A 57,671-nucleotide genomic window follows, 5' to 3' on the forward strand; every position below is an offset into this window, starting at 1 on the left:
ATCGACCTGTTCCGGCTGCCGGTCGGCGAGTGGATCGGCCTGGCCGTGGAGACCTCGATCGGACCCGACGGGGTCGGCCTGTGCTCGACCGTCCTGCACGACCAGCGGGGCCCGATCGGACGCTGCCTGCAGATCCTCGAGGTGCGCGCCCGGGCCTGACCACCCGGCGATAAGGAAACCTATATCGTCGACGGGATGGACCCGCTGCGTCAGCTGCGCTACTTCATCGCCGTCGCCGAGGAGTTGCACTTCGGCCGCGCGGCCGAGCGGCTGCGGATCGCCCAGCCCGCGCTGAGCCAGCGCATCCGCAAGCTGGAGAGCGAGCTCGGCGCGCGGCTGCTCGACCGCGACAGCCGCCGCGTGGAACTCACCGAGGCCGGACAGATCCTGCTGGTCGAGGCCCGCGACCTGATCGCCCGCTGGGAACGCGCGAAATCGCTGGTCGACAAGGCCCACCGCGGCGAGGTCGACGCGCTGCGGGTGGGCGTGCCGCCCGAACTGGCCGGCCGGGTGCTGGCCGCCATGCTGACCGCGTTCGAGAACCGCCAGGTGCGGGTGGACCTACAGGAGCTGACCACCGCCGAACAGGTCCGCCTGCTCGGCGAACGGGAACTGGACGCGGGCCTGCTGCAATATCCCGCCGAGACGCCCGGCCTCGAATCCGGTCCGGCCGTGGAGACCCCGCTCGGCGTGGTGCTGCCCCGGGATTCCCCACTGGCCCAGCGGACTTCCCTCACCCTGGCCGACCTGAGCGGGCACGGCCTGGTGATCTTCCCGCGCGCCGCCGCCCCCGGCCTCTACGACGCCACCCTGCGCACCTGCTGGGAGCACGGCTTCCACCCCGCCTCGGTGCAGCACGCGGTCAATCCGGAGTTCGTGCTCGGCATGGTGCTGTCGGGTCGCGGCGTCGCCTTCGACACCGGCCTGGTGGCGCAGAAGGAGCCGCGGGTGGTGTGGCGGCCGCTGCCGGAGGGCACACTGAGCTGGCGACTCGCCTTGACCTGGCCCGCCGCCGCCCCGCATCCGCTGGTGCGGGAATTCGCCGAGCTCATCGTGTCGGTGGTGCAGGGCGACGGCGTCGCGCCCCCGGCCCCGCTTCAGGACGCGCCGCAGCGCCGCCCGTGGGATGTGGTCGCGGGCAGGCAGTGATCGATGCGCTCGATGGCCGTCAGCGCGGCCGTCCCGATCGCCCGGTCCACCACCGGCTGCCGACCGGCCAGATTGTGTGACACCGTGAAAACCGCTACGGCGTAACGACTTCCGTCCGGATACTCGACGACGCCGATCTCGTTGCGGATGCCCGGCAGCGTCCCGGTCTTGGACCAGATGTCGGTCCCGGGCGGGAACGCCGACGGCAGCCGATGCCCGTACACCTGCTGGCGCATGAGATCTCGCACGAACCGGCACGCCTCGGGCGGGCCCGCCAGGTCGCGGCCGATGAGCGTCAGCAGGCGCGTCATGTCGCGGGCGGTCCCGGCGGTGGTGCGCAGCGGATCCACCGCCCGGCTGCCGAACACCTCCTCCGGACTGGATTCGGGGTAGCGCCGAGCGAATTCGAGCAGGTCACGCGCACCGATGTCCTCGGCCATCAGGTACAGGATGTCGCGAATCGACCCCATCACCCGGGTGTCGGCGAGCCCGAGCTCGCGGACCAGGGAGCGGACATTGTCGACGCCGACGCGGTCGAACAGCAGGTCCGCGGCGGTGTTGTCGCTGACCGTGAGCGCGAAGTAGGCGGCGTCGCGCAGGCTGTACTCGACATCGTCATGGCAGCCCGCCGACCCCACCCCGCCCAGCCGGTCCGCGGCCGTGGCGCGCACCCGGTCGGCGGGATCGAGCTGCCCGGCCGCGACCTGCCGCGCGAACTCCAGCACCAGCGGCACCTTCACCACCGAGGACAGCACCACCGGTTCGTCGGCGGCCCAGCCGAATTCGCCGTCACAGTTCAGACAGCGGGCGTGCACGCGGCCTTCGACACCGGCCGTCCCGAAGATCGCTTCCACTCCCCCAGCATTCCCGGCGCCCGGATCGGGCCGTCAACCGCCCGATACTTCGCGAGCCTGTGGGCCTTGCGCTGCGACGATAACGAAACGCTTATCGGTTCTCATCCGTGTTGGTCTTGGACACCGGGTGGTGATCCGTGTTGGGGTGGCTGTCATGGCAGCTTTCAGCAGGAGGGCAAGCACCGGTATCTGTGTCGCGGCCGTACTGGTGGCGGCGACCGCGTGCTCGGGCTCGGATCCCACGTCCGGATTGTCCAAGACCGTCGACGCCTTCGCCGACGCGCTGACCCGCGACGACGTCCCGGCCGCCGCGACCGCGACCAGCGATCCGGCCACCGCCTCGACCACGCTGGGAACGCTGTACGACAACCTCGGCAAACAGGTGCGTTTCGCGGCGAGCAAGGTCGAGAAGACCGACGACGGCGGCACCTTCACCCTCTCCGCCACCTGGAAGCTGGACAAGGACGGCAAGAACGAGTGGACCTACACCACCGCGGGCCGCGCCGAACGCTCCGGGAGTGACTGGAAGATCCGCTGGGACCCGGCCACCATCGCGCCCGGCCTGAACATCGGCCCGCTGTCCTACGCCGTCGCCTACCCCGACCCGGCCAAGGTCCTGGACAGCACCGGTGGCCCGCTGCTCACCCAGCAGGTGGTGACCCTGGTGAATGTCGCGCCCGGCGCGGACCCCGCGGCCGTCGCGGCGGCACTGCAACCGGTCGCGCCCGACATCACCGCCGCGAGCCTGCAAGCGGATCTGGCCGCGGCGCAGGGGAAGCCGGTCACCGCGGTCACCCTCCGCGAATCCGATTACGCCACCGTTCAATCCGCGCTCACCACGCTGGCGAACGTGACGACCGCGCAGCAGACGCGACTGCTGGCCGTCGACAAGGCACTCGCCTCGCCGACCTTCTCGGGCCTGTCGGAGCTGTGGCAGCAGCGGGCCGACGCCGCCGCCGGATGGGCGGTCCGCGCCCAGGGCAGCGACGGCACCCAGCGGGTCGGCGGCCCGGATCCCCAGCCGGTCACCGATATTCGCACCACCCTCGACGTCGGCCTGCAACGCGCGGCCGAGGCGGCGCTGGCCCCGATCACCACCCCGGCGGCTATCGTGGCGCTGCGGCCCTCCACCGGTGAAGTGCTGGCCATGGCGCAGAACGCGCCCGCCGACGCGCAGGGTCCGATCGGATTGACCGGGCTGTATCCGCCGGGCTCCACCTTCAAGACCGTGACCGTGTCGGCCGCCCTCCAGGCCGGTCAGGTCACCCCGGACACCACCGTCGCCTGCCCCGGCAAGGAGAACATCGAGGGCCGGGAGATCCCCAACGACAACAACTTCGACCTCGGCCAGGTGCCGCTGCACACCGCCTTCGCGCGGTCCTGCAACACCACCATGGGACGGCTGGCCGTGCAGCTGCCGCCGGACGGGCTGACCAATGCCGCCGCCCAGCTCGGACTCGGCATCGACTACGTGACACCGGGATTGACCACCGTCACCGGCAAGGTGCCCACCGCCGACACACCCGCCCTGCGGGTGGAGGAGGGCATCGGGCAGGGCAAGGTGACCGCGTCGCCGTTCGGCATGGCGCTGCTGGCGGCGTCCCTCGCCCACGGGTCGGTCATGCCGCCGGCGATCGTGCAGGGTCAACCCGGCAAGCCCGACCGGCAGCCACCGGCCCTGCCGCCCGGCATCGCCGATCAGGTGAAATCCATGATGCGCGAGACCATCACCGGCGGCACCGCCACCGCCCTGCGCGATATCCCCGGCCTGCTCGGCAAGACCGGCACCGCCGAATACATCGACGACAAGCACGCGCACGGCTGGTTCGTCGGCATCGACGGCGATCTCGCCTTCGCCGTCTTCATCAGCGACGCGGGCAGTTCCGACCCGGCCGTGCAGGCCGCGGGCCGCATGCTGCGCGCACCGCGCTGACCAGCCGCAACACTCCACACCGCTCGAAACCGATTGAAAGGCTTGTTTTGCCGACCCTGAAATACCGCGCCCTGGCATCGCTACTCGTGCTCACGCCGCTGTTCGCGGCCTGCGGCACCGACTCGAAAAGCGAGGCCACCCACAACGAGCCGTCGACCACGTCCGCGCCGAACGACGCCGCCCTGCGGGCGCTCGAGGAGCAGCACGGCGCTCGGGCGGGCGTCTTCGTGATCGACACCGGCACCGGCAAGACCGTCGGCTACCGGCAGGACGAGCGCTTCACCTTCAACTCCACGTTCAAGGGCCTGGCCTGCGGCGCGCTCCTGAAGATGCATCCCCTCGCCAGCGGATTCTTCGACCAGGTCATCCATTTCGGCGCGGACAAGGTGGTGGCGGGCTCGCCGGTCACCAGCACCCGGGTGGACACGGGGATGTCGGTGAGCGAACTCTGTGACGCCGCCATCACCCGCAGCGACAACACCGCGGGCAATCAGCTGCTCGAATTGCTCGGCGGCCCACAGGGATTGACCCAGTTCCTGCGGTTGCTCGGCGACGACAAGACGCGCAGCGACCGCTGGGAGCCGGAGCTCAACACCGATATCCCCGGCGACGAGCGCGACACCACGACCCCGGCCGCCCTGGCCGGCGACTATCGAAAACTGGTCGTCGGCAATACCCTCGCCGATCCGGAACGCAAGCAGCTGACCGCATGGCTGCTCGCCAATACCACCGGCGACGCCCGCATCCGCGCCGGACTGCCCGCGGACTGGAAGACCGGCGACAAGACCGGTTCCGGCGACTACGGCACCGCCAACGACGCCGCCGTCACCTGGCCCGCCGACGGGTCCGCGCCGCTGGTGATCGTGGTACTCACCGCCAAGCCGGACAAGGACGCGGCCTACGACAATCCGCTGGTGGCCGCGCTCACCAAGGAAGCCGTGCACGCCGTGCGCTGAAATGACCTGTCACGCAGTCATTTCGGTCCGCTCATCGCCTCGGTGACGTCGATCTCGCCCGCCATCACGCCCAGCAGGATGCGCCGGAAGCTCGGGCATTCGGCGTGACTCGGGGCGGGACAGGCGGCGGCATGCCGGAGGCCGTCCCGGACCGCGGTCATCTGCGTGATGGTGCGGTCCAATTCGTCGGCCTTGCCGGTGAGCAGGGCCCGATCCACCCGGAGTTCGCCCTGCGGGCCGAAGACCAGCACGATGTCGTCGAGGGAGAATCCGGCGGTGCGGCCCAGCGAGATGAGGGCCAGCTGTTCGAGCACGGAACTGTCGAACTGGCGGCGCAGGCCGCGCCGGCCGGTGGACGCGATCAGGCCGCGTTCCTCGTAGTAGCGCAGGGTCGAGGCGGGGACGCCGGTGCGGCGGACCACCTCGGCGATGTCCAGGCTGGTCATCGGGGTTACCTCGTACTTGACCTCGAGTCGGCTTGAATTGAGACAGTGTAGTTCTCCGTCCGTTCCCCGATGAAGGACAGCGATCATGACGACACCGCTCGACAAGGATCAATCCGACCGCTGGGCCACCTCCGGCACCGCCTGGGTCGACTTCCAGGACCTGATCGGCCGGGTGCTGCGGCCGCTCGAGGACCTGCTGGTCGAGACCGCACGCACCGACGGCGCCCGGCGGGTGCTGGATGTCGGCTGCGGCACCGGCGGCACCACCCTGGCCGTGGCCCGCGCGACGGGCGCACGCTGCACCGGCGTCGATATCGCCGAGCCGATGCTCGAGGCGGCCCGCGCCAATGCCGAACGGGCGGGCCTCCCGGTGGATTTCGTGTGCGCCGACGCCCAGACCCACACCTTCGACCCGGTCCACGACCTCGTCATGTCCCGTTTCGGGGTGATGTTCTTCGCCGACCCGGTGGCCGCGTTCACCAATCTGCGCCACGCCACCCGATCCGGCGGACGGCTGGCCGGTGTCGTGTGGCGGGCCGCCGCCGACAACCCGTTCTTCACCACCGCGGAAGACGCGGCCGCCCCGCTGCTCCCCGATCTCGGGCCCCGAATCCCGGACGCCCCGGGGCAATTCGGGTTCGCCGACCGCGACCGGGTGGCCGGGATCCTGGCCGACGCCGGCTGGACCGATATCGACATCACCCCGGTCGACGCCGACTGCGCGCTGCCCGAATCCGAACTCACCGGCTACGTCTCCCGATTGGGACCGGTCGGCCTGGCGCTGCTCGAGGCCGACGAGGCGACCCGCGCGAAGGTCGTCGAGGTCGTCCGCGCCGCCTTCGAACCCTTCGTCCGCGACGGCGCGGCCCGCTTCACCGCCGCCTGCTGGCTGCTGCGCGCCACCGCCCCGGAGCACGGCTGACATGCCCATTCTCGATCTCTCCGTGCCGATCCGATCCGGCATGCCCGTCTACCCGGGCGATCCCGAGGTGACCGTGCGACCCGCGCTGACCGTGGCCGCCGACGGCGTCAATGTGCTGCACCTGGACATGGGTTCGCAGACGGGCACGCACGTGGACGCGCCCCGGCACATCGACGACGCCCTGCCCGCCCTCGACGAGCTGCCCCTGGAGCGGTTCACCGGACCGGCCGTCGTGGTGGACGCGCGAGCCGCGGGCGGCGGTGGGCCGATCGGGCGCGAGTACTTCGAGGGGCGGGTGGCTGCGGGCGTGATCGTGCTGGTGGCGACCGGATGGTCGGAGCACTGGGGCACGCACGAGTACCTGAACCATCCGCATCTGACCGTGGCGGCCGCGGAGTATCTGGTCGCGTCGGGGGTGCGGACGGTCGGCATCGACGCGCTCAGCGTGGACCCGACCCCGGCCGAGGAGATTCCGGTGCATCGGATCCTGTGCGGGGCGCACGCCGTGATCGCCGAGAATCTGACCGGTCTGGCGGCGGTGCTGGCGGCGCAGGAGGCCGGTCAGCGGGTGGAAGTGTCGCTGTTCCCGCTGCGGCTGCCCGGGGCGGACGGGGCTCCGGTGCGGGCGGTGGCGCGCGTCGGAATGTGAGAGAAACGTCAGTGTGTCGCATTTTGCGGCGCAGGTCACGCGATGTCCCTAGACTGCTCAGGACCATCTGGGGAGTCGGGGCCCCGACCACGCTCGATCCGAAGGATTTTCGCACGTGAACCGTTACGCCGTAACCACTTTGCTAGCCGTTGCGGCACTGCTGCCCGCCGCGCCCGCCGCCATGGCGGAGATCGCCCTCATCGACACCACCACGACGACTCCGTCGACCACGTCGCCGACCACGACGACGCCGACCACGACGCCGGGCACCACCACTCCGGGCACCACGCCGGGCTGCACCGTCACCGCGGGCCCCGCCACGGCCACGACCACCACCCCCTGCCCCACCAATACCGACCCGGCGCCGAAGAGCCCGATCGAGGCCTTGGTCACCGGTTCCTCCGGCTTCAAGCTGGGCGGGGCGCTCGGTTCGTCGAACACCAACTCCGCCGAACCCGGCACCTGCACCGTCTTGGGCACCGCCTCCGCGCTGTCCGGCATGGCGGCCCTGGGCTGCGGCCCCAACGGTCCGGGCCAGATCGGCTGAGTCCGACCCCCCACCGGTCGAGCATGGTCGAAGGGGCATCAGCGCACTGCTGATGCCCCTTCTGCCGTGTCCGTGATGCCCGCGGTCAGCCGCGGTCGGTGTTGCCCGCCTTCCACTGGTCCCACGGAATGTTCCAGTCGCCCAGCCCGTCCACACCGGACAGCGTGCCGCCGACGGTGTTCTTCACGATGGTGATGTCACCGCGTTTCACGTTGTCGTAGACCCATTTGGCGTCGGCCGGGCTGAGGTTGAGGCAGCCGTGGCTGGTGTTCGAATAGCCCTGCGCGCCCACCGACCACGGGGCCGAGTGGAAGAAGATGCCCGAGTACGAGATTCGGGTCGCCCAGTCCACGGGCGTCTTGTAGCCGTTGGGCGAGTTCACCGCGACTCCGTAGGTGGAGGAATCCATGATGATGCGGTCGAACTTGTCGCCCACGATGTAGACGCCGTTGTCGGTGGGGGTGGAGTCCTTGCCCATGGAGGTGGGCATGGTCTTGATCACCTCGCCGTTGCGTTCCACGGTGACGATCTTGGTGTTGTCGTCGGAGGTGAAGACGGTGGCGTCGCCGATGGTGAAGCTGGAGTGGAGGTCGCTGTCGCCGACCAGGCCGCCGCCCAGGTCGTGGCCGTAGGCGTTGACCGCGATGTCGACCTTGGTGCCCGGGGTCCAGAAGTTCTGTGGCCGCCAGCGCACCTCGCGATTGTTGACCCAGTAGAACGCGCCCTCGACCGCCGGCGTCGTGGTGATCTTGATCGCGTTCTGGGCGGCCTTGCGGTCCGGAATGTTCTCGTCGAACTGCACGGCCACCGGCTGACCGATGCCGACCACGTCGTTCTCGGCGGGCAGCAGATACGGGTGGGTGCGGTTGTTCGGGGAGATCGTGGTGAAACTCATCACCGAGGTGGTCGCCCCGCCCAGGCCGATGGCCTCGACCGCCAGCTTGTAGGTGCGCCCGAATCCCAGCTGCTCGGCCAACTTCCACGAGCGGCCGTCGGCGGCGAGCTCACCCGGCACCGGCTTGCCGTCCGGATTACTCAGCACGACAGCGGTGAACTTGCCGTCCTCCACCTTCAGGTTCAGCTCGCCGGGCGCCACGCCCTTGTCGCCGTCCTTCACCGGGGAAAGCAGCTTCGGCTTCATCAGTTCGCTGATCGGGTTGGAATCGATTGCCACCGAGGACTTCTGGCCGCTACCACCGGAGGAACATCCGACCAGTGCCAGCGCCACCACGGACAGCACCACCCCGGCCCCCCATAGCTTCCCGGTCCGCCGTCCGCCGTGCCTCTCACCCATCGAATCCCCACTTCACGTCTCGGCGCGCGGCCGGCCACCCACCAAAGGCTTCCCCCACAACATCCGAGATCGCCCCCGCCGTGTTAACAACCCTCAACAACTCGAAAGACCACCAGCTCAGAGGGGCGATTTCACTTTCCGCGACCATCCCTGTTAATGTTCTATCCGCACCGCAGAGAGCCCGGAGCGCAAGACCGAGGCCCCCGGCGGAGTAACACGCGCCATTAGCTCAATTGGCAGAGCAGCTGACTCTTAATCAGCGGGTTCGGGGTTCGAGTCCCTGATGGCGCACAATACGAAGCCCCTGACCAGGCAATCCGGTCAGGGGCTTCGTTCGTTCTCGGCTACTTCCCGTGCTCGGCAACGGCTTTGACGATGTCCTCCGGGGTGGGGAAACCCTGGCGGGTCTTGGCGGCCACGGTCCGACCATCCACTGTGACGCGGTACACACCGCCCGAGCCCGGGACCAGTTCCGGTGCGATACCGAGCTCGGTGTCGAGGGCGTCGGCGGCGGCGCGGGCGCGCTTCAGGTAGCCGCAGGGCTTGCAGTAGGTGATGACGACGGCGGGCATGGTCGTACTCCTCACGGTGCGGGTGTCGGATGGGTTGGGGTTCAGTCGTTCTCGTCGCCGGGGAGGGTCCAGGCGCGGGTGGTCGCACCCAGCCGGGTCCAGGTGTTGATGATCGCGATGTGCCAGACCAGTTCGGCGAGTTCCGATTCGGAGAATCGGGCCGCGGCTTCCTGCCAGACGGCGTCCCCGACCTCGCTGTCGGCGATCCGGGTCATGGCCTCGGCGAGGTCGAAGGCGGCACGCTCGCGCGGGGTGAAGAAGGGGGCCTCGCGCCACACCGCGACCAGGTTCACCCGGCGCGCGGTGTCCCCGGCGGCCACCGCGTCGCGGGAGTGCATGTCGACGCAGTAGACGCAGCCGTTGATCTGGGCCACGCGCAGCTTCACCAGTTCGCGCAGGGGCTTCTCCAGGGACGACCGTTGCGCGACCCGCTCGAGGCCGTTCATGGCCTTGGCGATCTCGGGGGTCAGGTCGTCGATGGCGAGGCGGGTGGTCGGCTGGACGTAGGCGCTGGTTTTCGTTGTCATGCTTCAACGGTAGGCCGATAATGGACCAATGTTAGGAGCCAATCAGATGGCTAATTCCTGGTCCAATTCCGGTGTGGATCTGCATCTGCTCGTCGAGCCGGGGCCGGGGCGGCGGGTCGGTGTGGAGCAGGCCTTGCGCGAGGCGATCCGGGACGGCCGTCTCGCCGCCGGGGAGCGCCTGCCGCCGAGCCGAACCCTGGCCGTCGAACTCGGGCTCTCGCGCGGGACGGTCAGCGCGGCCTACGACCAGTTGATCGCGGAGGGGCTGTTGATCGCGCGGCAGGGCTCGGGCACGCGCGTCGCCGACGCTGTCGCCACACCCGGCCCCGCCACTCCGCCCGTCGTCGGCCGCCCGAAACCCGCTGCGCCACGGCACAATCTGCGGGCGGGCAGTCCCGACATCAGCCGTTTTCCCACCACCGCCTGGCTGGGCGCGGCCCGGAAGGCCCTGGGCGCGGCACCCGCGGACGCGTTCGGGTACGGCGATCCGTGCGGGCGGATCGAACTGCGATCCGCGCTGGCCGACTACCTGGGCCGCACCCGCGGCGTGCTGGCCACGCCGGACCGGATCATCGTCACCACCGGCGTCCAGCAGGCGCTGGCGCTGCTCAGCACGGTGCTGACCGCATCCGGCACGACCGCCATCGCCATGGAGGACCCCTACATCCCGTCCTTCCGCGACACCGTGCGAGCCGCCGGACCCGTGGTGCGGCCGCTGCCGGTCGACGGCGACGGCGCGCGCGTGGACCTGCTCGGCACGGGCGAATTCGACGGCGTCACAGCCGCGGTCGTCACGCCGAGTCACCAGTTCCCGATCGGTTCGACGCTGAGCCCGGCGCGACGGCAGCACCTCGCCGACTGGGCCCGGGCCGGGCGGCTGGTCATCGAGGACGACTACGACGGCGAATTCCGCTACGACCGGCAACCGGTCGGCGCGATCCAGGGCATCGCGCCCGACCACGTCGTGTACCTCGGCACCGCGTCCAAGACGCTCGGCCCCGGACTGCGCCTGGCCTGGATGGTGCTCCCGCCGCATCTGGTCGGCCCGGTCGCCGAGGCCAAGCGACTGGCCGACCACCACTCCGAGACGCTGGGGCAGCTGACTCTGGCCGAACTGATCACCTCGCACGCCTACGACCGGCACATCCGCGCCTCGCGGCTGCGCTATCGCCGTCGCCGCGACCTGCTCGCGGATCGCCTGAAACCCCGGGCGGGGCGACCGCTGACCGGTTTCGCCCTGTCCGGGATCGCCGCCGGACTGCACGCGCTGATCCGGCTCGAGCCCGCCGGCCTGACCGAGGCCGAAGTCCTGTCCCGCGCACGCGAGTACGGCCTGGCGCTCGAGGGCCTGTCCGGAATGTGGCTCTCCCACGAGGCGCGACCCGACCGGCCGCAAGGACTCGTCGTGGGATTCGCGGCGCCCTCCGAGAGCGCCTACCCGGCCGCGCTCGACGCCCTGGTGCGCGCGCTCTCCTGGAGTGCGACCCCGCGATGACCGCCGGGTCGCCCGGCCTCACCAGACCGGTTCGGGATCCCGACTCCGGTTCAGGCCACGTCCCGATCGCGGCGGGCCAGGGTTTCGGCGGCGTGCCGCGCGATGCTGGCGGCTTGGCGAGCCTGGGCTTCGGGGTGCGCGGTGCGCTGGTCCAGCGCGGCACGAATTCGTTCGAAGGACGCGGCGGCGCCGTCGACCGCGTGCCGCAGGGCCGCGAATTGGGCGATCAGGTCCACCACCTCGTGGGTGGTGAGGGTCAGGGTCGGGTGTTCCTGGCCGGTCAGGATGGCCTCCGCCGCGGATTCCGCCCAACGCGAGTGCAGTACGTCGAGGATGTCGGCCACTCTGATCGCCTCCCACAGTCACGGCCCCAAATGACGCTTTGCCCACGATACGTACGAGTAACCCCCTACCGCGGTGGTATCGAGAGCAGCAGACGTGCACACTACCGGTGACCGGCAGTCCAAACGCTGCCCGACCGGGCCTTCGCAACATAAAGGAGCTGACGGGTGTTCAGCCGTATTGCCATTGTGAACCGCGGTGAAGCCGCGGTACGCCTCATTCACGCTGTGCGGGATCTGGCGGCCGAGACCGGCCTGCAGATCCAGACGATCGCGCTGCACACCGATGTGGATCGCAACGCGACCTTCGTCCGTGAAGCCGACGTCGCCTACGACCTCGGGCCCGCCGCGGCGCGCCCGTACCTGGATCTGAAGGCGCTCGAGCAGGCGCTCAAGGCGACCAACGCCGATTCGGCGTGGGTCGGTTGGGGTTTCGTGGCCGAGGATCCGGCCTTCGCCGAACTGTGCGAGCAGATCGGGGTGACCTTCATCGGTCCGAGCCCCGATGCCATGCGCAAGCTCGGTGACAAGATCGGCGCGAAGCTGATCGCCGAGGAGGTCGGCGTGCCCGTCGCGCCGTGGAGCCGCGGCGGCGTCGATACCGTGGAGGCCGCGCTGGCCGCGGCCGAGGACATCGGCTACCCGCTGATGTTGAAGGCCACCGCCGGTGGTGGTGGTCGCGGTATCCGCATGATCACCAATGCCGACGAGCTGGTCGACGCCTACGAGCGGACCCGGCAGGAAGCCGCGCGCGCCTTCGGCAGCGGCGTGGTGTTCCTGGAGCGTCTGGTCACCGGCGCCCGCCACGTCGAGGTGCAGGTGATCGCCGACGGTCAGGGCACCGCGTGGGCGCTGGGCGTGCGCGACTGCTCGGTGCAGCGGCGCAACCAGAAGGTCATCGAGGAGTCGGCCTCGCCGGTGCTGCGTCCCGAGCAGGCCGCCGAGCTGAAGGCCTCGGCCGAGCGGCTGGCGATCGCGGTGGGTTACCGCGGCGCGGCGACGGTCGAGTTCCTGTACCACCCGGGCGACGAGCTGTTCGCGTTCCTCGAGGTCAATACCCGTCTGCAGGTCGAGCACCCGATCACCGAGTCCACCACCGGATTCGACCTGGTGCGCGCGCAGCTGCACGTGGCCTCCGGCGGCAAGCTCGAGGGTCAGCCGCCCGCCGAGCGCGGCCACGCCATCGAGGCCCGGCTCAATGCCGAGGACCCCGACCGCGACTTCGCGCCCGCCCCGGGCCGGATCGCCCGCCTGGATCTGCCCGCCGGCCCCGGCATTCGCGTGGACACCGGTGTCAGCGAGGGCGATACGATCCCCGCCGACTTCGACTCCATGATCGCCAAGATCATCGCCTACGGCCGTGACCGCGACGAGGCGCTGGGCCGCCTGCGCCGCGCCATGTCGCAGACCCGCGTGGTCATCGAAGGCGGTTCCACCAACAAGAGTTTCGTGCTCGATCTGCTCGAGCAGCCCGAGGTGATCGACGGCAGCGCCGACACCGGCTGGATCGACCGCGTCCGCGCGCAGGGCCGCCTGGTCTCGCACCGGCACTCGGCGATCGCGGTGGCCGTGGCCGCCATCGACGCCTACGAGGAGGAGGAGCGGGCCGAGCGCGAGCGCCTGCTGTCCACCGCGGCCGGTGGCCGTCCGCAGGTGCAGCACGAGAGCGGCCGCCCGCACGACCTGAAGCTGCGCGGCGCCGCCTACCGGGTGCGGGTCGCGCGCATCGGCGCGCACCGCTTCCGGATCGGGATCGAAGCCGGCGGCGATATGCGTTCGGCCGATGTGGATCTGGAGCGTTTCGACCGGCACACCGGCCAGATCGTGGTGAACGGCAGCCGTTTCCGGGTCGTCACCGGCACCCACGGACCGGTCACCCTGGTCGACGTCGAGGGTGTGACGCACCGGATCAGCCGCGACGAGGGCGGCGTGGTCCGATCCCCCGCGCCGGCGCTGGTGGTCGCCACCCCGCTGGCCGTCGGCGACGAGGTCGAGGCGGGCGCGCCCGTGCTGGTGCTGGAGTCCATGAAGATGGAAACCGTACTGCGCGCGCCGTTCCGGGCCCGGCTCAAGGAGAGCGCGGTCGCGGTCGGCTCCCAGGTGGAGACCGGCGCGCCGCTGCTGCGGCTGGAGCCGATCGCCGATGACGCCGAGACCGAGACCGCCGCTCCGGCCGCCACCGTCGAGCTGGATCTGCCGGGCGCGCCCGCGCCGGTCCTGCCGCACGAGGGCCTGACCCGCAGCCTGCAGGATCTGCGCAGCCTGCTGCTGGGCTTCGATGTGGACCCGCACGACGAGCAGCGGGTGCTCGACGACTACCTGGCCGTGCGCCGGGCGGCCGTCGCCGACAACCGCCGGCCGCTGGCCGAGGAAGTCGAGCTGGTGCAGGTCTTCGCGGATCTGGCCGAGCTGAGCCACAACCGGTCCTGGGAGGACAACGGCTCGCAGGGCCACGTGCACAGCGCCCGCGAGTTCTTCCACACCTATATGCAGAGCCTCGATGTGGAGCGGGCCGGGCTGCCCGAGTCGTATCGGGCGGATCTGAGCGCGGCGTTCGCGCACTACGGTGTCGCCGAGCTGGATCGCTCGTCCGACCTGGAGGCGGCGGTCTTCCGCATCTTCCTGGCCCAGCAGCGGCCGGCCGGAACGGTCACCGTCATCACCGCGCTGCTGCGCGAGTGGCTGAGCGAGCCGGTGCCGGACCGCGCGCTGCGCGAGCCCGCCGGTCTGGCGCTGGAGCGCCTGGTGACCGCGACGCAGTTCCGGTTCCCGGGTCTGGCCGACCTCGCGCGTGGTGTGGCGTACGCCTGGTACGCCCACCCGCTGCTGCGCCGCAACCGCGCCCGGGTGTACACCACCGTGCGCAAGCACCTGAGTTTCCTGGACGCCCAGCCGGATACGGCCGAGCGCACCGACCGCATCGCGGACATGGTGCGGGCGACCGAGCCGCTGGTGCGTCTGCTGGGTCAGCGCCTGGTGCGCGGCAGCACCGACAACACCGCCATGCTGGAGGTGCTGACGCGGCGCTACTACGGCAACAAGGACCTCACCGATGTGCGGACCGAGGAGTCGAACGGGCAGCGTTTCGTCATCGCCGAGCGCCGGGGCGTGAACCTGGTGTCGTCGGCGGTGAGCTTCGACGCGCTCGACACCGTGCTGCGCGGGCTGGCCGAGGTGGCGCGTGACTGCTCGTCCGTCGAGGCCGACGTCTACCTCAGCTGGGAGAAGCAGCCGGAGGACTTCGAGGCGATGGCGGTGGCGCTGCAGGAAGCGCTTGCCGGACAGCCGCTTCCGAGCCAGGTGCACCGGATCACCTGCACGGTGGCGGGCAGCGGTGGCGCGGTCATGCACCACCACTTCACCTTCCGGCCCGCGACCACGGGGATGTCGGAGGAGCGGCTGATCCGCGGTCTGCACCCGTACATCGCCCAGCGCATGCAGATGCGCCGGCTGCGCAAGTTCGACCTCACCCGCCTGCCGTCCTCGGACGACGAAGAGGTGTACCTGTTCCGCGCGGTGGCCAAGGAGAACCCGGCCGACGACCGCCTGATCGCGTTCGCGCAGGTGCGCGACCTGGCCGCGCTGCGCGAGCACGACGGCCGCCTGCTGGTGCTGCCCACCGCGGAGAGCACCATCGCCACCTGCCTCGACTCCATCCGCCGCGCCCAGGCGCAGCGGCCGTCGAACAAGCGGTTCAACACCAACCGGATCGTCATGTACATCTGGCCGGTGGTCGATGTGACCCGCAGCGAGCTGGAGACGGTGATCGCCGGGCACGTGCTGCCGATGACGGCGGGCGCGGGCCTCGAGGAGATCCTGCTCATCGCCCGCCAGCGTGATCCGCAGACCGGTCAGCTGGAGAAGATCGCGGTGCGCGTCTCCTTCGACGCGACCGGCGGTGTCCAGGTGAGCGTCGGTGAGCGCACCGACGACGCGGTCGAGCCGCTCGACGAGTACCGGCAGAAGGTGCTGCGCGCGGGTAGCCGCAACACCGTCTACCCGTACGAATTGACCGGTCTGCTGGGTGATTTCACCGAGTACGACCTCGACGCCTCGCACACCCTGGTGCCGGTGGACCGGCCCAAGGGCCGCAACAGCGCGGCGCTGGTGGCCGGTGTGGTCACCACCCCGACCCCGCAGCATCCGGCCGGTGTCATGCGTGTCGCCCTGCTGGGTGACCCGACGAAGTCGCTGGGCGCGCTGTCGGAGCCGGAGTGCCGCCGGGTGATCGCGGCCATCGATCTGGCCGAGTCGCTGCGGGTGCCGCTGGAGTGGTACGCGCTGTCCTCGGGCGCCCGCATCTCGATGAAGTCGGGCACCGAGAACATGGACTGGGTGGCGGCCGCGCTCAAGCGGATCGTCGAGTTCACCCAGGCCGGCGGCGAGATCAATATCGTGGTCAACGGCATCAATGTCGGTGCGCAGCCGTACTGGAACGCCGAGGCGACCATGCTCATGCACACCAAGGGCATCCTGGTGATGACGCCGGAGTCGGCGATGGTGCTGACCGGCAAGCAGGCGCTGGACTTCTCCGGCGCGGTCTCGGCCGAGGACAACTTCGGCATCGGCGGCTACGACCGCGTGATGGGCCCGAACGGTCAGGCCCAGTACTGGGCGCCGAATCTGCTTGCCGCGCGGGACATCCTGATGGCGCACTACGACTTCTCGTACGTGGTGCCCGGCGAGGACGGTCCGCGCCGCGGCCCGACCGCCGACCCGATCGACCGTGACGTCTCCGACTTCCCGCACGTGCAGGAGGGCAGCGACTTCGCGACCGTCGGGGAGATCTTCTCGTCCGCCGCGAACCCGGATCGCAAGAAGCCGTTCGACATTCGCACCGTGATGCGGGCGCTGGCCGACCAGGACCACGAGGTGCTGGAGCGGTGGGCGGGCATGGCCGACGCCGAGACCTCCGTCGTCTTCGACGCGCGGCTGGGCGGAATCCCGGTGTGCCTGTTGGGCATCGAGTCCAAGAACGTGGGGCGGCGCGGCTTCCCCGCCACCGACGGACCCGACACCTACACGGCGGGAACGCTTTTCCCGCAGTCGTCGAAGAAGGCGGCGCGGGCGATCAACGCGGCCAGCGGCAACCGCCCGCTGGTGGTGCTGGCCAACCTGTCCGGCTTCGACGGCTCGCCGGAGTCGATGCGCAAGGTGCAGCTGGAGTACGGCGCCGAGATCGGCCGGGCCATCGTCAATTTCGACGGTCCGATCGTGTTCTGCGTGATCTCCCGCTACCACGGCGGCGCCTTCGTGGTGTTCTCGAAGACCCTGAACCCGAGCATGACCGTGCTGGCGCTGGAGGGCTCGTTCGCCTCCGTGCTGGGCGGCGCCCCCGCCGCGGCGGTCGTGTTCTCGGGCGAGGTCAGCGCGCGCACCGAGGCCGACCCGCGGGTGCGTGACTTCGAGCTGCGCGCGGCGAACGCCTCCGGCACCGACCGCGCCACCCTGACCGCGGAGCGCGACGACCTGCGCTTCTCGGTGCGGGCGGAGAAGCTGGGTGAGGTGGCCGCGGAGTTCGACCGCGTGCACAACATCCAGCGCGCCGTCGAGGTGGGTTCGGTGGACGCCATCATCAGCACCGTCGAGATGCGCCCGCGCATCATCGCCGCCATCGAGGCCGGGCTCGCCCGCCACTGATCGATGAGACGAGAAACGCCCCGGCAGTCCGACTGCCGGGGCGTTTCTCGTTCGATCAGGAAGCTCAGAAGCCGCGCAGGCGGTCCGGGGTGATGCGGACCGGGACGGAGTAGTCGGCGAAGAACTCTTCGCGGGTCATGCCGATCTCGACCAGGCCCTTGGCGTACTTCTCGACGTAGGCGTCGAGCTCGGCGGGGGTCGGGTCGGTGGTGTCGACGCGGGCGGGGCCGTTGAAGACCACGACCTGGCCGCCGCTGGCGGTGCTGTTGAGGTTCAGCGACACCCGCGGGTCGGTGGCGATATTGCGGAGCTTGGGCGTGCCGGGCTGGGTGAAGATCAGGAACTCACCGTTGGCCCACTGGAACCAGACCGGGTTGGGTTGCGGCGTACCGCTGGGGCTCACGGTGGTCAGCCAGACAATGCCATCCTCCGCCAGACGTTTGGTGACCAGGGCACCGAATTCGGTGTCGGTGTCGATGAGCGGCGAGGAAGCGGACATGCGGTCTCCTTGCGAGGTGTGGGTCGGTTCGATCCATGACGGTCAACGCCCCACTGTCCGTGGGCATTCCGCGTTTCAGACGATCTTCTCGGGCCACAGTCCGGTGCCGTCGCTGAGCAGCATGGCCTCGGCCACCGCCTCGTCGATGACCTGCCGGGTCTGCCGGTCGGTGGTGATGCGGGCGAACTCGGCCACCGACACGCGATGGCCGGTGTCGGTGATGGCGCCCTCGCGGTCGAATTCGGCGGCGAACCGTTCGGGGCCGAGCGCGGTGCGGGCCCGGGCGGTGATGCGGTCGACGTCCATCCTCTCACCGCTGGCCAGGGGCGCGCCGGTGGAGGCCCGTGCCTTGGTCGCCGCGCCGAGCAGGCGGGCGGCCCGCTCGTAGTCCTCGACCATCACCGCGGCCCCGGCCAGTCCCTCGACGGCCAGTGCGACGGCCCGGATGTCACCGGCGACGGAGGCGGCCGACAGGCTCTCGGTGTGCAGGGTGCGGGCGGCGTCGGCGTCGCCGCGCAGTTCGGCGATGAAGCCGAGTTCGGCCAGCACCAGCGCGACGCCATTGTGGGCCTCGATGGCGGCGAGCCAGCCCAGCCACCGGTTGAGGTGCTTCTCGGCGTCCTCCAACCGGCCCTGCCGCCGCGCGCTCAGACCCAGACCGATCTCGGCGAACCCCTCCCCCAGCCGGTTGGCGTGGCTCACCGCGAGCCGCATGGCCCGGTGATGGAGTTCGTCGGCGGTCCGGAATTCGCCGCGCAGCAAGGCGATTCGACCCAGCAGCGCGAGTTTGTGGGAGGTCTCGGTCCAGAGCCCGAGTTCCTCCACGATCTGCAGTCCCTCGTAGTGCAGGTCGTTGGCCTCGTCGTAGCGGCCCTCGAATTCGGCGAGCACCGCCAGCGCCTCGATGGCCTTGAGCCGGCCCCAGCGGTCGCCGACCTCGTCGAAGATGGCCGCGCTCAGCTGCGCGTGGTCGCGGACGGTGGCGAGGTCGCTGCGGGCGGTGTTCTGTGCGGCGCGCAGGCTCAGCGAGGCCGCGATGCCCCAGTTGTCGTCGAGGGTCCGGAAGGCGGCCAGGGCCCGGCCGACCCGGTCCTGGCTCTCGGGCAGCGCGCCGGAATACCACTGGGCGTAGCCGAGAAACCATTCGCTGCGCGCGAGCGCCCGCAGTTCGGTGTCGCTCTCGTCGCCGTCGAGGGCGGGTGAGGGGCTGACCAGCTGCCCGGCCTCCCCGATGAGCAGGGCCATGCCGGCCCGCCAGCGCAGGATGGTCGCGCGTTCGACCGGGCGCAGCTGCCCGGCCATGGCGCTGACCGCGGACAGGTAGCGGTGCGCCTCGATGAGCCGTCCGCGCAGGAAGCCGAACCAGATCAGCGAGTTGACCAGTCGCATGGCGAGCCGGGCGTTGCGGCACACGATGGCGAAGTCGGCGGCCTTGCGGATATTGGGCGACTCCACGTCGAGCTGTTCGAGCCAGCGGCGCTGGTCGGGCCCGTGCAGTTCGGCGCTGGCGTGCTCGCCGCGGTCGGCGTAGTGCATGGCGTGCCGCAGCCGCAGTTCCAGCAGGGTGCCGGTGGCCTCGAGGTATTCGACGCAGTAGGCCGCGATCGATTCCAGCAGCCGGTAGCGGGGGCCGTGCCGCGATTCCTGCATGACCACCAGGGACTGGTCGACCAACCGGGTGAGCACGGCGAGGATCTCACCGTCCTCGCCGGGATCGCGGATGAGCGCGCGGGTGGCCGCGAGCGAGCAGTCCTCGGCGTGAACGGCCAGCCAGCACAGCACATTTCGTTCGACGCGCGACAGCGGCGCCCAGCTCCAGTCGATGGCGGCGCGCAGTGTGCGGTGCCGGTCCGGGGAGTCCCGGAAGCCGCCTTCGAGGACCTGGAAGCGCCGGTCGAGCTGGACGAGCAGTTCGTGCACCCCGAGTACACGAACCTTGGTCGCGGCGAGTTCGATGGCGAGCGGGATGCCGTCGAGGCGACGGCAGATGGCGATGATGTCGTGGATATTGGACGCGTCGACCCGCGTGCCGGTCGCCCGGGCGGCGAAGAGCTGGACCGCGCTGGCGGTGGCGAGCGATTCGGGTCCGGCGGTACCGGCGGGCGGCAGGTCCAGGGGTTCGACGGCGCTGATCCGCTCGCCGCGGACGGCCAGGTGCGCGCGGCTGGTCGCCAGGATCCGGCAGTTCGCCGATTCGGCGAGGATCGCTTCCACCAGGTGGGCCGCGGCCTCGACGACGTGCTCGCAGTTGTCGAGCACCAGCAGGGCGCGGCGCGCCCGCAGGAACGCTACCACCCGGTCCACCGAGTTGAGGCCCGACAGCGACTTGCCGCCCGATCCGGGTGGCACGTTGACGTCTATGGTCAGCGCCGACAGCACCGCGTCCGCCAGCACTTCCGGCCCGTGCGAGCGGTCCAGGGCGTCGAATTCGACCAGCCAGATGCCGTCCACGAAGCTGTCGACCAGGCTGTGCGCGACCGCCAGGGCGAGCCGGGACTTCCCGACGCCGCCGGGTCCCACCAGGGTGACGAGCCGATCCGAGGCGATGTCGGCCCGCACCTCGTGCACCGCCGTGTCCCGCCCGATCAGCGCGTTGGGCGGGGAGGGCAGGTTGTGCCCGAAGGTGCGGCCCGCCACCAGGACCGGTTCGGGTTGCAGGTCGGCGCGTTGTTCGAGGATGGCGCGGTGCAGGTCGACGAGTTCGCGGCTGGGGTCGGCGCCGCGGGTCTCGGCGAGCAGGGCGCGCAGTTCGTTGAAGCTGTCGAGGGCGTCGGCGGCGCGGCCGGAGCGGTAGAGCGCGCGCATCTGGATGGACCGCAGGCGTTCCCGTAGCGGGTGTTCGCGGACCAGTTCGTTGATCTCGGCGATGAGCGTGCGGTGTTCGCCGAGTTCGAGGCGGGCTTCGACGAGTTCGCTGCGGGCGGCGATGCGGGTCTCGTTCAGCGAGGCGGAGCTCTCCTCGCCGAAGGGCAGGTCGATGAAGTCGGCGAAGGCGGGTCCGCGCCACAGCGCGAGCGCCTCGCGCAGCAGGTCGGCCCGTACCCGCAGGTCGGTCGAATGCTGGGCGCGCGCAACGATGTCCAGGAATCGGGTGGAGTCCAGCCGGTGCGGTTCGACCCGGAACAGGTAGCCGGCGGGGGTGGTGACGATGTGTTCCCGGCCACCCGGCTCGGCCTGTTCGAGGGCCCGGCGGAGCTGAGAAACCTTGGTGTGCAACGATCTGGTCGGATTGGTGGGCGTGGATTCGGGCCACAGGTCCTCGATCAGCCGGTCGGTGGAGACCGGGACCCCGACATGGGCGATGAGATCGGCGAGCAGCGCCCGCACCAGCGACTCCGGTATCGACACCGGGTCGCCCAGATCCGTAGCGACCTCCAACGACCCCAATACCGCGAACTGCACGACTCGATCCTATCTAATTCACTTTTCAATCAGGTGATCGGAAACCCGCACGGCCCCTGCGGAAGTGGGCCCGAAGCGAACCCGAAGGACCTTCCGACAGAATGGTCCCGAACGATCGACCAAGGCCACGACGGCGAGGGAAGGGATCGCCGCCAGGGGCCCGATTGTTCATGTCGTGCGTGTCACGATCGGCGTTAATGCGCGCCGGTCAGGTCTGGCCGCTCGGGCCTGGGGAGGACTCCGAGGCCGAGACCGACACCGCACCAGCGCCTCCATTGCCGTAGGCGCTCGGACAACAGGGTTCCGCCAGTGTCCCAGGACCCCTGCCGCTCCGCCGCGCACCCCCGCCGACCGCCGAAATTGGTTGGCGCCGTGCGCGTCCGGAAACCGGACGTCCGTGATTCAGCACCGTCAGGGACCAAAGTACCAGGGGATATCGTGTTGTTCAGCCTTCTCGGACCGCTCGAGGTCCGGCACCAGAACCAGCCATTGCGACTCGGTGGCGTGAAACAGCGGGCAACCCTCGCGTACCTACTTCTGCATCCCAATACCGTCGTCCCGGCCAGCCGACTGCTCGACGCCCTGTGGCCCACCGAAACCATGCCCACCTCGGCCCGCAAGATCCTGCACAACGCCGTGTGGTCGCTGCGAAATCTGTTCCCGGAGGACAACAGTGGACCGGTCGCGCTGATCCGGCGCCCGCCGGGGTACGTGCTCGAGGTCGACACCGACCTCATCGACCTGCATCGCTTCTATCGCCTGGCCGACAGCGGACGCGCCGCGGCCCTGGCCGAGGACCTGGACACCGCCGCCGCTCGCCTGACCGAATCGCTGTCGCTGTGGCGCGGTTCACCGCTGTCCGATCTCACCGAGCACGGGGTCGACTGGCCCGAGCTCGCCGCCGCCGCGGACGCCCGGATGTCGGTGTCGGAGGACCTGTTCGAGATCGAGCTGGCGCGCGGCAACCACGCCCGGGTGGTGGACGCGCTCAGCGCGCTGGCCGATTCCGGGCAACTGCGGGAACGCTCCTGCGGGCAGCTCATGCTGGCGCTGTACCGTGGCCGCCGCCCCTCGGACGCGCTGGCCGTCTACACCGCCTGGCGCAATGCCCTGATCGAGAACTACGGGCTGGAACCGGGGTCGGAGCTGCAGACGTTGCAGCAGGCCATCCTGAACCAGAGCCCGTCGCTGCTGCTGCCGGACACCGAACCGGTGCGGCCCGCGCCGGTGGTGGTGGTCGCCCCGGCCGACCGGGTGACCCGCTCCACGGTGCTGTCGGTCCGGATCGAGGCGGGTGGGCCGGACGCGTCCGAGGACAACCCGACCATGGGCGAACGCTATCTTCCGGCGATCCGGGCGACCGCGGAGTCGTTGGGCGGCACGGTGGTCGGCGTCATCGGCTCCACGGTGATGACGGCGTTCCCGGAGCCGTGCGAGGTGGCCGAGGTGGTGGCCGCCGCGATCCGGCCGCACGAGTGGATCACCGGGGCGCGCACCGAGTTCGGGTCGCGGCTGGAGCCGCGGTTCCGGGCCGCGGTCGTGACCGGCGAGGCCGAAGGCCGTGTCCCCCGGGCGTATTCCGATCTGCGCACCTCGAACCGGTACGCCGACCTGTTCGACGCGTGCGACCGGCTGCTGCTCGACGCGCCCACCGGCTCGGTGACCGTGTGCGATCGCACCCGTCGCGAGTCGGAGACCGTGATCCGCTATCGGCAGCGCCCGACCGGACACTGGTACGCGGCGGGTTTGGAGGGCGCGAACGATTCCGGTGCCGAGACCGATCCGGATGTGCGGATGCTGCTGGGTCTGCGCGAGCGAGTCCAGCATCGGGCGGCCTCGCATCTGGTGGCGGTGGTGGCCCCGGCCGCGACCAGTGCCCGGCGGGTGGCGCGCGCGTTCCGCTCCACCGTGCGCGCACAGGGCGATGCCGAGCTGATCCTGTGCGCCCGTTTCGGTGACGGGGATCGGCTCGACACCCACCGCGCGATGCTGGCCGCCGCGTGCGGTTTCCAGGTGGGTGACGCGCCCGCGAGCATCGCGGCGCGGCTGGCCGAGGCGGCGGGTCATCCGCTGCGTCCGCCGGTGGCGGCGCGCAAGCTGGCCGAGGCCCTGTACCCGCTGGCCACCGGAACCCATTCCGACGATCCGGCGCAGGTCCGGCAGATGCTCACGGCCTGGACCGAATTGCTGTGCGCCAAGGCGGGTCTGGGTCCGATGACCCTGATCTTCGAGGACGCCCATCTGGCCGACCACGCCAATCTGGATTTCCTCGAGACCCTGCTCGACAGTGCCGAGTGCGCGCCGCTGCTGGTGGTGCTCACCGGCGAGGGTTCGCTGGCGCACGGCCGTTTCGCGCGCATCGCGGGCACCCGCGAGTCCACGCTCATCACCTCCGATCTGCGGCCCGGTCGCCGGCCCGCGCAGCGGCGGCGTCCGGCCGCGCTGCTCACCGCCACCGCCGACCGGCATCCGGCGGCCTTCGCCGCCAGCTGATCCGACCTGCCCTCCGCGGCAACCACATTCGACGAGGAAGTGACCTGATGACCGAATCGCTGTTGATCCGCCCGGACGACGCGCGCTATCGCGGGCTGATCTCCGGTTCCAATACCCGATGGGTGGGCACACCCGACTACATCCGCCTGGCCCTGAACACCGAGCAGGTCGTCGAGGCCCTGCAGCAGGCGGTCGACGACGAGCTGCGCGTGGTGGTGCGCAGCGGCGGCCACTGCGACGAGGACTTCACCGCCAATGGCAAGGTGCGGGCCGTCATCGACGTATCCGCTTTGGACGCCGTGTATTTCGACGCGCAGATGGGCGCGTTCTCGGTCGGCGCGGGCGCGACCCTGGGCCGGGTCTATTCGACACTCTACAAGCGCTGGGGCGTGACGCTGCCCGGCGGCACCTGCCCGACGGTCGGCGCGGGCGGGCATGTGGCCGGCGGCGGCTACGGCGCGCTGTCGCGGCTGCATGGACTGATCGTGGATCATCTGTACGCCATCGAGGTGGTGGTGGTCGATTCCGACGGCCGGGTGCGTCCGGTCGTCGCGACCCGGGCGGCCGACGACCCCCACCGCGACCTGTGGTGGGCGCACACCGGTGCGGGCGGCGGCAATTTCGGCATCGTGACCCGGTACTGGTTCCGCTCCCCGGAGGCCACCGGCGACGACCCGGCGCGCCTGCTGCCAGCCCCGCCCGCCGAGCTCATCGTCTCCGATGTCTCGTGGTCGTGGGACGAGCTGGACGAGGCCGGATTCGCCCGCCTGGTCAGCAATTTCGGGGCCTGGCACGAGCGCCACTCGGGTCCGGACTCCGCGCACCTGAGCCTGTACAGCCAGCTGAAGCTCCAGCACCGGTCGGCGGGTTCGTTCCGGATGAGCACCCAGATCGACGCCGACGAGCCCGACGCGGAGCAGACCATGGACGCGTTCCTGGCCGCGATGGCCGAGGGCACGGGCGCGACCTACACGGTCAACGACCGCAGCCGGGTGCCGTGGTTCTACGCGGTGAAGGAGTGGTTCGGCTTCGTGGAGGCCGCGGTGGCGCGCTGGAAGGTGAAGTCCACCTATATGCGCCGGTCGCTGCCCGAGCCGCAGCTGGACGCGCTGTACCGGCAGCTGACCCGCGAGGACTACCCGCACCCGTTCGCCATGGTGGCCCTGGTCAGCTACGGCGGCCGGATCAATGCGGTGGAGTCGGACGCGACCGCGGCGGCGCAACGGGATTCGATCATCAAGATGCTGTACGTGACCCTGTGGACGGATCCGTCGGAGGACGAGCGGCACGATCGCTGGATCCGCGAATGCTATGCCGACGTGTACGCGGCGACCGGTGGCGTGCCGGTGCCGGGTGAGGTGACCGACGGCTGCTTCATCAACTACGCCGACGCCGATCTGGCCGACCCGGCCCTGAACGACTCGGGCGTGCCGTGGCACCGCCTGTACTTCAAGGACAACTACCCGGCCTTGCAGGCCGCGAAGGCGAAATGGGATCCGCGCGAGGTGTTCTCGCACGGTCTGTCCATCCGGGCATGAAAAAGGTCCCGATGGGCGGCCACGCTGCCGCCCATCGGGACCCCGGGTCAGCGGGACTGACCCCGATGCCGCCACGAGATGGGCGGCTGCTGTGCGGGCGCGGGCAGGGTCCAGGCCGCCGCCCGGAACTCCGCCTTCCGCCGCGCCGGTCGGGTGACGGCGGTCAGAGCCAGGACCAGGGCGACGAGTTCGTCGTCGCCCGGCCGGCCCGATTCCACTGCCAGCACCCCGGTCGCGCCCGCGAGTACCCCTGTCCCGCCGCTCATGCGGGCGGGTTCCCGTGCTTGCGGGCCGGGATGGGCGCGTGTTTGGCGGCGAGCATGGCCAGGCTGTCGATGAGCACGGCCCGGGTGTCGGCGGGGTCGATGACATCGTCGACCAGGCCGCGTTCGGCGGCGTAGTAGGGATGCATCAGCTCCTGCTGATATTCCTTGATCCGTTGCGCCCGAACCAGATCCGGGTCGGGTGCGGAACCGATCTCCCGCCGGAAGATCACCTGGGCGGCTCCCTCCGCGCCCATGACGGCGACCTCGTTGGAGGGCCAGGCGAAGGACAGGTCCGCGCCGATGGATCGGGAGTCCATGACGATGTACGCGCCGCCGAAGGCCTTGCGCAGGATCACCTGCACCCGCGGAACGGTGGCGTTGCAGTAGGCGTAGAGCAGTTTCGCGCCGTGCCGGATGATGCCCGCGTGTTCCTGGCCGGTGCCGGGCAGGAAGCCGGGCACGTCGACCAGGGTGACGATGGGGATATTGAACGCGTCGCAGGTCTGCACGAAACGCGCGGCCTTCTCGGAGGCTTCGATGTCGAGCACGCCGGCCAGCACGCAGGGCTGGTTGGCGACGATGCCGACCACCTCGCCGCCGAGGCGGGCGAAGACGCAGAGGATATTGCGGGCCCAGTGCGCGTGCACCTCGAAATACTCACCGTCGTCGACGATCTCCTCGATGACGGCGCGCATGTCGTAGGCCTGGGTGGAGTCGGCGGGCACCAGGTCGGCGAGCGCGTCGTTGCGCCGGTCGGGCGCGTCGGCGGTCTCCACGGCGGGCGGGCGTTCGCGATTGTTGGCGGGCAGCAGCGAGATCAGGTAGCGCACCTCCTCGAGGCACTCCTCCTCGGTGTCGTACACGAATCCCGCGACGCCCGAACCGGAGCCGTGCACGTCGGCGCCGCCGAGTTCGTCGTGGGACACCTGCTCGCCGGTGACGGTGCGCACCACATCCGGTCCGGTGACGTACATCTGGGAGATGCCGCGCACCATGAAGACGAAGTCGGTGAGGGCGGGCGAGTAGGCCGCGCCGCCCGCGCACGGGCCGAGCATCACGCTGATCTGCGGGATGACGCCGGAGGCGCGCACGTGGCGGCGGAAGATGCCGCCGTATCCGGCCAGCGCGGTCACGCCCTCGTGGATGCGCGCGCCCGCGCCGTCGTTGAGGCCGACCAGCGGCGCGCCCGCGGCCTCGGCCAGGTCCATGAGCTTGTGGATCTTCTCCGCGTGCGCCTCGCCGAGCGAGCCGCCGAAGATCCGGAAGTCGTGGCCGTAGGCGAAGACGGTGCGGCCGTGCACCTTTCCCCAGCCGGTGACCACGCCGTCGGTGTGCGGTTTGCGGTCGGCCATGCCGAAGGCGGTGGCCCGGTGCCTGCGCAGCTGGTCGACCTCTCGGAAGGTGCCCGGATCGAAGAGCAGCTCCAGCCGCTCGCGCACGGTGAGCTTCCCGATCGAGTGCTGCCGCTCGGTTGCGCTCGACGGGATGCCGTGCACGGCTTCGTGTTTGACGCCGTGCATTTCCTCGACCCGGGATCGCAGCCGCGCGGGCGCGATGGCGACGGGCCGTTCGACGAGTTCGGTCATCAGTGCTCACTCCGTTCCGGCGCCGGGAAATGGCCCGACTCGATGAAGAATTGGACGTAGGTGCGGAAGAGGTCGCCGGACACCGGCGGGCACACGATGCCGGTGCCGGTCAGCATGGCCTCGGTCGCGGACACGTCGATGGCTGGGTAGAAGGCCGCGGTGTCGCCGATCATGGCCTCGAAGGCGTCCAGCAGCGGGACCAGGGCGTTGTCGGTGTTCGCGCCGATCTCGGCGAGCCAGTCGGCCCGGTCGCGGTCCTCGATCGGATAGCCCATGGCCCGCAGCCGCTCGACCAGTTCGGGCAGTGCGACCCGAAGCGGGTTGTGCAGGTGGAAGGTTCGCTCGGCGGCGTCCGGCTTCGCGGCCAGGGCGACGATGGCGGCGCTGACGTAGTCGACCGGGGCCAGGTGGAAGTAGCCGTCGCCGACCGGCGGCACGGCCCGCGCCTGGATGATGCCCTTGAGGGTGAGCCAGACGAAGTCGCGGGTCTGGCAGGCGCCGTGGCGCTGGTCGCCGGAGATCACATCGACGCGGTACACCGAGACCGGCAGGCCGCGGTCGCGGGCCAGTCCGATGTTCTGCTCGGCCACCCACTTGGTGCGCAGGTAGCCGCTGGGCAGCACCTCGGGCGGACCGGTCGGGTCGTCCACGGCCAGCGGCGCGCCGTCCGCGGGTGCGCCGGGGAAGACGCCGACGGTGGACACGTAGTGCACCGGGACCGTCCGGTGGCGGGCGGCCAGGCGCAGGATCTCCTCGGTGCCACCGACATTGGCGTCGCGCAGCAGCGGGTAGGGCTGGAGCCAGTGCACGGTCGCGCCCGCGTGGAACACCACGTCGACCAGCTTCGCGAGGTCGTCGAAGTCGTTCTCGGACAGTCCGAGTCGCGGGGCCGCGAGGTCGCCGACGATGACCCGGACCCGGTTCAGGTCGACCTCGCCCGACACCCGGTAGAACTCCAGGTTGGCGATCAGCCGCTCGGTCGCGGCGGCCTCGTCCGCGCCACGGATCACGCAGTGCACCACGGCCGTGGTGGTCGCCATGAGGTCGCGCAGCATGAACGCGCCGAGGAATCCCGAAGCGCCGGTGAGCAATACGTGGTCGGGGTCGGTGGCGACGCGGATGACGGTGTCCGCGGGGCGGATGTCGTCGGCCAGGCGTACTTCGGCGGCGAAGTCGATGGCCCCGGTCGCGCCGTCGCCGGATTCGGCGAGGATGAACGCCGCCAGCGCCTCGGGGGTCGGGTGGTCGTAGGCGACGGTGGCGGGCAGCCGGGTTCCGAACGCGGCCTGCAGCCGGTTGCGGAATTCGACGGTGGCCAGCGAGTCGAAGCCCGCCTCGCTGAATTCCCTTGTGCTGTCGAGGGCTTCGGTGCCCTGGTGGCCGAGGACGGCGGCGGCCTCGCGCAGCACGAGGTCGAGCACCAGGGCGTGCTGTTCGGCCGGGGTGCGGCCGCGCAGCAGTTCGGTGATCGAGACGGCGGCCTCGGCATTGCCCGCCACCGCGCGCTGGGTGGGCAGCAGGCCCGAGAGCAGCCGGGTCGGGCGGGACCGGATGGCGGACAGTTCCAGCGGGGTGGCCACGACCAGGGGCCGTTCCGATCCGGCGGCCGCGTCGAGCAGGGCCAGACCGGATTCGGCGGGCAGGGCCGGGAAGCCGCCGCGCGCGATGCGCTGCTTGTCGGCGTCGTCGAGGTGGCCGCTGATGCCGCCCTCCTGTTCCCACAGGCCCCAGGCGATGGAGGTGGCGGGCAGGCCGAGTCCGGCGCGGTGGGCGGCGAGCGCGTCGAGGAAGACATTGGCCGCGGCGTAGTTGCCCTGACCCGGGCCGCCGATGATCCCGGCGACCGAGGAGAACAGCACGAACGCGGTGAGTTCGCGGTCGAGGGTGAGTTCGTGCAGCAGCCAGGCGGCGTCGGCCTTGGGGCGCAGAACCGCGGTCAGGCGGTCGGGGTCGAGGTCGCGCAGCAGGCCGTCGTCGGTGGCGCCCGCGGTGTGGACGACCGCGGTCACCGGATGCTCGGCGAGCACGGCGGCCAGGGCGTCGCGGTCGGCGGCATCGCAGGCGACGATGTCGACCTGTGCGCCGGCAGCCGTCAGTTCGGCCCGAAGTGCCTCCGCCCCCGGGCTTTCCAAGCCACGGCGGCTGAGCAGCACGAGCCGGTCGACGCCGCGCGCGGTGACCAGGTGGCGGGCGAGCATCGCGCCCAGCGAGCCGGTGCCGCCGGTGATCAGCACGCATTCCCCCGCCCAGTGGGCCGGGGCGGGCAGGGCGACGCGGTGCAGTCGCGGCACGAAGACGCGGCCCTCGCGAATCACGACCTGGGGTTCCCCGGCCGTGACGACCGCGGACAGGGCGGCGGCCGAGGCCGGGTCGTCGTCGATGTCGGCGAGCACGATACGGCCGGGCAGCTCCGACTGGGCCGAGCGCAGCAGACCCCACACGCTCGCGGCGGCGATGTCGGTGGCCCCGGATCCCATGGCCCGCTCGGTCACCACGACCAGCGGTGCGGCGGTGCGGTCCTCGACGGCGATCCACCGCTGCACGAGAGTCAGTGCGCGGCGGGTGAGTTCGTGAGCGCCGAGCACCGGGTCGGCGGTCGGCGCGGCGCCGATCGGGGCCAGGACGGCGTCGACCGGCTTGTCCGCGGTGACGGCCTCGGCCAGGTCCGCGAACAGAGTGGTCTCCCCCACCTCGGGCAACGACTCGGTGCCGGAGACCGCGCCCCAGCGGATGGCGCGACCGCTGACGGCGGCGGGCATCCAGTCCACGATGAAGGACATCTCGTCGATATCCGGCCGCGCCGCGACCGATTCCGCCGGTGCGGTCACCGCGCGCAGGGTGGCGACGGCCACGCCCGCCCGGTCGGCGAGCAGCAGCGTGGTCGATCCGTCGCCGCCGGTGCGGGCCAGCACCCGCAGGGCCGTCGCACCGGTGGAGAACAGCCGGACGTCCCGCAGCTCGCGCACGGTCCCGGGGGCGACAGCGGCCAGTGCGGCGTGCAGCAGCACCGGGTGCACCCCGAAAGCGGCTGCCTCGGCGTCGAATTCGTCCGGCAGCTCGACCTCGGCGTGGGCCTCGTGGTCGGTCGCCGCCGGCGGCCATTCGGTGAGCTCGAAATCCGGTGCGCCGATGCGCAATCGGACGGTGCCGCGGGCGTGCAGGATCCACGGTCCCGAGGAGCCCGAGGCCCGGGAGTGGATCGACACCGTGCGGTCGCCATTGTCCAGCAGACCGCCGACACGGGCCTGGATGTGCAGGTCGGCCCCGGCGGGCATGGTCAGCGGGGTGCGAACGGTCAAGGCGGACAGTTCGGTACAGCCGAGTTCGTCCGCGGCGCGGGTGGCGAGTTCCACCAGGACGGCGGCGGGGACGGGCGTGCCCGGTTCGATCCAGCGCTGCCGCCGGGACAGGCGGCCGGTGGCGACGACGCCGTCGGCGGCGCTGTCGGCCAGGTCTACCGCCACTTCGAGGACGGGGTGGCCGAGGGCGGATCCGGTGCCCGCGGCCCCGATGGCGGTGTCGCCCGCCCAGTGCCGGGTGCGCTGGAAGGCGTAGGTGGGCAGGCTGATTCGGCGCGCTCCCGTGCCCGCGAACACCTGTTCCCAGTCGACGCGCACGCCGTTGGCGTGCAGGGCGGCGACGGCGGCGAGGGCGGTCTCGTCGTCCTCGGCGGTGCGGCGCAGCACGGGGATGGAGATGTGCGGGCGGTCCTGGAGGGTTTCGTCGACCAGGGCGCTGAGGATGGCGTCGGGCCCGATCTCCACGAACTTGGTCACCCCGGCCGCGGCCAGGGCGGCGATGCCCTCGGAGAAGCGGACGGTGCCGCGAATGTGGCGCGGCCAGTACGCGGGATCGGCGTGGTCGCCGGGGGCGGCGAGCGCGCCGGTCACATTGGACACGATGGGCGCGCGGGCGGGCTGGAAGGTGAGTCCGCGGGCCACCGCCTCGAACTCGTCGAGGATCGGGTCCATGTGGTGGGAGTGGAAGGCGTGGCTGACGGCCAGGCGGCGGGAGCGGATCCCGCGCTGTCCCAGGGTCTCCGCGATGGCCTCCAGGTCCGCGGCCGATCCGGCCAGCACCACCGACGCGGGTCCGTTGACGCCCGCGAGGCTCACGCGGTCCGAGAGCTGGTCGCGCACGGCGTCCTCGCCCGCTCGCACCGCGAGCATGGCGCCGCGCGGCAGCGAGTTCATGAGGCGGGCCCGCGCGGCGACCAGGGTGGCGGCGTCGGCCAGCGACAGCACGCCCGCCTGCTGGGCGGCGACGAGTTCGCCGACCGAGTGACCGGTGAGGTAGTCGGCGCGAACGCCCCAGGACGCCACCAGCTTCGCCAGCGCGTATTCGACGGCGAAGAGGGCGGGCTGGGTGACGGCGGTTTCGTCGAGCCGCTCACCGGAGGTGATCTCGTCGCGCAGCGGTCGGTCCAGCAGCGGGTCCAGGTGGCCGCAGACCTCGTCGAACGCGGCGGCGAAGGCCGGGAAAGTGTCGTAGAGGCGCAGACCCATGCCCGGGCGCTGGGCGCCCTGACCGGTGAAGACGAAGGCGGTCTTGCCGGTTCGGGTGGAGGTGGGGTCGGCGGTCAGACCGGCGAGCAGTTCCGCGCGGTCGCGGCCGACGGCGACGGTCCGGTGCTCCAGCTGGGTGCGGGTGGTGGCGAGCGAGTACGCGATGTCCAGGTCGCGGGCGTCGGTGCCGGCGGCGAAATCCGCCAGCGCGGCCGCCTGCGCCCGGGCCGCGGCCGCGGACTTGCCGGACACCGCCCAGGGCAGCACCGGCAGCCGAACCGGCTGCGGCGCGGCGGATTCCGGCGACTCCGCCGAATCCGGCTGCGATTCCACCGCTTCCGGTGCGGGAGCCTGTTCGATGACGACGTGGGCATTGGTGCCGCTGACGCCGAACGAGGACACCGCGGCCCGGCGCGGAGCCCCGGTCTCGGGCCAGGGCTGCGCTTCGTTCAGCAGGCGCACCGTGCCCGACGACCAATCCACGTCCGGGTTGGGCGTTTCCGAGTGCAGGGTCCTGGGCAGCACGCCGTGGCGGATGGCTTCGATCATCTTGATGACGCCGCCGACGCCCGCCGCCGCGACGGTGTGGCCGATATTGGATTTCATCGATCCCAGCCACAGCGGCCGCGCCGAGGTGCGTTCCCGGCCGTAGGTGGCCAGCAGCGCCTGGGCCTCGATCGGGTCGCCCAGCCGGGTGCCGGTGCCGTGGCCTTCCACGGCGTCCACCTCGGCGGCGGAGAGTCCGGCGTCGGCCAGGGCCGCGCGGATCACGCGTTCCTGGGAGGGGCCGTTGGGTGCGGTGAGCCCGTTGGACGCGCCGTCCTGGTTGACCGCGGACCCGCGCAGGACGGCGAGCACCTCGCGACCGGAGGCGACGGCGTCCGAGAGGCGTTGCAGCGCGAGCAGACCCACGCCCTCCGACCAGCCGGTGCCGTCCGCGCCCGCGCCGTAGGACTTGCAGCGGCCGTCGGCGGACAGGCCGCGCTGCCGCGAGAATTCGATGTAGCCGCCGGGGTGTCCGTAGACGGTGACGCCACCGGCCACCGCCAGGTCGCATTCACCGCGGCGCAGCGCCTGCGCCGCGAGGTGCACGGCGACCAGCGAGGACGAGCACGCGGTGTCCACGGTGAGGGCGGGCCCCTCGAACCCGAAGGTGTAGGCCAGCCGTCCCGAGACCACGCTGCCCAGTCGCCCGGTCATCGCGTAGCCCTCGAGGTCCGGCGGCGCGGCCAGGTCGAGGTAGCTCTGCTCGCCGGCGCCGACGAAGACGCCGGTGCCGCTGCCGCGCAGCGATGTCGGGTCGATGCCCGCGGATTCGAAGAGTTCCCAGGCGGTTTCGAGCACGACCCGCTGCTGGGGGTCCATGCCGAGGGCCTCGCGCGGGGAGATGCCGAACAGTCCGGCGTCGAAATCGGTGGCGTGGTCGATGAATCCGCCGTGGCGGGTGGTCGAGGTGCCGATGTGCTCGGGGTCGGGATCGTAGAGGGCCGCGACGTCCCAGCCGCGGTCGGCGGGCCATTCGGTGATGGCGTCGGTGCCGGTGTCGACCAGGTCCCACAGCTGGGCGGCGGAGTTCACGCCGCCCGGGTAGCGGCAGGCCTGCGCCACGACCGCGATGGGTTCGGCCGACGCCGATTCGAGTTCGGTGATGCGGCCCTTGGCCTTGGTGAGTTCGGCTGTGGCCCAGCGCAGGTACTCGACCAGTTTCTTGTCTTCAGGCATTGCCGGTGTCCTCTTTTCAGCCCAGCTCGTGGTCGGAAATGCGGCCGAGTTCGCCGTCGATGAAGCTCAGGAGTTCCTCGGCCGAGGCGGTGGCGAGGTGTGCGTCGACGGCCTCGGTCGCGGGGTTCGCGGTGGCCGGGGTTGCCGCCCAGCGGCCGGCCAGCTCGCGCAGCCGGTCGGCGATCCGGTCGCGGTCGGCCTCGCCCAGGTCGTCGGCGACGCGTTCCCAGCGGTCCAGTTCGGCCCACAGCACGTCGGCGGGGGCGGGCGGGCGCAGGGCGTCGAGGACGAACGCGGCCAGGTCGGCCGGGGTGGGCCGGTCGAAGACGGCGGTGGCGGGCAGCGTGGTTCCGGTCGCCAAGGAGAGCCGGTTGCGCAGCTGCACCGCGGTCATGGAGTCCATGCCGAGTTCCTGGAACGGGCGGTCGGCCTCGATGCTCAGCGGGTCGGCGATGCCGAGCACCGCGGCCAGCTGGGCGCGAACCGTGTCCACCACGGCGTTGAGCTGCTGGGTCTCGTCGAGATCGGCGAGCCGGGCCCGCAGGACCTCGGCGGTGTCGGCGGTGACGGCGGCCGGGCGAACGGGCGCGGATCGGCCGGTGTCGCCCGGTGTTTCGCTGTCGATACCGAGTTCCAGGGTCCGGAATTCGACCGCTTCGGCGCTGAACACCGGGTTCCCGGCCGGATCGGTCAGATACGCGGTGACCGTGTCCCCGTCCACCGGTCGCACGTGGGCCCGGACGGCGTCCGCGCCCGTGGCGTACAGGCGTACGTTGCGCCAGATGACCGGGGCCAGCAGCGAATCCGTGCCGAGGGTGCTCGGCAGGGCCGCGTCCAGCAGTTCCGGATGCAGGGCGAATCCGGTGGCCTGCACGGCCGATTCGGCGGGCAGGTGGTGCTCGGCGGGCTGGTCGGCCAGCACCGGGGTGCCCGGATCGCCGCCGCGGGCCAGGGCGCCGGTGGCGATGGCGGTCCAGGTGCCGCCCGCGGATCTGGCCCGGATTCCGGCGGTGCGGCGGCCGGTGTCGTCGGCCGCGCCGATGACCACGTGCAGCTGGGCCTCCTGGCCCGCGGGGACGGTGAGCGGCCGGGTCAGTTCCAGCTGTTCGATGTGGTCCGCGCCGACTTCGTCGCCGGCCCGCAGCACGAGATCGATGAGGACCGCGGGCGGGACCAGGGTGGTCGCGGGTGTGGTGTGGGAGGCCAACCAGGGCAGCGCGTTCGGGTTCAGGCCGCCGGTGAGCAGGACGCTGTCGGCGTCGGGCAGGTGCAGGACGCCGGTCAGCACGGGGTGCTCGATCGGGTCGAAACCCGAGGTGGCGGTGGAGGCGGTCGGGTGCAGCCAGTACCGGTCGCGCTGGAACGCGTAGGTGGGCAGGGCGACCCGGCGCGCGCCGGTGCCGGTGAAGAACGCCTCCCAGTCGACGGCCGCGCCGAGGGAGTGCAGCTGCGCCACACCGGCGATGAGGGTGCGGGCCTCGTCGGTGTCGCGGCGTTGCAGAGCGATGGCGGCGGTGTCGGTGACCTGGTCGGCCAGCGGCGTGAGCACCGCGTCGGGTCCGACCTCGGCCAGCACGGTGACGTCGAGGGCGGCCAGAGTGGTCGCGGCATCCGCGAACCGGACCGGCCGGCGAATCTGGTCGACCCAGTACTGCGCGGTGGTGGGCTCGGCGATCCGACCGGTGACGGTCGAGACGAACGGGATGGCCGGTGCGGAGTAGGTGACCGATTCCGCGACAGCGCGGAATTCGTCGAGCATGGGGTCCATCAGGGCCGAGTGGAAGGCGTGGCTCACCGTCAGCCGCTTGTGACGGCAGTCCAGCTGAGCGACAACCGCCAGGACGGCGTCCTCCGGGCCCGACAGGACTACGGACTCCGGACCGTTCACCGCCGCGATCGACACCGACTCACCGAGCAGCGGCAGCACCGTCGCTTCGGACACCGAGACCGCGACCATCGCACCACCCGTCGGCAACGCCTGCATCAGCGCGCCACGGGCGGCCACCAGACGGGCCGCGTCGGCGAGCGAGAGCACACCGGCCACGTGCGCGGCCGCGAACTCACCCACCGAATGCCCGGCGACGTAGTCGCAGCGAATCCCCCAGTGCGCCAGCAGTCGCGCCAAGGCGACCTCGACGGCGAACAGTGCGGGCTGGGCCATCCCGGTGCCGTCGAGACCGTCGCCGGTGGTGATCAGCTCGCGCAACGACCGGCCCAGCCGCGGGTCGAGGTGCGCGGCGGCCTCGTCGAACGCGGCGGCGAAGACCGGGAAGCGTTCGTACAGACCCATTCCCATACCGAGGCGCTGCGCGCCCTGGCCGGTGAAGACGAAGGCGGTGCCGCCCGATCGCGCGGTGACCGGCTGGGCGTCGGCGAGCGCGGCGACCAGCTCCCCGGTGTCGCCGCCGACCACGGCGGCCCGATGCTCGAAGGGGGTGCGCGCGGTGGCGAGCGAGTACGCGATATCCAGTTCCCGCACGGTCGAATTCGCGAGGAACTCCCGCAGCCGGGCCGCCTGGGCGTCGACCGCGGCCGGGGTGCGGCCGGAGATCAGCCACGGCACCACCGGCAGTTCCAGCGAGACCGCCTGCGGCTCGGCCGCTTCCGGCTCCGGGGCCTGTTCGACGATGACATGCGCGTTGGTGCCGCCGAACCCGAACGACGACACACCGGCCCGGCGCGGCTGCCCGGTCTCGGGCCAGTCCCGCACCTCGTTCAGCAGTTCCACCGACCCGGCGGACCAATCCACCTCGGGCGATGGGGTTTCCGCGTGCAGGGTGCGCGGCAGCACGCCCCGGCGCATGGCCTGGATCATCTTGATCACGCCGCCCACGCCCGCGGCCGCCTGCGAGTGCCCGAAGTTGGACTTGAGCGAGCCCAGCAGCAGCGGACGGTCCCCCGCCCGGTCGCTGCCGTAGGTGGCGAGCAGGGCCTGGGCCTCGATCGGGTCGCCGAGGCGGGTGCCGGTGCCGTGGCCCTCGACCGCGTCGACCTCGGAGGCGAGCAGGGCGGCGTCGGCGAGCGCGTCGCGGATGACGCGTTCCTGGGAGGGGCCGTTGGGCGCGGTCAGCCCGTTGGAGGCGCCGTCCTGGTTGACGGCCGAGCCGCGCAGCACGGCCAGCACCTCGCGGCCCTCGCGGCGCGCGTCGGAGAGTCGTTGCAGCGCGAGCAGTCCCGCGCCTTCGGCCCAGCCGGTGCCGTCGGCGCCCGCGCCGAAGGACCGGCACCGGCCGTCCACCGACAGCCCGCGCAGGCGGGAGAACTCCACGAACGCCTGCGGCGTGGACATGACGGTCACACCGCCGGCCAAGGCCAGATCGCATTCGCCGCGGCGCAGGGACTGCGCGGCCAGGTGCAGCGCCACCAGGGACGACGAGCAGGCCGTGTCGACCGAGATCGCGGGTCCTTCCAGGCCCAGCGAGTAGGCCAGGCGGCCCACCGCGATGCTGCCCGCGCTGCCGGCGAACAGGTAGCCCTCGTGTTCGCCGCCGACGCCGGGGCGAGCGCCGTAGTCGGAGTACATCACGCCCGCGAACACGCCGGTCCGGGAGCCGCGCAGGCTGCGGGGCACGATGCCCGCGGATTCCAGTGCTTCCCAGCCGGTTTCGAGGAGCATGCGCTGCTGTGGGTCGACGGCCAGGGCCTCGCGCGGGGACAGTCCGAAGAAGCCCGCGTCGAACAGGTCGGCGTCCATCAGGAATCCGCCGCCGCGGCTGTAGGACCGGCCGGCCTGTTCGGCGTCGCTGTCGAACAGCGAGCCCAGATCCCAGCCGCGGTTGGTCGGGAATTCCGAGACCGCGTCGACGCCACGGAACACGAGGTCCCACAGCTGTTCCGGATCGGTGACGCCGCCGGGGTAGCGGCAGCCGACGCCGACGATGGCGATCGGTTCGTCGTCCCGGGCGGCCACCGTGGCCGTCGCCACGGCCTGCGGCTTCGCGCCGACCAGCTCACCGGACAACCGCTCCGACAGGGTGGCGGGCGTCGGGTAGTCGAAGACCAGGGTGGCGGGCAGACGCACGCCGGTGGCCTCGGTCAGCCGGTTGCGCAGTTCGACCGCGGTCAGCGAATCGAACCCGAGATCCTGGAAGGACCGGTCCGCGCCGACGCCGCTGGAGCCCGAATGTCCCAGGACCGCGGCGGCATTGGTGCGGACCAGGTCCAGCAGGGCCGCGGCGCGCTCGGTCTCGGACAGCTGGGCCAGGCGGGCGGCGAACCCGTCGCGGGGAGCCTTACGGGCGCGGGTCACGGGGGCCAGGCGGCGGAACATCGCCGGGACGTCGCCGGAGGACCGCAGGGCGGCGGTGTCGAGGCCGGTGACCGCGAGCAGCGGGACGTCGAGGGCCGTGGCCACGTCGAAGGCGTGCAGCCCGGCGGCGGTCGGCAGCGGCAGGACGCCGATGCGGCGGATGCGCTCGCGGTCGACGGCGCTCATCTCGTCGGTGATGCCGCTGGCCTGCTCCCACAGGCCGTAGGCGATGGACACCGCGGGCAGCCCGAGCGAGCGGCGGTGCTCGGCGAGCGCGTCCAAGAAGGTGTTGGCGGCGGCATAGTTCGCCTGGCCCGCCGTGCCGACCAGACCGGCCAGCGACGAGAACAGCACGAACGCACCGAGATCCAGGTCGCGGGTGGCCCGGTGCAGCGCCCAGGCCGCGTCGACCTTGGGCCGCAGCACACCGGTGACCTGGTCGGGGGTCAGTGATTCCACGATGCCGTCGGCGAGCACGCCCGCGGTGTGCACGACCGCGCGCACCGGGTGCGCGGCGACGACGGCGGCCAGCTCGGCCGGATCGGTGACATCGCAGGCGAGGATCGTGACTTCCGCTCCGCGGTCGGTCAATTCGGTCCGCAGGTCGGTCGCGCCGGGCGCGTCGGGACCGCGGCGGCTCAGCAGCAGCAGCGCGCGGGTGCCGTGGGTGTCGACCAGGTGCCGGGCGAGGGCCGCGCCGAGCGTGCCGGTGCCGCCGGTGATCAGTACCGTGCCCTGCGTCCACGGGTCGGTGTCGACGGTGGCGGCGCGGGCGCGGATCAGGCGCGGGACATGCAGCGCCCCGGCGCGAATCGCCACCTGCGGCTCACCGCTCGCGATGGCGGCGTCGAGGGCATCCCACGAACCGGGGTCCGCGTCGACGTCGATGAGGGTGAAGCGGTCCGGGTGTTCGGTCTGGGCCGCGCGGACCAAGCCCCAGGCTCCGGCCTGCGGCAGGTTCGCGGCGGCGGGACCGGCCGCGGACTCGGTGAGGAACACCAGCCGGGAATTCGCGAACCGTTCGTCGAGGATGGCGGTGCGCACGACCGCGAGGGTGCGGTGAACGACATCGTGTGCAGCGGAAGGAATCTCCGTGGCCTGGTCGGCGGCGGGCAGCCTGACCACGACCGCGGCGGGTGTGCCGGTGACCTCGTCCAGCTCGGCGTATCGGGTGTCCATGCCCGGCACCTCGCCGACCGCCACCCACCCGGTGCGATCGGATGTCGCGGCGGGAGTGGGGATTTCGCTCCACTCCAGTTCGAACAGCGTCTGGTCCGCGCCGGCTGCGGCCTGCGGGCGCAGGGCCAGGGCGTCCACGGCGAACAGGGTCGCGCCGGATTCGTCGGCGATGAGCATGGCGACCGCGTCGCGCCCGGCCGGGGTGATCCGGACCCGCAGCGCCGTCGCCGGGAATTCGGGGATCGTCACCCCGGACCACGAGAACGGCAGCAGCGCGGGACGATCGGTGTCGGAGATGCCCGGGACCAGGGCGTGCGCCGCGGCGTCGAGCAGGGCGGGGTGCACGGTGAACCGGTCGGCCCCGGCGGCGTACTCGTCGTCGAGGGCGAGTTCGGCGAACAGGTCCTCGCCGCGCCGCCACAGCTTGCGCAGGCCGTTGAACACCGGGCCGTATTCGTAGCCGTGGTCGGCCGCGCGATCGTAGGCCCCGGTGAGGTCGACCTCCTGCGCGCCGCGCGGGGGCCACTCGCCGATGACGCCGGGGGCGATGCTCGGGTCGGCCCCGTCCAGCAGGCCGGTGGCGTGCAGTCGCCAGTCCTGGCCGCCCGCAACACGGGAGCGGATCTCCACCTGCCGCTTGCCGTCGCCGTCGGCGGCGGCGATGCTGACCCGGATCGTCACCGGCTGATCGGTGAGTTCCAGCGGCGCGGCGATGGTGAATTCCTCGACCCGGGAAGGCTCTTCGGCGATTTCCGCGGCGGCCCGGAAGGCCAGCTCGAGCAGCAGCGTGCCGGGGACGATGGTGGCGCCGTCGATGGTGTGCTGGGTCAGCCAGGGCTGGGTATTGGGGTCGAGCACACCGGTGAGCAGCGCGCCGCCGATGTCGGACAGGTGCAGCACGCCGGTGAGGATCGGGTGGTCGACCGGGTCGAAACCCGAGGCGGCCGAAGCCGTATTGGGGTGCAGCCAGTACCGCTCGCGCTGGAACGCGTAGGTGGGCAGCGCGACCCGGCGGGCGCCGGTGCCGGCGAAGAACGCCTCCCAGTCGACGCCGATGCCGTGTGTGTGCAGGCCGGCGAGGCCGCGGACGAGGGTGTCGGCTTCGGCGCTGTCGCGGCGCTGCAGCGCGATCGCGGAGGTGTCGGTGACGGCTTCCAGCAGCGGGGTGAGCACGGCGTCGGGGCCGATCTCCGCGATGGCGCTGACGCCGAGTCCGGCGAGCGTCGTGGCGGCGTCGGCGAAGCGGACGGCCCCGCGCACCTGGTCCACCCAGTAGTCCGCGCCCGCCGGCTCGGTGACCTGGCCGGTGAGCGTGGAGACGAACGGGATGGTGGACGGCGAGTAGGTGATGGTCTCGGCGGCCGCGCGGAACTGCTCGAGCATGGGGTCCATCAGGGCCGAGTGGAAGGCGTGGCTCACCGTCAGCCGCTTGTGACGGCAGTCCAACCGGTCCACGACGGCCAGGACGGCGTCCTCGGGACCGGACAGGACGACCGACTCCGGACCGTTCACCGCCGCGATCGACACCGAATCACCCAGCAGCGGAAGCACCGTCGCCTCCGACACCGAGACCGCGACCATCGCACCACCCGTCGGCAGCGCCTGCATCAACGCGCCACGCGCGGCCACCAGGCGAGCGGCGTCGGCGAGCGAGAGCACACCGGCCACGTGCGCGGCCGCGAACTCACCCACCGAATGGCCAGCCACCGCGCGGACATTCACGCCCCAGGAGCGCAGCAGCCGCCACTGGGCGACCTCGACGGCGAACAGCGCGGGCTGAGCCATCCCGGTGCCGTCGAGCCCCTCACCGCTCGTGATCAGTTCCCGCAGCGAGCGGCCGAGCAGCGGATCCAGCAGGGCCGCGATCTCGTCCAGGGCCTCGGCGTAGACCGGGAAGCGGGCCGCCAGTTCCGCGCCCATGCCGATCCGCTGCGCGCCCTGACCGGTGAAGACCACGCCCAGCCCGCCGTCACCGGCGATGATGGGCGCGGTGTCGGCGGCGTCCGCGCCCGGCCACAACACGGTGCGGTGCTCGAAGGCGGTGCGCGTGGAGGCCAGCGAGTAGGCGATATCCAGTTCACCGGCGGGCGAACCCGCCACGTACTCACGCAGTCTGGCGGTCTGCGCTTCGACAGCCTCGGGGGTGCGGCCCGAGACGAGCCACGGCACGACGGGCAGTTCCACCGTGACCGGTTGCGGCTCAGCGGTTTCCAGTACCGGAGCCTGTTCGACGATCACGTGCGCGTTGGTGCCGCCGAAACCGAACGAGGACACACCGGCCCGGCGCGGCTGCCCGGTCTCGGGCCAGTCCCGCGGCTCGACGAGCAGCTCCACCTCCCCCGAGGACCAATCCACTTCGGGGGTGGGGGTTTCCGCGTGCAGGGTGCGGGGCAGCACGCCGTGCCGCATGGCCTCGATCATCTTGATCACGCCGCCCACGCCCGCGGCGGCCTGGGAATGCCCGAAGTTGGACTTCAGCGAGCCCAGCAGCAGCGGCTGCCGGCCGGCCCGATCGCTGCCGTAGGTGGCCAGCAGGGCCCGCGCCTCGATCGGGTCGCCGAGCCGGGTGCCGGTGCCGTGGCCCTCCACGGCGTCGACCTCACTGGCCGACAGGCGGCTGTCGGCCAGGGCCGCCCGGATGACGCGCTCCTGCGCGGGGCCCGACGGCGCGGTCAGTCCGTTGGAGGCGCCGTCCTGATTGATCGCGCTGCCGCGGATGACCGCCAGGACTTCACGCCCCGCGGCCACCGCGTCCGACAAGCGTTGCAGCACCAGCAAACCAGCGCCTTCGGCCCAGCCGGTGCCATCGGCGCCGGCGCCGTAGGAGCGGCAGCGGCCGTCCTCCGACAGACCGCGCAGGCGTGAGAACTCCACGAACGCCTGCGGCGTCGACATCACCGTGACGCCACCGGCCAGCGCCAGGTCGCATTCCCCGCGCCGCAGGGACTGCGCCGCCAGGTGCAGCGCCACGAGCGAGGACGAGCACGCGGTGTCGACGGAGATCGCCGGACCCTCCAGGCCCAGCAGGTACGCCAGGCGGCCCACGGCGATACTGCCCGCGCTACCGGCGAACAGATACCCCTCGAACTCCCCGCCCACTCCGGGCCGCGCGCCGTAGTCGGAGTACATGAGCCCGGCGAACACACCGGTCTGGGTGCCGCGCAGCGCGCGCGGCACCAGTCCCGCCGATTCCAATGCCTCCCAGCCGGTTTCGAGCAGCAGCCGCTGCTGTGGGTCCATGGCCAGCGCCTCGCGCGGGGACAGTCCGAAGAAGCCCGCGTCGAACCGGTCCGCGTCGAGGAGGAATCCGCCGCCGCGGCTGTAGGACCGGCCCGCCTGCGCGGCGTCGCTGTCGAACAGCGAGCCCAGGTCCCAGCCGCGGTTGGTCGGGAATTCCGAGACCGCGTCCGCGCCCCGGGTGACCAGGTCCCACAGTCCCGCCGGGTTCACGACCCCGCCCGGGTAGCGACATCCCAGTCCCACGACGGCGATCGGCTCACGCATCGATTCCTCGACGGCGGCCAGCTGCTTGCGGGCCTGGTGGGAATCCGCGATCGCACGCTTGAGGTATTCGCGCAGCTTCGCCTGGTCGGACATCGGCCGCCGCCTTTCGGTTGAGGTCGGAAGAGGAAGGGAGGTAGGGGAATTCAGTCGAGCTCATCGATGAGCGCGTAGAGCTCGTCGTCGGTCGCCGCGTCGAGATCGCCCTCGAAGCCGGTGTCGGCGGTGACCAGGCTCAGCAGTTCCCGCAGCCGGGCCGCGATGGCCGCGGCCTGGCCGGTGGCGGTGTCGGTCAGCGCGGCCGTGATGGACGGGCGCAGGCCGTCGATCAATTCGAGGACCGGCACTTCGGTGGTGCCGGTGTCGAATCCGAGCTGTCCGGCCAGGTGTTCGGCCAGGGCCGCCGGGTTGGCGTGATCGAAGATCAGCGTGGCGGGCAGCGCCATGCCGAGCGCCTTGCCGAGGTCGTTGCGCAGCTCGACCGCCATGAGCGAGTCGAAACCGAGCTCCTGGAAGGACCGGTCCCGGGTGACGGCGGAGTCGTCGGCGTGACCCAGGGCCGCGGCGGCGCGGGCCCGGACCAGATCGGCGAGCGCCTGGATGCGCGCGTCGGGGTCGAGTCCGGCGAGCCGGGCCGTCAGATCCGGTGCGGCCGAGGCCGCCGCGGCGGCGCGGCGCGCCTTGGTGCGCACCAGGTCCCGCAGCGGTGCGGGCACCCCGGACTCGTTGGCGCGCAGGGCTTCCTGGTCGATCCGGGTCACCGCGAGCACCGGTTCCCCGGTGCGGACGGCGGCGTCGAACAGCTCCAGGGCCTCGGCCGGGTCGAGGGGCAGCAGGCCCGAGCGGGCGAGCCGCCGCAGGTCCACGTCCTCGAGGTGGCCGCTGAGTTCGCTGCTCCCGGCCCACAATCCCCACGCCAGCGAGGTCGCGGGCAGGCCCTGGGCGTGGCGGTGCTCGGCGAGACCGTCCAGGTAGGTGTTGGCGGCCGCGTAGTTCGCCTGGCCGGCGGTGCCGAGCAGGCCCGCCACCGAGGAGTACAGGACGAAGGCCGAGGGCTGGTGGGCGAGGGTGAGGTCGTGCAGGTGCCAGGCCGCGTCGAGCTTGGGCCGCAGCACCCGGTCGAGTTGTTCGCGGGTGAGGGCGGTGACGACACCGTCCTCGGTGAGGCCCGCGGTGTGCACGACCGCGCCGATGGTGCGGTCGTCGATGGCGGCGGCGAGCGCGGCGCGGTCGGTCACGTCGGCGGCGACGATGGCGACCCGTGCCCCGAATTCGGCCAGCTCCGAGCTCAATTCGGCCGCACCGGGAGCGGCGGGGCCGCGGCGGCTGAGCAGCAGCAGGTCCCGGGCGCCGTGCTCGGCCACCAGGTGGCGGGCCAGCAGGGCGCCCAGGGTGCCGGTGCCGCCGGTGATCAGGACCGTGCCCCGCGACCAGTCCGGGGTCTCCCCCGCCACCTGCCGCATCCGCTCGAGGCGGGGCGCGAACAGTTCGCCGTCGCGCACCACGACGTGCGGTTCACCCGTGGCGGCGGCCCGGTCCAGGACGTCGCGTGAGCGTTCGGACTCGTCGATCTCGACGACGGTGACCCGGCCCGGGTTCTCCGCCTCCGCCGACCGGACCAGGCCGCGGATGCCCGCGTGGCCGAGTTCGCCCGCGGCGGTGACGATCGCGAGCCGCTGCCCCTCGGACTGCGCGAGCCAGTCGCGGATGGTCTCCAGGGTGGCGTGCAGCACGGCCTTGGGCAGGCCGGTGGGCGCTTCGATGATCTGCACCCCGACGCCGTCGCCCTCGGTCCGCACCGGCCGCAGCCGCGGCACGAGCAGACCGTCCACCTCGGTGGCGGCCGTGACGGCCGTGCGAGCCCGCAGGACCAGTGAATCGACGGTGGCCACCGGTGCTCCGGCCGGATCGTCGGCGTGCAGCGACACCCGCAGCGCGTCGGCGCCGGCGTCCTCCACGTCGATGCGCACCCGGAGCGCGGTCGCTCCGGTCGCGTGGATCCGCACGCCGCTCCAGGCGAAGGGCAGCCACGACCGGGCCGACTCGTCGGTGACGCCCGGCAGCAGCGCGTGCAGCGCGGCGTCGAGCAGGGCCGGGTGCAGGTCGACGTGATCGCCGTGGCGCGCCTCCGGGAGTTCGACCGCGACGAACAGGGATTCGCCGGTGCGGCGCACCCGTTGCAGCCCCTGGAACGCGGGACCGTACTGGTAGCCGAGGTCGTGCAGCCGCTCGTAGACACCGGTGAGGCCGAACTCGGAGTCGTCGATCGCGCCGACCGTGCCCGCGGTGCGGTCCTCGGTGCGGGCGACCACGAATCCACTGGCGTGCGTGACCCATTCGCCGTCGTCGGTGCGACGCGAGTGGACTTCGGCGCTGCGGCGGCCCAGTTCGTCGGGCAGCCCGATGCCGACCTGGACGGTGGCGCCGCCCGGCGGCAGCACCAGCGGCGCGCCGATGGTGAGTTCGGCCAGCTCGTCGCAGCCGACCCGGCCCGCGGCGTGCAGGACCATGTCGACCAGCGCGGTGCCCGCCACGACCGGCAGGCCGTCGAGGGCGTGATCGGCCAGCCACGGCACGGATTCGACGCTCAGGCGCGTGGTGAACCGGACCTCGTCGCGATTCGCGATCGGGACGGCCGCGCCCAGCAGCTCGTGGTCGGCGGCACCCAGGCCCAGACCGGCGAGATTCAGCGTCCGGGCGGCGGGTTCGAGCCAGTACCGCTTGTGCTGGAAGGGATAGGTGGGCGCGGCGACTCGGCGCGCGCCGGTGTACAGGCTGTCCCAGTCCACGCGGTGGCCGCGCATCCCCGCGATCGCCACCGCCGCGGTCAGGGTCTGCCGCTCCGAACGGCCACGACGCAGCACGGGCGCGGCGAAACCGTCGGTGGCGGTGAGGGTCTGCTGCGCCAGCGCGGAGAGCACCCCGTCGGGACCGATCTCCACGAAGTCGGTGACGCCGGCGCTCTCGAGGTAGCGGATGCCGTCGAGGAAGCGCACCGCGAGGCGGATGTGGCGGACCCAGTACCCGGGGTCGGTCACCTCCTCCACGGTGGCCAGGGTTCCGGTGACATTGGAGACCAGGGGAATGGTCGGCGGCCGGAAGTCCAGATGCGCGATGGCGCGGTGGAATTCGTCGAGCACGTCGTCCATGTGCGGGGAGTGGAAGGCATGGCTGACCGGCAGCTGCCGCACCTTGCGGCCGCGTTCGCGCCACAGCTCGGCGACCGCGGCGGCCGCGTCGGCGTCACCGGAGATGACGGTCGAACGCGGACCGTTGATCGCGGCGATCACCACGGCGTCGCCGTATCCCGCCAGGTCCGGGGCCAGCTCCGCCTCGGTGGCCTCGACGGCGATCATCGCGCCGTGCGAGCGGGCCGCCTGCATGAGCCGTCCGCGCGCCGAGACCAGTGTCGCGGCGTCGGCCAGGTCGAGCACCCCGGCGGCGTGCGCGGCGGCGACCTCGCCGATCGAGTGGCCGGTCAGGTAATCCGGTCGCAGACCGTGACTTTCGACGGTCCGGTACAGGGCCGTCTCGACGGCGAACAGCGCGGCCTGCGCGAAATGCGTCTGGTCGAGCAGCGCCGAGTCGGCGGAGTCCTCCGGAGCGAACAGCACCTCGCGCAGCGGGCGCGCCAGACCGGGGTCCAGCAGCGCGCAGATCTCGTCGAAGACGCCCGCGAAAACCGGTGAGGTCTCGTACAGTTCGCGGCCCATCCCGAGCCGCTGACTGCCCTGACCGGTGAACAGCATGCCCAGCTTCCCGCGCGATCCCCGCTGCGCCCGGGCGACGGCGGTGTTCGGCCGGTCCGCAGCGATGTCGTCGAGGGCCCGGGCCAGCTCGGCGGGGTCACCGGTGATGGCGGCGCGCACATCGTGCCGCGCGCGTCCGGTCGCCAGGGTGAGGCCGAGATCGGCCGGGCGGGCGTCGGTTTCGGCCAGGTGGTCGCGCAGCCGGGCGGCGACCTCCCGCAGTCCGGCGTCGTCCTTGGCGGACAGGATCCAGGGCACCGGCTGCTCCGGCGCGACCGCGACGGCGGTCCGCGGGGCGGGCTGCTCGAGAATGACGTGCGCGTTGGTGCCGCTGACACCGAAGGATGACACACCGGCCCGGCGCGGCTGGCCGGTCTCCGGCCACGGCCGGGCCTCGGTCAGCAGGCGCACCGCGCCCGAGGACCAGTCCACGTGCGGGCTGGGCGTTTCGGCGTGCAGGGTGCGCGGCAGCACACCCCGGCGCATGGCCTCGATCATCTTGATCACGCCGCCCACGCCCGAAGCCGCCTGCGAGTGACCGATATTCGACTTCAGCGATCCGAGCCACAGCGGGCGGTCGTCCGCGCGGTCGCTGCCGTAGGTGGCGAGCAGTGCCTGCGCTTCGATCGGGTCGCCCAGCCGGGTGCCGGTGCCGTGCGCCTCCACCGCGTCCACCTCGGCGGCGGACAGTCCGGCGTCGGCCAGGGCCGCGCGGATCACCCGCTCCTGCGCGGGGCCGGAGGGCGCGGTGAGGCCGTTGGACGCGCCGTCCTGGTTGACGGCGGTGCCGCGCAGCACGGCCAGCACCTCGTGTCCGGCGGCGCGGGCGTCGGAGAGTCGTTGCAACACGACCAGTCCCACGCCCTCGGACCAGCCGGTGCCGTCGGCGTCGGCGCCGAACGCCTTGCAGCGGCCGTCGGCGGACAGGCCGCGCTGCCGGGAGAACTCGACGAAGGTGTTCGGGGTGGACATGACGGTGACGCCGCCGGCGACCGCGAGATCGCACTCGCCGCTGCGCAGCGACTGCGCGGCCAGGTGCATGGCCACCAGCGAGGACGAGCAGGCGGTGTCGACCGTGATCGCGGGACCCTCGAAGCCGAAGGTGTAGGCCAAGCGGCCGGAGATCACGCTGGACAGGTTGCCCGCCAGCAGCAGGCCCTCGAATTCGCCCGCCGCGCCCTGCACCCGGATGGCGTAGTCGTCGTACATGGCGCCGGTGAAGACGCCGGTGCGGCTGCCGCGCAGGGTCGCCGGGTCGATGGCCGCGTATTCCATGGCCTCCCAGGCGGTTTCGAGCAGCAGGCGCTGCTGCGGGTCCGTGGCCGTGGCCTCGCGCGGGGAGATGCCGAAGAAGTCGGCGTCGAACAGGTCTGCGTCGTAGAGGAAGCCGCCGTTCTTGGTCGAGGAGGTGCCCGGCCGTTCGGAGCGCGGATCGTAGAGTTCGTCCACGTTCCAACCCCGGTTGACCGGGAACTCGCCGATGGCGTCGACGCCGTCGGCGACGAGCTGCCACAGGTGGCCCGGTGTGCGGACGTCGCCGGGATAGCGGCAGGCCATGCCGACGATCACGATCGGATCGTCCTGGGCTGCACGAGCTTTCACCGCCACCGTGGCGGCGGCGGGCTGCTTCGGCCGCAGCAGTTCCCCCAGGTGGGTGGCCAGCGCGGTCGGCGACGGGTGGTCGAACACGACGGTCGCGCCCAGGGTGAAACCGGTCTCGGCGCCGATCCGGTTGCGCAGTTCGAGCCCGGCCAGCGAGTCGAAGCCCAGTTCCCGGAAGGCGCTGTCGGCGTCGAGGCCGGAGGCCGAATCATGGCCCAGCACGGCGGCGCTCACGCTCAGCACGTACTCCAGCAGCGCGTCGGCGCGCCGGTCGTCGGCGAGGGCGGTCATGCGGTCGGCCCAGGTGCCGCCCGCGGTCCGGTTCGCGCGGCGCACGGGTGCGCGCAGGATGGCCGGGGCGGCCGCGGCGGGCACGCCGTAGTCGATGGTCGCCGCGACCACGACCGGTTCGGGGCTGCCGAGCGCGGCGTCGAACAGCGCCAGACCCGCCTCGACCGTCAACGGCGGTGCGCCCAAGCGCTTCCACCGGTCGATATCGGCGGCGGACAGACCCGTCCCCATGCCGACCGAGGTGTCCCACAGACCCCACGCCAGGGAGCGCGCGGGCAGGCCCGCGGCGGCGCGATGGGCGGCGAGGCCGTCGAGATAGGCGTTGGCGGCGGCGTAATTGCCCTGTCCCGCCGTGCCGATGGTGCCCGACAGCGAGGAGAACAGGATGAACGCGTCGAGATCCAGTGCGGCCGTGGCCCGGTGCAACTGCCAGGCGGCGTCGACCTTCGGGTGCAGCACGGTGTGGATCTGCTCGGCGGTCAGCGTGTCGATCATGGCGTCGGCGAGCGTGCCCGCGGCATGCACGACCACCCGCAGCGGACGGTCGCCGGGGATCGCGGCGAGGACTCCGGCAACGGCGTTCGGGTCGGCCATATCGGCGGCGAGCACCTCGACGGTCGCACCGGCGGCGCGCAGGTCGGCGGTCAGGTCCTCCGCGCCCGGGGTGGCCGGGCCGCGGCGGCTGACCAGCAACAGGTGGCGCACACCGTGTTCGGCGACCAGGTGGCGGGCGAACAGCGCGCCGAGTCCGCCGGTGCCGCCGGTGATCAGCGCGGTGCCGTCGGTGCGGATCGGGACGCCGGTGAATTCGGTTGTGCGCGTGGCGACCCGGGGGATGTGCAGCGCGCCGTCGCGGACGGCGAGCTGGGCCTCCCCGGTGGCAGCGGCGCGGTTCGGCCACTCCCCGATCTCGTCCCGCGCCGGAATGTCGAGCACCAGCACCCGTCCGGGGTGTTCGGTGGCGGCGACGCGGGCGAGGCCCCATACGGCGGCGCCGGCGAGGTCGTCGACCCGCTCGCCCGCGGTGGTGGCCACCGCGCCACGGGTGACGAGGACGAGCGGCGAGCTCGCCTCGGCCAGGTGGCGCTGGATCGATTCGGTGGCCAGGATCGTGGCCGCGTGCACCTGTTCGGGGGTGTCTCCGGGTTCGAGGACCAGGGTCTCGACTTCGGTTCCGGTGGACTCGGATTCGGGCAGCGGCTGCCAGGCCAGGGCGTAGAGCGGCGGCCTGGTGACCAAGCCCTCGACGGCGGTGGGCCGGAAGTCCAGCGCCCCGATGACGGCGACCGGGGTGCCGTCGTCGGTGGTGACGGTGATCTCGGCCGACGTCCGGCCGGTGCGGATCAGGCGGGCCCGCAGGGCGCTCGCGCCCGGAAGGCTCACGCGCACCGCGGAGAACGCGTACGGCAGCAGCATCTCCCGGGGCCCGGCGGCATCGGCCAGATCCAGCACCAGCGGATGCAGGACGGCGTCGAGCAGCGCGGGATGGAGGCCGTAGCGACCGGCCTCGTCGACGCGGGCATCGGGCAGCCGGACTTCCGCGAACAGCGCGTCGTCGGTGCGCCACCAGCGGGTCAGGCCGCGGAAGGCGGGCCCGTACTGGTAGCCGACGCCGGCGAGCCGGTCGTAGGCGTGCTCGATCGGCTCCTCGACGGCATCCGGCGCGGGCCACTCGTCGCCGAGCCCGGGGGCGGGCGCGGCGGCGAGGTCGAAGAAGCCGGAGGCGTGCCGCGACCAGGGCGCGTCCTCGGCGGTCCGGGCGTGGATCGTGAAGGGCCGCCGCTCGTTCGCGCCGACGGTGCCGGCGATCAGCTGCACCTCGACCGAACCGTCGAGCGGCAGTGCGGCTTCCACCACGACTTCGGAGACCTGCTCGGCGCCCAGCAGATTCGCCGCGGCGACCGCGAAGTCCACGAAGGCGGCGGCGGGCAGGATCGGCGCACCTGCGATGACGTGGTCGCGCAGCCAGCCGTGTTCGGCGGTGGTCAGGGTGCCGCTGAAGAGCACCTCGTCCCGGTCCGCGCGATCCACCCGGGTGGTGAGGATCGGATGCCCGGCGGCGGGCCGCTCGGTACCGCCGCGCAGCCAGTAGCTGCCGCGCTGGAACGCGTAGGTGGGCAATTCGACCGTGGCCGAATGCGATTCGACCAGGGCGGTCAGGTCGGCGGGCGCGCCGTGGACGTGCGCGGTGGCCAGACCGGTCACGAAGGTGTCGTCCTCGGAGCGGCCGCGGCGCAGCAGGGGCACCGCGATCGACGCCGGGGTCGCGAAGGACTCACGGGCCATGGCGGTGAGCACCGCGTCGGGGCCGATCTCCACGAACAGCCGGATATCGTCGTCCTCGAGCCGGCGCACGGCGTCCAGGAAGCGCACGGTGCCGCGCAGCTGACGCACCCAGTAGTCGGGCGAGGTGAGGTCGGCCTGCTCGGGCGAGAGCGCGGACACCACGGGAATCACGGGTTCGGTGAAGGACACCGACTCGGCGACGGCCCGGAACTCCGCCAGCGCGGAATCCATGTGCGCGGAGTGGAAGGCGTGGCTGACCCGCAGCGTGTGGGTGCGGTGACCCGCGGCCCGCCAGCGCTCGGCGACGGCCTCGGCGGCGTCGGTGTCACCGGAGATCACCACGGAGGCGGGTCCGTTCACCGCCGCGATATCCACCGCGTACCCGTCGAGGGAGGCGGCCACCTCGTCGGCGGGCGCGCCGATGGCGATCATCGCCCCACCCGCGCGCGCCGCCTGCATCAGCCGACCGCGTGCGGCGACCAGCTTCGCGGCGTCGGCGAGTCCGATGCCGCCGGCGACGTGCAGCGCCGCCAGCTCACCGATCGAATGACCGGCCACCGCATCGGGAATCAGGCCCAGCTCACGGCACAGCGCGGCGAGCGCCACCTCCACCGCGAACAGGGCGGGCTGGGTGTACTCGGTCCGGTCCAGGGCGTCGGCGTGGTCGCGGACGACCTCGCGCAGCGGCAGCGCCAGCCACGGGTCGAAGGCCGCGCACACCTCGTCGAAGGCGGCGGCGAACGCCGGGAAGGCGGCATAGAGCTCCTGCCCCATGCCGAGACGCTGCGCGCCCTGACCGGTGAACAGGAACGCCGTGCGCACGGCACGTGCGGCCCGTCCCGAAACCAGCTGCGGCGCATCGGTTCCATCGCGCAGGGCAGCCAGACCGGCCCGGAAATCCGCGTGGGTGCGGCCGACCACGACCGCGCGTTCGGGCAGCAGCGCCCGGGTCCGCACCAGCGAGTGTGCGAACGCGCCGATCGAAGCGTCCGGCCGCGCGGCCAGGAACTCGTCCAGCTTCCCCGCCTGCCCCCGCAGGGCCTGACGGTCGCGACCCGACACGACCCAAGCCACCGGCCGAACGACCGCACCGGCCGTGGACGCGGCAGGCTTGGTTCCGGGGAATGTGGTTGGGCCGGATTCGGACTCGGCCTCCTCCAAGACCAGGTGGGCGTTGGTGCCGCTGATGCCGAAGGAGGACACGCCGGCCCGGCGCGGCTGCTCCCCGCGCGGCCAGTCACGCCGCTGGGCCAGCAGTTCGATGCTGCCCGCCGACCAGTCGACGTGCGGGGTGGGCGCGTCGAGGTGCAGGGTGCCGGGCAGCACGCCGTGCCGCATGGCCTGCACCATCTTGATCACACCGGCCACACCGGCGGCCGCCTGCGCGTGGCCGATATTGGATTTCAGCGATCCCAGGTACAGGGGCCGGCCCGAGTCACGCTGTGCGCCATAGGTCGCGAGCAGGGCGTCGGCCTCGATCGGGTCGCCCAGCGCGGTGCCGGTGCCGTGGGCCTCCACCGCGTCGACCACGCCGGCGGTCAGCCCGGCGTCGGCGAGGGCCGCGCCGATCACGCGCCGCTGCGCGGGACCGTTGGGCGCGGTCAGACCATTGGACGCGCCGTCCTGGTTGATGGCGGTGCCGCGAATGACACCGAGCACCCGGTGGCCATGGCGGCGCGCGTCGGAGAGCCGTTCCAGCAGCAGCACGCCCGCGCCCTCGGCCCACGCCGTGCCGTCGGCGGCGGCCGCGAACGGCTTGCAGCGGCCGTCGGGCGCGAGGCCGCGCTGGCGCGAGAACTCCACGAACATGCCGGGATTGGCCATCACGGCCGCGCCACCGGCCAGCGCCAGCGCGGACTCCCCCGCCCGCAGCGAGCGCACCGCGAGGTGAATCGCGACCAGCGACGAGGAGCACGCGGTGTCCACGGTCAGCGCCGGGCCGAGCAGGCCCAGCTGGTAGGCGATGCGACCCGACATCACGCTGTTGGCGGTACCGGTCAGCACGTAGCCCTCGGTGCCCGCGGCGGGCGTGTGCATGCGCGGGCCGTAGTCCGAGACGGTCGCGCCGACGAACACGCCCGTGCGCGAACCGGCGAGCGACTGCGGATCGATGCTCGCGTGTTCGATGGCCTCCCAAGAGGTTTCGAGCAGCAGCCGCTGCTGCGGGTCCATGGCCAGCGCCTCCCGCGGCGAGATGCCGAACAGGCCCGCGTCGAACTCGTCGGCGTGCTCCAGGAAGCCGCCGAGCCGCACGTAGCTGCCGCCGGGCCGGTCCCCGTCGAAGAGGGCCTCGTCCCACCCGCGGCCGGCCGGGAATTCGGTGATGGCGTCGATGCCGTCGGCCACCACCCGCCACAGGTCGTCGGGTCCGGCGATGCCGCCGGGATAGCGGCAGGCCATGCCGACGATGGCGATGGGTTCGTCACCGGCGGCCGTGAACGCCTCGGCCGCACCGTCGTTCGCGGTGCCGGTGAGCGCGGCGTTCAGGTAGTCGATCAGGGCCGCGGGCGTCGGGTAGTCGAACAGCAGTCCGCCGGGCAGGCTCAGGTCGGTGGCGCGGGCCAGGGCCTTGCGCAGCTCGACGCCGAGCAGGGAATCGAAACCGAGGTCACGGAAGCGGGCGTGAGTGTCGACGCGTTCGATGGCGTCGAAGCCGAGCACGGCCCGGATGTGGCCGGTGACCAGCGCATTCACATCGATGTCCGCCGTGGCGCGAGCGGCGACCGCCGCCCCCTCCGGCGCGGCGGTGGCCGTCGCCCGCGAGGTCGCCGCCGACGCGACAGCTGGTACGACCGCACCGCCCAGCAGCGGATACCGGCGGCGCTGGAACGGATATGTCGGCAAATCCACGACCCGCGCACCGGCTCCGGAGAACAGTGCGGTCCAGTCGATCCGCGCGCCGCGGGTGAACAGCTGCCCCGCCGCGTTCACGATGGTGGCGGGTTCGTCGCGGTCCGGGCGCAGGGCCGGGACGGCGGTGATCCGCTCGGCGTCGAGGGCCGCGTCGGCCATCATGGCCGAGCACACCCCGTCGGGGCCGAGCTCGAATGCCAATGTCACGCCGTAGGTTTCGAGCCCACGGACGGCGTCCACGAATCGGACCGGCTGCCGGATGTGCTCCACCCAGTAGTCCGCCGACGCCCACTCCTGCGCCGGTCCCCCCGTCACCGAGGACACCGCCCGCAGGGTCGGCTGCGCGAAGGTCAGGGTACGCACCACCGCCGCGAACTCGTCGAGCATCGGCTCCATGAGCGGCGAGTGGAAGGCGTGGGAGACATTGAGCCGCTTGGTCTTCCGGCCCATGGCGGTCACCAGGGCGGCGACCTCGACCGCACCGCGGTCCTGTCCGGCGATGACGATCGCGCGCGGCCCGTTGACGGCGGCGATCCCCAGCTCGGGCAGTCCGGCCAGCAGTGGCGCGACCTCGTCCTCGGTGGCTTCCAGCGCGATCATGGCCCCGCCGCTGGGCAGCGCCTGCATGAGCCGTCCGCGCGCCGCGACCAGGGTGGCCGCGTCGGCGCGCGACAGCACCCCCGCCACGTGCGCCGCGGCGATCTCACCGATGGAGTGCCCGGCGACGAAATCCGGTGCGATGCCCCAGGATTCGATCAGCCGATACAGCGACACCTGCAGCGCGAACAGCGCGGGCTGCGCGTAGCCGGTCCGGTCCAGGTCCGCGCCGGTGGCGATGAGGTCGCGCAGCGGCCGGTCCAGGACCGGATCCAGGTGCGCGGCGATGGCGTCGAATTCCGCGGCGAAGACCGGGAATTCGCGGTAGAGCTCCAGGCCCATCCCGATCCGCTGACCGCCCTGGCCGGAGAACACCACCGCGAGCTCGCCCGGCTCGACCGAGCCGGTCACCAGCCCCGGCGCGGGCAGCCCCGCGGCGAGCGCCTCGAGCGCGCGCTTGCGGGCCGGGCCGTCGCCCGCGGCGACCACGGCGCGGTGGTCGAACGTCGTCCGGGTGGTGGCCAGCGACCAGCCCACATCGACGGGATCCTGCGAGGTGAGTTCCGCGAGCCGGGTCGCCTGGTCGGCGAGCGCTTCGGGCGTGCGCGCCGAGAGCACCCACGGCGCGACCGCGCGCGGACGGCCCGTCTCGGCCGCCGGCTCGGTCTCCGGCGCTTCGCCGACCACCAGGTGGCAGTTGGTGCCGCCCATGCCGAACGAGCTCACCCCCGCGAGCAGCGGCATGGAGGGCTCGGGCCACTCCGAAAGCTCGGTCTGCACAGCGAGATTCAGCTCGTCGAACGGGATCGCGGGGTTCGGGTCCGAGAAGTTCAGGCTCGGCGGCAGCTGCCGGTTCCGCAGGCACAGCAGCACTTTGAGCAGTCCGGCCAGCCCGGCCGCGCCCTCCAGGTGCCCGATATTGGTCTTCACCGAGCCGATCGGCAGCGGCCGGGTCCGGCCCGACCCCAGCACCGCGCCCAGCGCGGCCGCCTCGATCGGATCGCCGACCGGCGTCCCGGTGCCGTGCGTCTCGACGTACTGGACCTGCGCCGCGGACACCCCGGCCCGCCGGTACGCCTCCCGCAGGACCTGTTCCTGGGCGGCCTGCCCGGGCACCGTGAGTCCCTCGGTCGCGCCGTCGTTGTTGACCGCGCTGCCGTGGATCACGCCGTGGATGCGGTCACCGGCCGCGATGGCGTCGGCCAGCGGCTTGAGCAGCAGCGCGACCGCGCCCTCACCGCGCACGAATCCGTCGGCGCTCGCGTCGAAGGCGGCGGAGGTGCCGGTGGGCGAGAGCCCGCCGAAGCGCTCGGTCGCGACCGCTGTCGCCGCGGACAGGTTCAGGTTGACGCCGGCCACCAGGGCTGTGGACGCCTCGCCGGTGCGCAGGCTCTGGCAGGCGAGATGCACCGCCACCAGGGCCGAGGACTGCACCGAGTCGACGGTCAGGCTGGGCCCGTGCACGCCGAGGAAGTAGGAGACCCGGTTGGCGATCACGCCGCGGCTGGCGCCGGTCAGGCTGTGATGGGTGATGGCGTCCTCGGACAGGGTGCCGAGCAGGGCGGCGTAGTCGTCGCGGTGGGTGCCGACCAGCACCGCGGTGTCGCCGCCGCGGAGCTGCTCGGGCCGGGTGCCGGCGTCTTCCAGTGCCTCCCAGGCGAGTTCGAGCACCAGCCGCTGCCGCGGGTCCATCGCGGCCGCCTCGCGCGGCGAGATCCCGAAGAACGGCGCGTCGAAGCCCTCGACATCGGCCAGGAACGCGCCGCGCCGCTCGGGACGGTCGCCCGCCCCGGCGTACGCGGCGCGGTCGTCGGGCCAGGAGGAGATGGCGCTGATGCCCGAGCTCAGCAGTTCCCAGAACTCGGCGGGGTTGCCCGCGCCGGGTAGGCGGCACGCGAATCCGATGACGGCGATCCCGGCATTATCGGTGGCGTTGATGGAACTCAAAACGGCTCTCCCCCTTGCCTATTCGGCACGTGGTGTGGAAGTGACGCCATCAGAAGGCGTGATTTCAACGTAGCCGCGCGGTCGGAACAGGTTGGTAATCCGTTGGTAATTCAGTTATTTCGACCACATCGCGGTGCCGGTGGCCCGGTCCCGGATCTCCGCGTGCAGCGCGGCGACGTGCTCGTTGAGGAAGAAATGGCCCCCGCGAAACTCGCGCAACTCGAACTCGCCGTGCGTGTGCGCCCGCCATTCGGCCATCTCGGCGACGGTGGTCTTGGGGTCGAGGTCCCCGGTGAACGCCGTTATCCCGCAGCGCACCCGGGGCCCGCCGGTCCACCGGTAGCGTTCGATGGCGCGGTAGTCGCCGCGGATGACCGGCAGCACCATGGCGGCGATCTCCGGATCGGCGAGCGCGGCGGCGTCGGTCGCGCCCAGACGGACGACATCGTCGAGCAGTTCGGCGTCATCGGCCAGGTAGGTGCGCTCGTCGCGGCTGGTGGCGGGCGCGCGCCGGCCGGAGACGAACAGTTCGGTGAGCCGGGTCCCGGACCGTTCCAGTCGCAGCGCGACCTCGAAGGCGAGGATGGCTCCCATGCTGTGCCCGAAGAACGCGGTGGGCCGGTCCAGCCACGGAAGCAACTCCGCGGCAATGTGATCGGCGAGCCGATCGATATCGTCGACGACCGTTTCGGTGCGGCGTTCCTGGCGGCCGGGATATTGCACGGCGAGCACGTCGATTTCGGGCGCGAGGGCCTGCATCCATTTGAAGAAATAGCTCGCGGATCCGCCCGCGTACGGAAAGCAAACCAATCGGTGCGGGGCGTCGGGCGCCGGACCGAATCGGCGAATCCACGCGTTCGGAGAAGGGTTGCCGGACAGACGTTTTTCCATCACACGAATTCCCTTGTCGTATACCGAACGGTTTCGCGCCGGGCACCGGGGAGGGGTACCCGGTGCCCGGCGCGAACCGATCAGGAGGAGTGTCAGCCCATCAGGCCCAGCTGCTGCGACATCTCGAAGTTGTCGTAGCTGATGCGCCAGTAGCTGATCAAGCCGTCACGGAACTCGTAGGTGTCCATGCCCTCCAGATCGAACTTGCGCCCGGTGGCCGCGACCGGCTCCTCCGGGTGCTCCGGCGGCCAGCCGGAGATGCCGCCGGACAGGGTGCCCGAGCCGTGCCAGGGCACCACGATGCGGTTGCCGTCGAGAGACACCAGCGGCGCGCCGGTGGCCTCGAACCGCATGTCCGGGAACGCCTTGTAGGTGATCTGGGCGAAGAGGCGGAAGTCGTCGTGCCCCTTGCTGAACCGGCCGAACATGGCCGGGTCCTCGACCAGGATGTCGTCGGTGCACATGGCCAGCTGCGCGTCGATGTCGGCGGAGTTGACCGCCTTGTACCAAGCGCCCATGAAGTCGCCGATAGTGTCGGCGTCGGGCAGCGCGCCGCCCAGCCCGGCCCGGGCCTTGCGGTAGCGGTCGTCGAAGTACTCGATCTTCTCGAGCGATGTCATCGGATGCCTCCAGGGTGATCCGGTAGTGCGGTCAGTTGTCGCCGCGAACGGCCAGGGCGTGGGTGAAGTGGCCGCGCGGATCCCACGTCGCCTTGATCTCCCGCAAACGCGGCAGGGCGGCGCCGAAGTACAGCTCCTGCCACGGAATCGGCGCGGTGTGCAGCGCCGGGTCCAGCGGATCGGTGTCGGTGTAGTTCAGGACCGCGCCGTCGTTGGCGCCGCCCCGTCCCGGCACGCCACCGGTCGCGGCGTAGACGTCGGCGTAGAAGCGGCGCAGCCAGGCCAGCTGGGCCGCGTCCTCCTCCGGCGTCGCCCACATCACGATGTAGAGCATCTTGATGATCGAATCCCGCTGCGGGGACGCGGTTTCCGCGGCCTCGACGGTGTTGACGTGGCCGCCGTACCCGGCGATCTCCACCAGGGTGGCGGGGTTGCCGAACGCCGGATCGGTGAGGTTGCGGTACAGCGCCGCCACCTGGTCGGCGGGCAGCGCGGTGCGCAGGTAGGCCGACTTGGCCTTGAAGCGCCCCTTGCCTTCCCAGCCGTCGCCGCCCAGATCCGCCCACGCGG

General features: G+C 71.9%; 26 protein-coding genes, 1 tRNA gene and 1 pseudogene (2 of these 28 only partly in view). 12 read left to right on the plus strand and 16 right to left on the minus strand.

Going from position 1 to position 57,671, the window contains the following annotated elements; translation table 11 throughout:
• Together ACWEOI_RS25240 and ACWEOI_RS25245 are read left to right on the plus strand one after the other, a co-directional pair.
• A protein-coding gene (locus tag ACWEOI_RS25240) for a thioesterase family protein (protein WP_452361208.1) crosses the window boundary here: on the plus strand, nt 1-159 show its end. The gene continues 696 nt to the left of window position 1, outside the view; the window shows 159 of its 855 coding nt (coding positions 697-855); its start codon lies beyond the left edge, outside the window; it ends in the stop codon at nt 157-159.
• A 36-nt stretch (nt 160-195) separates the two neighbouring features.
• Nucleotides 196-1,149: a LysR substrate-binding domain-containing protein gene (locus tag ACWEOI_RS25245; protein WP_379277195.1), complete on the plus strand. Its 954-nt coding sequence runs from the start codon at nt 196-198 to the stop codon at nt 1,147-1,149.
• Here the strand turns inward: ACWEOI_RS25245 and ACWEOI_RS25250 are convergent.
• Nucleotides 1,098-2,003, minus strand: coding sequence for a serine hydrolase (locus tag ACWEOI_RS25250; RefSeq protein ID WP_433671520.1), 906 nt, complete (start codon nt 2,001-2,003; stop codon nt 1,098-1,100). The two genes, ACWEOI_RS25245 and ACWEOI_RS25250, sit on opposite strands and share 52 nt — an antisense overlap.
• 154 nt (nt 2,004-2,157) lie before the next feature.
• Here ACWEOI_RS25250 and ACWEOI_RS25255 point away from each other — a divergent pair, with 154 nt between their 5' ends.
• Together ACWEOI_RS25255 and bla are read left to right on the plus strand one after the other, a co-directional pair.
• Entirely contained in the window at nt 2,158-3,936 is a 1,779-nt protein-coding gene (locus ACWEOI_RS25255; protein WP_452361209.1) for a penicillin-binding transpeptidase domain-containing protein, read from the plus strand.
• Between the two features lie 47 nt (nt 3,937-3,983).
• Nucleotides 3,984-4,892, plus strand: coding sequence for a class A beta-lactamase (bla, locus tag ACWEOI_RS25260; protein WP_452361210.1), 909 nt, complete (start codon nt 3,984-3,986; stop codon nt 4,890-4,892).
• Nucleotides 4,893-4,909: 17 nt separating this feature from the next.
• On the opposite strand, the gene ACWEOI_RS25265 is transcribed toward bla, so the two are convergent.
• The gene (locus ACWEOI_RS25265) at nt 4,910-5,338 is read right to left on the minus strand and encodes a helix-turn-helix domain-containing protein (RefSeq protein WP_379100923.1); all 429 of its coding nucleotides are present in this window, start codon (nt 5,336-5,338) and stop codon (nt 4,910-4,912) included.
• Between the two features lie 85 nt (nt 5,339-5,423).
• Here ACWEOI_RS25265 and ACWEOI_RS25270 point away from each other — a divergent pair, with 85 nt between their 5' ends.
• The 3 genes from ACWEOI_RS25270 to ACWEOI_RS25280 all read left to right on the plus strand — a co-directional run bounded on the left by ACWEOI_RS25270 (nt 5,424) and on the right by ACWEOI_RS25280 (nt 7,456).
• On the plus strand, nt 5,424-6,260 hold the full coding sequence (locus tag ACWEOI_RS25270; RefSeq protein ID WP_452361211.1) for a class I SAM-dependent methyltransferase: 837 nt from the start codon (nt 5,424-5,426) through the stop codon (nt 6,258-6,260).
• A gap of 1 nt (nt 6,261) precedes the next feature.
• A complete protein-coding gene (locus ACWEOI_RS25275; protein WP_452361212.1) occupies nt 6,262-6,909 on the plus strand; it encodes a cyclase family protein in 648 nt (215 codons plus the stop codon).
• 115 nt (nt 6,910-7,024) lie between these two features.
• The gene (locus tag ACWEOI_RS25280) at nt 7,025-7,456 is read left to right on the plus strand and encodes a hypothetical protein (protein ID WP_452361213.1); all 432 of its coding nucleotides are present in this window, start codon (nt 7,025-7,027) and stop codon (nt 7,454-7,456) included.
• A gap of 85 nt (nt 7,457-7,541) precedes the next feature.
• Here ACWEOI_RS25280 and ACWEOI_RS25285 read toward each other — a convergent pair whose 3' ends face one another.
• The gene (locus tag ACWEOI_RS25285) at nt 7,542-8,750 is read right to left on the minus strand and encodes a L,D-transpeptidase (RefSeq protein ID WP_452361214.1); all 1,209 of its coding nucleotides are present in this window, start codon (nt 8,748-8,750) and stop codon (nt 7,542-7,544) included.
• Between the two features lie 218 nt (nt 8,751-8,968).
• On the opposite strand from ACWEOI_RS25285, the gene ACWEOI_RS25290 reads away from it, so the two are divergent.
• A tRNA-Lys gene (locus ACWEOI_RS25290) sits at nt 8,969-9,041 on the plus strand.
• Between the two features lie 53 nt (nt 9,042-9,094).
• On the opposite strand, the gene ACWEOI_RS25295 is transcribed toward ACWEOI_RS25290, so the two are convergent.
• Both ACWEOI_RS25295 and ACWEOI_RS25300 read right to left on the minus strand, forming a co-directional pair.
• Complete coding sequence (locus tag ACWEOI_RS25295) at nt 9,095-9,322, minus strand: SelT/SelW/SelH family protein (RefSeq protein WP_452361215.1); 228 nt, start codon at nt 9,320-9,322, stop codon at nt 9,095-9,097.
• A gap of 41 nt (nt 9,323-9,363) precedes the next feature.
• A complete protein-coding gene (locus ACWEOI_RS25300; RefSeq protein WP_433671505.1) occupies nt 9,364-9,849 on the minus strand; it encodes a carboxymuconolactone decarboxylase family protein in 486 nt (161 codons plus the stop codon).
• A 46-nt stretch (nt 9,850-9,895) separates the two neighbouring features.
• Here ACWEOI_RS25300 and pdxR point away from each other — a divergent pair, with 46 nt between their 5' ends.
• Nucleotides 9,896-11,344, plus strand: coding sequence for a MocR-like pyridoxine biosynthesis transcription factor PdxR (pdxR, locus tag ACWEOI_RS25305; protein ID WP_452361216.1), 1,449 nt, complete (start codon nt 9,896-9,898; stop codon nt 11,342-11,344).
• Nucleotides 11,345-11,394: 50 nt separating this feature from the next.
• Here pdxR and ACWEOI_RS25310 read toward each other — a convergent pair whose 3' ends face one another.
• Entirely contained in the window at nt 11,395-11,688 is a 294-nt protein-coding gene (locus tag ACWEOI_RS25310) for a hypothetical protein (protein ID WP_433671502.1), read from the minus strand.
• 165 nt (nt 11,689-11,853) lie between these two features.
• Between ACWEOI_RS25310 and ACWEOI_RS25315 the strand changes: the two genes are divergently transcribed.
• Nucleotides 11,854-17,325 carry an ATP-binding protein gene (locus tag ACWEOI_RS25315; RefSeq protein ID WP_452361217.1) on the plus strand — a complete coding sequence of 1,824 codons (5,472 nt, stop codon included), beginning with the start codon at nt 11,854-11,856 and terminating at the stop codon, nt 17,323-17,325.
• A 64-nt stretch (nt 17,326-17,389) separates the two neighbouring features.
• Here the strand turns inward: ACWEOI_RS25315 and ACWEOI_RS25320 are convergent, their stop codons facing one another.
• Nucleotides 17,390-17,824, minus strand: a complete 435-nt coding sequence (locus ACWEOI_RS25320) for a TIGR03667 family PPOX class F420-dependent oxidoreductase (RefSeq protein ID WP_452361218.1) — start codon at nt 17,822-17,824, stop codon at nt 17,390-17,392.
• A gap of 75 nt (nt 17,825-17,899) precedes the next feature.
• Nucleotides 17,900-21,226 (minus strand): BTAD domain-containing putative transcriptional regulator, encoded by a 3,327-nt coding sequence (locus tag ACWEOI_RS25325; protein WP_452361219.1) that lies wholly within the window; start codon nt 21,224-21,226, stop codon nt 17,900-17,902.
• A 438-nt stretch (nt 21,227-21,664) separates the two neighbouring features.
• Here ACWEOI_RS25325 and ACWEOI_RS25330 point away from each other — a divergent pair, with 438 nt between their 5' ends.
• On the plus strand, nt 21,665-23,719 hold the full coding sequence (locus ACWEOI_RS25330; RefSeq protein WP_452361220.1) for a BTAD domain-containing putative transcriptional regulator: 2,055 nt from the start codon (nt 21,665-21,667) through the stop codon (nt 23,717-23,719).
• Nucleotides 23,720-23,766: 47 nt separating this feature from the next.
• On the plus strand, nt 23,767-25,257 hold the full coding sequence (locus ACWEOI_RS25335) for an FAD-binding protein (RefSeq protein ID WP_433671494.1): 1,491 nt from the start codon (nt 23,767-23,769) through the stop codon (nt 25,255-25,257).
• Between the two features lie 47 nt (nt 25,258-25,304).
• Here the strand turns inward: ACWEOI_RS25335 and ACWEOI_RS25340 are convergent, their stop codons facing one another.
• The 8 genes and pseudogenes from ACWEOI_RS25340 to ACWEOI_RS25375 form a co-directional block, all read right to left on the minus strand.
• Nucleotides 25,305-25,523, minus strand: coding sequence for a hypothetical protein (locus ACWEOI_RS25340; RefSeq protein WP_452361221.1), 219 nt, complete (start codon nt 25,521-25,523; stop codon nt 25,305-25,307).
• The gene (locus ACWEOI_RS25345; protein WP_452361222.1) at nt 25,520-27,109 is read right to left on the minus strand and encodes an acyl-CoA carboxylase subunit beta; all 1,590 of its coding nucleotides are present in this window, start codon (nt 27,107-27,109) and stop codon (nt 25,520-25,522) included. The genes ACWEOI_RS25340 and ACWEOI_RS25345 overlap by 4 nt, the downstream gene beginning before the upstream one ends.
• Entirely contained in the window at nt 27,109-33,336 is a 6,228-nt protein-coding gene (locus ACWEOI_RS25350) for a thioester reductase domain-containing protein (protein WP_452361223.1), read from the minus strand. The genes ACWEOI_RS25345 and ACWEOI_RS25350 overlap by 1 nt, the downstream gene beginning before the upstream one ends.
• A 298-nt stretch (nt 33,337-33,634) precedes the next feature.
• A pseudogene (locus tag ACWEOI_RS25355) lies at nt 33,635-42,361 on the minus strand (SDR family NAD(P)-dependent oxidoreductase); the annotation flags it as partial.
• Between the two features lie 50 nt (nt 42,362-42,411).
• Complete coding sequence (locus ACWEOI_RS25360; protein WP_452361224.1) at nt 42,412-55,590, minus strand: SDR family NAD(P)-dependent oxidoreductase; 13,179 nt, start codon at nt 55,588-55,590, stop codon at nt 42,412-42,414.
• Between the two features lie 114 nt (nt 55,591-55,704).
• Nucleotides 55,705-56,481, minus strand: coding sequence for a thioesterase II family protein (locus ACWEOI_RS25365; protein ID WP_452361225.1), 777 nt, complete (start codon nt 56,479-56,481; stop codon nt 55,705-55,707).
• 92 nt (nt 56,482-56,573) lie between these two features.
• Nucleotides 56,574-57,101 carry an ester cyclase gene (locus tag ACWEOI_RS25370; protein WP_452361226.1) on the minus strand — a complete coding sequence of 176 codons (528 nt, stop codon included), beginning with the start codon at nt 57,099-57,101 and terminating at the stop codon, nt 56,574-56,576.
• 31 nt (nt 57,102-57,132) lie between these two features.
• Nucleotides 57,133-57,671, minus strand: partial view of an FAD-binding oxidoreductase gene (locus ACWEOI_RS25375; RefSeq protein ID WP_452361227.1) — the end only. It continues 976 nt past the right edge of the window; only the last 539 of its 1,515 coding nucleotides appear in the window; its start codon lies beyond the right edge, outside the window; its stop codon occupies nt 57,133-57,135.

This window comes from Nocardia sp. NPDC004340 (assembly GCF_053602575.1).

What these genes read in the sequence shown, in the direction of transcription:
- ACWEOI_RS25335 (WP_433671494.1), top strand. Translation starts at nt 23,767, where the DNA reads ATGACCGAATCGCTGTTGATCCGCCCGGACGACGCGCGCTATCGCGGG.
- ACWEOI_RS25270 (WP_452361211.1), top strand. Translation starts at nt 5,424, where the DNA reads ATGACGACACCGCTCGACAAGGATCAATCCGACCGCTGGGCCACCTCC.
- ACWEOI_RS25285 (WP_452361214.1), bottom strand. Translation starts at nt 8,750, where the DNA reads ATGGGTGAGAGGCACGGCGGACGGCGGACCGGGAAGCTATGGGGGGCC.
- ACWEOI_RS25350 (WP_452361223.1), bottom strand. Translation starts at nt 33,336, where the DNA reads ATGCCTGAAGACAAGAAACTGGTCGAGTACCTGCGCTGGGCCACAGCC.
- ACWEOI_RS25275 (WP_452361212.1), top strand. Translation starts at nt 6,262, where the DNA reads ATGCCCATTCTCGATCTCTCCGTGCCGATCCGATCCGGCATGCCCGTC.
- ACWEOI_RS25345 (WP_452361222.1), bottom strand. Translation starts at nt 27,109, where the DNA reads ATGACCGAACTCGTCGAACGGCCCGTCGCCATCGCGCCCGCGCGGCTG.
- ACWEOI_RS25320 (WP_452361218.1), bottom strand. Translation starts at nt 17,824, where the DNA reads ATGTCCGCTTCCTCGCCGCTCATCGACACCGACACCGAATTCGGTGCC.
- ACWEOI_RS25300 (WP_433671505.1), bottom strand. Translation starts at nt 9,849, where the DNA reads ATGACAACGAAAACCAGCGCCTACGTCCAGCCGACCACCCGCCTCGCC.
- ACWEOI_RS25245 (WP_379277195.1), top strand. Translation starts at nt 196, where the DNA reads ATGGACCCGCTGCGTCAGCTGCGCTACTTCATCGCCGTCGCCGAGGAG.
- pdxR (WP_452361216.1), top strand. Translation starts at nt 9,896, where the DNA reads ATGGCTAATTCCTGGTCCAATTCCGGTGTGGATCTGCATCTGCTCGTC.
- ACWEOI_RS25265 (WP_379100923.1), bottom strand. Translation starts at nt 5,338, where the DNA reads ATGACCAGCCTGGACATCGCCGAGGTGGTCCGCCGCACCGGCGTCCCC.
- ACWEOI_RS25340 (WP_452361221.1), bottom strand. Translation starts at nt 25,523, where the DNA reads ATGAGCGGCGGGACAGGGGTACTCGCGGGCGCGACCGGGGTGCTGGCA.
- ACWEOI_RS25365 (WP_452361225.1), bottom strand. Translation starts at nt 56,481, where the DNA reads ATGGAAAAACGTCTGTCCGGCAACCCTTCTCCGAACGCGTGGATTCGC.
- ACWEOI_RS25370 (WP_452361226.1), bottom strand. Translation starts at nt 57,101, where the DNA reads ATGACATCGCTCGAGAAGATCGAGTACTTCGACGACCGCTACCGCAAG.
- ACWEOI_RS25295 (WP_452361215.1), bottom strand. Translation starts at nt 9,322, where the DNA reads ATGCCCGCCGTCGTCATCACCTACTGCAAGCCCTGCGGCTACCTGAAG.
- ACWEOI_RS25255 (WP_452361209.1), top strand. Translation starts at nt 2,158, where the DNA reads ATGGCAGCTTTCAGCAGGAGGGCAAGCACCGGTATCTGTGTCGCGGCC.